Origin of the sequence: Olleya sediminilitoris (assembly GCF_016785945.1) — a bacterium.
Classification (GTDB): domain Bacteria; phylum Bacteroidota; class Bacteroidia; order Flavobacteriales; family Flavobacteriaceae; genus Olleya; species Olleya sediminilitoris.
The window spans coordinates 1-57,671 of the sequence record NZ_JAEMEF010000012.1; the positions used below are offsets into that span (position 1 = coordinate 1).

Sequence of the window (57,671 nt, forward strand, 5' to 3'; positions counted from 1 at the left end):
ATTGTGATGGAGATGGTGTTACAGATGCAGATGAGATAAACGGACCTGATGGAGACCCAACGACAGCAGACGGAACGGATCCAAACGATCCATGTGATTATGATGTTTCAAGTGTAACTGTAGCAGTTACAAGTACAGTAGATTGTGATGGTGACGGAGTTATAGACGCAGATGAAATCGCAAACGGAACAGATCCAAACGATGCTTGTGATTATAACGTAGCAGACATCACTGTAGCAGTTACAAGTACAGTAGATTGTGATGGCGACGGAGTTACAGACGCAGATGAGATTTCAAGTGGAACAGATCCAACGGATCCATGTGATTATAACGTAGCAGATATCACAGTAGCAGTCACCAGCACAGTAGATTGTGATGGCGATGGCGTTACAGATGCAGATGAGATTTCAAGTGGAACAGATCCAACGGATGCCTGTGATTATAATGTAGGCGACATTACAGTACCAGTCACCAGCACAGTAGATTGTGATGGAGATGGTGTTACAGATGTAGATGAGATAAACGGACCAGATGGAGACCCAACGACAGCAGACGGAACGGATCCAAACGATCCATGTGATTATGATGTTTCAAGTGTAACTGTAGCAGTTACAAGTACAGTAGATTGTGATGGTGACGGAGTTACAGACGCAGATGAAATCGCAAACGGAACAGATCCAACAGATCCGTGCGACTTTAACATTGCAGATGTAACAGGTAGTCAAGATGGTATTTGGTTAGACGCTGATTGTGATGGTGATGGTGTAACTAATGGAGATGAAATTTTAAGTGGTACAGACCCTAATGATGCTTGTGATTATTTGATTTCAATACAAGATGTTAATAATGTAAGTACTATGTGGTTGCTTATGGATTGTGATGGTGATGGTGTAACTAATGGAGAAGAGATTTTAGACGGTACAAATCCTCAAGATTCATGTGAATATTTAGTCACTAGTCAAGATTTAAGCATTGTGACATCTTTATGGAATAATTCAGATTGTGATGGTGATGGTGTTATAAATGGTACAGAAATAATTGATGGAACTAATCCACTAGATCCATGTGATTTTGAACCAACAAGTCAAATAGGTTCAACTTCAGGAGATTGGTTGGTTGCAGACTGTGATGGTGATGGTGTAACTAACGAAGATGAATTGTTTGATGGTACTGATATAAACGATCCATGTGATTTTATTTTAGATAACCAAACAGTTATGACATCTACAACTTGGAATATGCTTGATTGTGATGGTGATGGAGTTATAAACAATCAAGAAATATTAGACGGAACAGATCCATTGGATCCCTGTGATTTTGATCCAGATAGTCAAAATATTGCCATAATTACAATGAATTTTGATGATTTAGATTGTGATGGAGATGGGGTTATAAATGGAGATGAAATAGATAATGGAACTAATCCTAATGATGCTTGTGATTTTGTATTAGAAAACCAAACAGAAACACCATCTACAGAATGGGATAATCTAGACTGTGATGGCGACGGAGTGATTAATTTAGATGAAGTTATAGATGGGACAAACCCATTAGATCCATGTAGTTTAATTGTATCCAGTCAAATAGTGACAACAAGTTCAATATTTAATGATTCCGATTGTGATGGAGATGGTGTTACAAATGGAGATGAGATTTTAGACGGTACTAATCCGTTTGATATCTGCGATTTTAATGTTAGCAGTCAAACTTCAGATTACACAGAAGAATGGGAAGATATTGATTGTGATGGAGATGGAGTAAATAACGGTCAAGAAATTGAAGATGGTACAGATCCAGCAAATGCATGTGATTATGATTATAATAGTCAAGATATTTCTATTGTCACAGATAATTGGTTAAATGCAGATTGTGATTGTGATGGCGAAGGTGATGGGTTTGTAAACGGAGATGAATTAGAAGATAGTAATGATAATGGAATACCAGATTATGCAGAGTGTAATAATGGAGAACCTTCAAATCCAAATGGTATTAATGTTTTTGATATTATGACACCAAATGGAGATGGACTTAACGATGTGTTTGTAATTAGTGGTATAGAACAATTTCCAACAAATACATTAAAGATTTATAACCGTTGGGGAGTTAAGGTATATGATGTAGACGGTTATGGATCTGAAGGAAGATTATTTAGAGGAACTTCTGAAGGACGAGTTACTGTTAAAAAAGACGAAAAACTTCCTGTAGGAACATATTATTACGTGTTGATCTATGTAAATAATTCAGGAGAGTCTATAGAGAAAGCTGGACCATTATACATTAACAGAAAATAAATTATCTAATATCAGTAACCCTTTAGAGTTACTGATTAAAATTCATACACAAATGAAAAACTATTTCATAATTATTTTAGGCTTACTAGGATTAGGATTTTATTCTAACCAAAGTTATGGTCAACAAGATGCTCAATACACGCAATACATGTATAACACTTTAAGTGTAAACCCTGCATATGCAGGATCAAGAGATGTATTAAGTTTTATTGGTTTGTACAGAACACAATGGGTTGGATTAGATGGTGCACCAGATACGTTTACAGCCTCATTGCATTCGCCAGTAGGTGAAAAGGTAGGATTAGGACTTAATATAACACAAGACGAGATTTTTATAACTAGCGAGACTTATATCGATTTATCATTTAGTTATACCTTAAATTTAGGAGATGATTCTAAATTAGCTCTAGGAGTAAAAGGTGGAGGTCACTTTTTAAATATTGATACAAATAAACTAAACACAGGAGCTTTCAATCCTGGTGATTCAGAGTCAGAGATAAATATAGATAATAAGTTTTCGCCACAATTTGGTTTAGGCGTTTACTATTATACAGACAAGTTTTATTTAGGCTTGAGTGCACCAAATATATTAGAGACAGAACATTTTGATGAGAATGCAGCAAATAACAATTCTTTTGCTACAGCTACAGAGCGAGTTAATTTTTACATTATGGCAGGACGCACTTATGATTTAAATTCAGACTTAAAGTTTAAGCCATCAACATTAGTTAAGTTTGTAGATGGAGCACCATTACAAGTGGATTTGTCAGCTAATTTTTTAATAAAAGAGAAGTTAACATTAGGTGCTGCCTACCGTTGGAGTGCAGCATTAAGTGCTATGGCAGGATTTCAGGTTTCTGATCAGATAATGTTGGGAGTTGCTTATGATCGTGAGACAACAGAATTAAAACAGTATAATGATGGTTCTTATGAGGTGTTTTTAAGATTCGAATTATTTAAAAGAAATAACCGTATGATCTCTCCAAGATTCTTCTAATTCAAAAAAATAATTAACATGAAAAAAATAATTACAATAGGTATTAGCTTATTTTTTCTTTCAATAAATGTTTTATTAGCCCAAGAGAAAAAGGCAGAAAAAGAAGGTAATAAAGAATTTGAAAATCTTGCATTTATAGAAGCTAGAGACTCTTATTTAAAAGCAGCTAATAATGGTTACAAATCCGATGAGTTATTAAAAAAATTAGGAGATTCTTATTATTTTAATGCCGACTATAAAAATGCTTCAAAGTGGTATGGTCAGTTATTTTACTCAGCAGATAGCATTCAGCCGGAATACATGTATCGCTATGCATTATCGTTAAAGAGTGATAAGCGTTATTTAGCTTCAGATGAAGTAATGGAAATGTTTTATGCAAGTAAAGGAGAAGACTATCGAGCTAATTTGTTTATAAACGAAAGAAATTATTTAGAGGAAATAGAGATGCAATCTGGTAGGTTTGAGATAATTAATGTGCCATTTAACTCTGCATTGTCAGACTTTGCACCTTCTTATTACCAAGGAAGTTTAATTTACTCATCAAACAGAGAAGAACGCGGAGCAACAAAACGTGTTCACGATTGGAATGAACAACCATTTTTGGAGCTTTATAAACTAAATAGTACAGAGGTTTTAAAGCCCACTAGTTCAAAGTTTAGTAGTAAAATTAATTCAATTTATCACGAGTCTACCGCTATCTTCACAAAAGATGCATTAACCATGTATTTTACTAGAAATAATTATACAAATGAAGATTATAAGCAGGATGATCAAGGCACAAACCGATTAAAGTTATACAGAGCAACACGAATAGACAGAGGTAGCACAGAATGGGATGTAGTTGAGTTACCGTTTAATAGTGATCAATACTCAGTAGCACATCCAGCACTTAGCCCTGATGAGAAGACCTTGTATTTTGCAAGTGACATGCCAGGAACAAAAGGATTGTCAGATTTATACAAAGTAGCTATAAAAGACAGTGTATTTGGACCAATAGAAAGTTTAGGTGATATTATAAATACAGAAGGAAGAGAAACTTTCCCTTTTGTAAGTGAGGATAATAAATTATACTTCTCTTCAGATGGACATGTAGGACTAGGCGGATTAGATGTTTTTGTATCAGAATTTAATGAAGATGAAACATTAGGAGACGTATTTAATTTAGGACGTCCAATAAATGGAACCGAAGATGATTTTACATTTATAATGGACAGTAAAACAGGTTTAGGTTATTTTGCTTCAAATAGAGAAGGTGGAGTTGGAGATGATGATATCTATAGTTTTAAGATGTACAAACCATTAATAAGTCGTTGTCAACAAGCCATAACAGGCGTAGTGTTAGAAAAAAACAATGAGCTACCAATAGCAGAAGCAACTGTATATTTATTAGATGAAGAAAATAAAGTTATTGAAGAAAAATTATCAGGACCAGATGGTAGTTTTGAGTTTGATTTGGATTGTAGTCAAATTTATTCAATACGATCAACTAAAGCAAGTTATTTACCTGCAGAGAAGGTATTTAATACTCCAAGTAGAACAGGTAAAGTAGAGAGAACATTACAAATGCGTCCATCCGAAGATATACCAGCTCCATTAGGAACAGATATTGCTCCTTTATTAGGAATAAATATTATTTACTTTGATTTAGATAAGTCATTTATCCGAAAAGATGCAGAGGTTGAGTTAAGAAAAGTAATAGACTTTATGAATGTGTATTCAAAAGTTAACATAGATGTACGTTCACATACAGATAGTCGTAATACTAGTGCTTACAATATAGATTTGTCAAACAGACGTGCAAAAGCAACAATAGACTATTTAGTAAATGTAGGAGGTATTAATAGGTCAAGATTAACAGGTGAAGGCTATGGAGAAACACAATTACGAAACAGATGTAGTGATGGTGTAAAGTGTAGTGAGTCAGAACACCAATTAAACAGACGTAGTGAATTTATAATAGTCAAATAATTATGAAGTTTTAAATAAAAAAAGCCTTCCAAATTTGGAAGGCTTTTTTTATACTTTAAGCTAATGTTTAATTTTTAGTTTCGTTAGATTCTACAGGTTGCGACAATGCATTTTTAGCTATTAAAGCCATGTTAAATTGAGGTTCTATAGCTAACGCTTTATCTAAAATTAAAACTGCAGCAGCTTTATTAGTTTCTTTGTTTTCGTTAAATTTAATTAAAGCTTCTACATAATATAAAGCTGCTTTTAAAGGTACTTTGTAAGGTTGTTGTGTTTCATAAAAAGTTTTTCCTTGATTATCATTAACTGTTTTTAATCCTAAATCAACATATTTTTTTGCTTCTGTAAGATTTATTAGATTTAAGTTTATTTCAGCTATTTCGTAAGCCACTTGAGCATTTTGGTATTTATCATGAAGTGCAACATAAAATGGAAGCGCAGCTTTTAGGTTACCAATAGTTTTTAATGCAACAGCTTTTACCTCTAAGGCAATATCAGAGTCGTTAGTTTTTTGTTCTATACCAATAGTATTAAGTGCTTGTGTAAACTTTCCATCATTAAGATAAATATAAGCTAAGGTATCTTTTCTTGCTTCAGATGGCTTTAAAACATTTAAATGTGTCAATGCATTAATAATCCCTTGAACGTCACCTTGCGCTTTCATTTGTTTATAATAGGCTTCGTAGTGAGAAGACAAAGCATCGTTATTTTGTGCTATTGCATTAAAGCTAATACTTAAAACAAGTATGTAAAATATGTTTTTCATTTTTATAATTTTAATTGAATCAAAATTATAAAAATATTTTGGTGTAAAATCTTAAAACATTAATAATTAATTATTTACTGAAACAGTAGTTTTTCTAGTTTCAAAAACGTTTTTAAAATCATGATTTTAAAATAATATTTACACATTTATTTGTGGTTTAAAGAGAGTTGTTATTTATCAAAACATGATAATTTTAATTAAAGATAAGTATCTTGTTAATACTGATGTTATTAGTTTTTTTAGGATAACTAATTAAAAATCAGTAACTTTAAAATGGATAAAACAAACAACTATGGGAATTAAAAGTTTTGAAGGATCAAGAAAAGGACAACAACAAGTGGTAAATAATCAATCTTTAAAAGTCAGTGATTATATGACTAAAGATTTAATTACCTTTAAAACCACGCAAAGTGTAGAAGAGGTTATTGATACTTTAATTAAACATAAAATTTCAGGTGGACCAGTTGTTAATGATAATTATGAGTTGATAGGTATTATATCCGAAGGCGATTGTATTAAGCAAATTAGCGAAAGTAGATATTATAATATGCCATCAGATAATAATAGTGTAGAAAAACACATGGTTAAAAATGTTGAAACTATTGATGGTAATCTTGATGTATTTGATGCAGCCAAAAAGTTTTTAGACTCTAAACGTAGACGATTTCCAATAGTTAAAGACGGAAAATTAGTGGGGCAAATCAGTCAAAAAGATATCCTTAAAGCAGCTATGCAATTAAAAGGTCATAACTGGAAATAATATTAAACACGTCCATGTTTAGGTCTTAATGCATCTGGACTATCTGTAATTATAATTTTGTTTTTGTCTTTAGATGTCAACGACGCAATACTGCTATAGTTGTAACCAGCAACAGGGTTTTCAAGTTTACTCCACTTAACTAGTCCAGCAACCGTTATACGTTCACCAACCTCTACAATAGCTTCTGTATAACGCAGTGATTTATTCATACCAAAAATGCCTTCTGTTTTAATATTGTAAGATTCTAAAAGGGATCTAAATTTAGGTGAAGGATCATTAAAAGTACCACTATTAGCTTTGTTATCTATTACTAAGTAATCTTTATAGCTAGTAGGAAAAACAATTAGACGTTCACTTGATTGCTCGATAAAAAAATCTTGAATTTTAATCTCATTAACAACCGTTTTCCAATGTGAATTTTTTCCATTGTTTACTTTTTTCTGGATAGTAATTTTATAAAATACACACTTACGTTTGCTTAGTGGTGCAATTAAAGGCGCATCAATATTTAAAGCTGTACCTTCAATTTTAGCAAATTTGTTGTTTTGTAAACTTCCTATTTTGCTAAATGGCAATGCTTTTAATCGTCTTAAAATAATAGCTTTAGGATTAAAAAAGTAGATTAAAATGCCAATAGTTATGACAATACAAAGTATTACAATTATAATCATAGGTGGTTTCATAAAACTAAATTAATTTAAGGGTGTTAAAATATAAGTCTAACAACTTTAAAATACGTTACATGTTTTGCTGTCCTGTTTGTAAAGCATATAAGGCAAAAGAAGCTAACCAATGGGCTCCAGCATACTCACCAGAATCCATTTTAGAATAACTTGCATTAAAATGAGTATTAGCCAATGTCAACATTTTTTTGTTATTTAATGTTTGCCCTATTTGGTTTAAACACCAAGCGCGACTAAAATTTAAACCATCCAAATGTGCCATTTTCCCATCTGTTTTATCAACAACTTCAACAGTACTTATATAGTTTGATGGTTGATCCCTAAAACCAGGCAAAAATTGGTCTAACCATGTAATATAGTCTGTTTTTGGTAGCACCTTAGCCATTAAAGAAGCTTCTTGTAAACAAGGTGATAAAAAGTCAAAACCACCAGGTTCCCAAGTAATAGGGCAACCCTTATCTTTTAAGTAAAATAATTTAGCCTGTTTAATTATAACTTGCTTCAATTTAGGGCTATATTTTTTAGCATAATCCAACACAAAACTCATCCCAAAAGCAGTATTTGGATGTTCACCAACACGAATAGGGTAATTTAATTTATTAAAAAATTCAATGCATTTTTCTTCAATAAGTTGTGTTAATGGTTCTAGATTTTTGGCTAGAGTAGTACCTTCAGTAGTATTCCAATCTTTAAGACTTTCAGATAATTTAAGTAACCAAGCCCAACCGTAAGTACGTTCAAAAGTTTTGTTGTACTGATCATCAAAATATTCAATTTCTTTTAAAATATTAGACTCGGTAATACTTGTTTTAAGTTTTTTTAAAACGTCCTCGCGATGCTTAAACTCTGGAAACGATTTTAAAATATTTACCAAAGTCCAATGACCATGTACAGAGCTGTGCCAATCAAAGCAACCATAAAAAGCAGGATGTAACGCTTGAGGTGTTTTTAAATAACTACCATCACCAAGTACCTGATTAAGTTTGTTAGGATACTCTTGATCCACACAATTGTATGCAAAAGTGTATAAATAATTCGCTTTTTTTCCGTCAAGCGGAATAGGAGCCACTTGGATTGCAATGGTATCTTTTTTTACCGAAGCTTTGCCACTAGACTTGGTGTTTTTTGTACAACCCAAACTTAAGCCTATTAGTAGTAAATAAAAATATTTCATAATATTATTGTCGTTTTACAAGTGCATAAAAATCGTTATCCAAAGGTAAATATCCTTGGTCGTAAACAAAGTAATATATTGTACCAGCTTTTGTAGTGTAAATGCTTGTAAAATAATTAAAATCAAAACCTTTGGACTCTAATTTAGTCTTAGTTGTTTTGGTTTTTTGTTCAGGATTTAGACTTTCTAAAATTCGCCAATTTTTACGTAAGCGGTTATTAATATTTCTAATTAAGTTTTTTCCGTCTTTATTAACTTTATTGTTAAAGCTGTTGCGACAACCATCACTACAAAACTTTTTATCTATTCGACCAACTATTTTGTCTCCACATTCAGGACAAGTTTTATTCATAAATTAGGGTTTTTTAAGGCGTACCAACGTAAGTTTAATTGTTCTTGTTTAAAATAAAAGTCTTCAATATAATTTAAACCTATTTTTAAAAGCGCGTTATGTGACGCTTGATTGTTAACTTCAGTAGTTGCAAAAATTTCAGATAATTTCATAGTGTTAAAAGCATAATCTAGACTAGCTTTTCCAGACTCTGTAGCATAACCTTTGTTCCAAAAGCGCTCAATTAATCTGTAGCCAATGTCATAATACCTGGTAAAACCATTCATGTTATATTCTGTATTTAATCGTATGCCAGACCAACCTACAAAGTCTCCAGAAGCTTTTTCTATAACAGCAAATCTTCCAATACCCCGATTTTGATATTGTTGTAAAACACTATCTAAAATTATTTTAGATTCTGCTTTTGTTTTAATAGGTTTATTACCTAAATATTTGTGGACATTTGGGTTAGAATCTAACTCAAACATACCTTCTAAATCACTACTTCTAAGTTCGCGAAGCAGTAATCTTTCAGTTTCAATATTAATATTCATGTTTACTTTTTGTAGTTAAATTTAATCTCTTCAGTATTTCCGTTATCCTCTACAACTACATAAATATTGATTTCAGAATCACTTATTTTTTCAAAAGTAAACTGATCAAAATACACTCTGTTATCTTCAATTTTGACCAATTTAGCATCAACAGTTTCGTCCTTTTCTTCCCAACCCTTAAAATCATTACCAAAATGTTTTAACTGAAAAATTAATGTGTTATCTACTTCTCTTATTCCACCAAGTTCATAAAAAACAACTTTTCCATTACTAACTAATTTAAAACTAAACATCATAGAGTCACCAAGTGGTGGACTCCAGATTTCTTCTGTAATTCCGCCAAAAGCTTCACCTTTCCAGTGACCTTGGATCCAAGAAACTTGTGATAAATTGGCTTTAGGTGAAGATATAGTCTCATCAAATTTTATAGTATTACTCTGTGCAAAGCTTGTTAAATAAATAACTAATGCTAATAGTGTAAGTAATTGTTTCATAACACGCTGGTTTAAGTTTTAAAGATACACTATTTCCGTTTACAAACGACAACAAACGTTTACAATCGACATTAAATGCGTAACAACCGACTAAAAGTTGGTTAATAAATCATCTTTGCAGTGTTGAATAGAACTAATGACATTCAATAATATAAAAAACTTATCTTATGAATACGTTAAGAAACAAAGTACAATTAATTGGAAATCTAGGACAAGATCCAGAAATTATTAATCTAGAATCTGGTAAAAAATTAGCACGATTTACATTAGCTACAAACGAAAGTTATAAAAACTCTAAAGGCGAAAAAATTACAGATACACAATGGCATCAAGTTGTAGCTTGGGGAAAAACTGCTGATATTATTGAAAAGTATGTTTTAAAAGGAAAGGAAATTGCTGTAGAAGGAAAGCTTACGACTAGAACTTGGGAAGATAAAGATGGTATGAAGCGTTATACAACCGAAGTGGTTTGCAATGAGTTGTTAATGCTTGGAAAGTAGACAGTACTTTATAAAAAGAAAAAGGCTCGCAAATAATTGCGAGCCTTTTTTGTGTAAAAAAATTGTAATTAATCAACCGCATCTTCAACATCATCTGCAGCGCTCTCTACAGCGTCTTCTACTTTTTCTCCTGTGGTTTCTTCTCTACATCCTGTTAACGTAATTGCTAAACAGAACATAATAATACCTGTATATGCTATTTTTCTCATGGTTTTTTGGTTTTAAGATTTGTCTTTAATTTTAATTTCGTCGTCGGTAATTTTAACTTTTTTAGTTTCGGTTTCCAACTTTACTTTATCGTCTTTAACTTGTATTTTTGCACCATCATCTTTCATGTCTTGTATAACTTCTTTTTTGTTGTTATCTTCTCTACAAGCAATAAAAGTAGTGGTTAAAACGGTTAAGGCTAAAACTGTAAATATTATCTTTTTCATAGTAATTTTTATTAAGTTTTAGATTAGCCTATAATGTCTTCTAGTCTTTTAACAGTGTTTAGAGCTGATTTTACAGTGGTTAATTGTGATTGTACGATAGTCTGAATTTCTGTATCAGTATTAAAATTTTTTAATTGGTCTTCATATTCTTTAATACTAGCTTTTTCACCTCTAATGCATTCTTCCATTAAAGCTTCATCTGTATCTGCAGATAATGTAGATTTAATATTAATCCAACCTCTGTGTAAATCTCCTTTGATTGTTCCAGATGCTTTAGGCTCTGCGTTATGTTTTCTAATTTGATAATCTAGTTCTGTAGCAAAAGTGTTACGTTGTAATGCTTTTTGTTGTAACCAGTTTTTTAATGGTTCGTTATCTGTTTTGGTCATAACTTGTTTATAACCTGCTTCTGCATCGTAATTTTTTTGTAATAAATCTTGTAATGAACTTACTACTTCTTGGTTTGATTGTGTCGTTTTCATAGTGTGTTTTTTAGTGGTTTGTAATTGTTTTTTTTAGAATCTGTAACGTATACCTAATGCAATGTCAAAATCGACATCGTCACTGTAATCGTCATCAAATCCAATTTCTGGTCTAAAATCTAGAGACAGTTGCAAAGGGATATCAAAATTATATTCGATACCAATATCACCTGCAAGTAAAGCAAATGTTCCGTCAACTTCATTGGCATCATAAGATCCAAATCCTGCTCCAGCACCAACGTACCAGTTAAAATTATTGTCAATTGGCATAACCCATTGGTAAAGTCCCACGATTTTAACTACGTCAAAATTATTTGAGTCTCTCCAGCCTAGATCAAACTCTAGTCTATTGTTATCGTTAAGATGTCTTTGGTAAGATATTTCGGCTCCAAGTCCATCATTATCACCTAATCTTAATCCTAGTGCATTTTTTGAAATGTCTTGTGCATTTACGCTAAATGCTGTAATGGTAATAGCTACAATTGATAATATTAATCTTTTCATGTTGGGTTTTAGTTTGTTTATTTTGTTTATTTTGTTTTTGTTGATGTTATGAGTCTAAATAATTAGACGCCTTTTCCTCCAATTAATCTTAATAATATTGCAATTACTGCAATGACTAATAATATGTGTATTAATCCACTTGCGCTGTAGACAAAAAATCCTAATGCCCAACCTATTACAAGTATTACTGCTATAATATAAAGTAGTCCTCTCATGGTGTTTTGTTTTTTATTGGTTAATAATTATTTGGTTGTTTTAAATGATTCGATAATCTTAGATTTTGGTACTTCTATATTACCCATAAGTTTTACCATTTGTTTTGCTTGGTTTAATGTTTTTGATACTCCTGTAGCATAACCACGATCTGTAACAACTCCCCAAGTATAAATACGCTCTCTTCCTTTGGCGTTACTTAAGTTTATGTTTGAAATCTTTTTCTCAATAATTTGAGACGATTTAGTTACCATTGCTATTTGTTGGTTAGCTTCAGATAAATTATCTGCTGTACCAGTAAATACTCCTGATGTTGTTTTTACTGTCCATTGGTAAACTTGTTGTTTCACTTTGTTGTCAATAACCTCTGTTGGGTTGCTGTCAAAAAGTTGACTGTCTATGATGTCAAGTTCTGCTGCACTTGATAATGTTATAGTTGTTGCAAATAGTAAGGTGAATATAGTTTTCATAATATGTTTTTTTTTAACTGTTAGTATTCAGGTTATTTAATATGTTATCAGCTTTATTCAAGCTTTTATTGATTTTAGAGTCTGTTTCTGACAAAATGTTTTGAAAGTCTTTGCTATTAGTTGTTTTTGACAGTTTTTCTAGCAAATACAATTGATTATCAATTTTAGCTCTAAGCTTTTTTAATGTTTGTATTTTGTAATTCAAATTATCATGATCAATGGTTTGTTGCATTGTAACCTCAGTATAATTTGGTATTGAAATTAGTTTATCACTTGCAACTTCGCTAAATTCTTTTGCAATGTTAATGTGAGTCTTTTCAATGGTTTTAACTAAGTCTGCAATACTATCTTTTGTAATTATTTGTTGTAAGGTTTTACTAAGTTTAATAACTTCATGATTATCTTTAGATAGCATTAATAAAAGCTTAGCTTCGTTTTTATTATTTGTTATTGATTTATTTTTTTGTTCTTGCTCTTGCTTTTCTTTATCCTTATTTTTAATTAATTCGTCACAAGAATTAAAACTTAAACTTATTGTTGTAATTACTAACAAGATTAAAATTGTAAATCTTCTAGTTTTTAAATATTTCATTGTAAATAATTTCATGTTACAAAGATGCAACCGTTATTAAATTTTTGTGTTACATCATTTTTTGTATTGTTTATAGAATTTTCATACTTGTTTTAGTTTCTATTTAAATACAATGCAAAGTTGCGACATAACTACAGGTTTTGTGTTACATCATTTTTTTGTTTAGTTATATGATTTCTACTTAAGGAAAGTTTTTTGTATAAAAAAAACCTTACGATAGTAAGGTTTTAGAAGTGTATTTGTATTTATTTAATCTATTGGTAAGTAAATTATAAAGGTTGCACCTATACTAGGTTTGCCTTTAGCAATTATATGTCCTTTATGATTTTCTATTATTTTTTTACATATAGATAATCCAATACCTGTTCCTGAATACTCGTCCTTGTTATGTAACCTGCTAAATAAAACAAATATTTGATCTGCGTACTCGTTATCAAATCCAATTCCATTATCTGTAAAAGTTATTTTATGATAAAAAGGTTTGGTTGGTTTTGTAATTTGAGGATCATTATCTGCTTCTATTACTTGATGTGTAATATTAATTACAGGAGATCTTTTTTCTGATTTATATTTTATTGCATTACCAAGAAGGTTGACAAATAACTGCTGTATTTGAAATGGTATTACTGTCATGGAAGGAAATGCGTCTGAAGTAATAACTGCATCTTCGGCTGAAATAACTTCAGCTAAATCTTGTTTTGCTGCTTCTAATAGTAAGTTTATATTAGACTCTTCAAATACCTTGTCTGCTTTATTGGACCTTGAAAATTGAAGTAAATCATCAATTAATAATCGCATTCTAGTAGCTGCATTTTGTATACGGTCAATGTATCTTGTGCCACGATCTGATAATTTTTCAGCTTCTTCATCTTCAAGTCTAGATAAAAAAGTTTGAATTTTTCTTAATGGTTCTTGTAAATCATGACTAGCAACATAGTTAAAGGATGACAATTCTTGATTGTTTCTTTCTAACTCAAGGTTACGTTCTTCTAATGCTCTAAAACTTATAATTTCGTCTGTAATATCTGCTGTTGTACCAAGTAAAACGGTTTCTTCTTCATCATTTATTATAGATTTACCGTAGGCTTTAAGGTGTTTGATATTTCCGTTTTTATGTACTACACGATAATATATATAGGGAAGTTCGACATTTTTTTTCATGTTTTCTACCTGTTGACTTAACTGTTCTACATCTTCTGGATGTACATATTGCATAAAATTTTGGATGGTAGGCTCAAAAGATTGTGGTTGTTCACCTAATAATCTATATAAGTTGTCAGAAAATGTAAATACGTCATTATTTTGATCCCAAGTCCAACTACCATGTTTACTTACTATTTCTGATTGATTAGTCGATTCTTTAAAAATTTCTAGTTCTTCGTTAGCAATTTTAAGACGTTTAATGTTTTTGTAAATGCTATTATAAGCTAAATATATTAATATTAACGAACAAAGTAATAATGAAAACAATAGTAATGGTGTTGCCATAAGGTCGCTTCTGTACTCATCACTACGTTTATTAAGTAAGTTGTTTTGTAATTTTATAACACCTTTAATTTGGTCTCTAATACTATCCATTAAAGTTTTACCATTCCTAAAATTAGATTTAAAGTTAGGGTCTTCAATGTCCTTTTTTGGTAAAGATCTGTAGGATGTTTTAAAAGCTATAAGTCGTTTATTAATTAATGTATTAACATCAATTAATTTAGATTTTAATTGAGGTGTATTTTTTGTTAATACCTTAAGTTCTGCAAAACTATTATTAATGCGGTTTCTTGCAGAAAGGTATGGCTCTAAAAACACAGAGTCGTTAGTTATGATATAACCACGTTGTCCGGTTTCGGCATCTTTTAGGTAAGATAAAATCTGTTCTAGTTCTACATTGACTTTGTAAGTGTGAGTGATCATCTCTGATGATTTTGTAACCTCAGTAACACTTCTGTAAGTTAGCGCACCTACAACTAATATTACTAGTGCACTTATGTACAACATAGCTCTTAAAAAAGAGATATTATTTGATAGTGTTTTTATCATAGGTTAAAGACGTAGCAAAAAGTTATCTTTATTCATGTTATTAGTGTGATATTGCCAGTTGATAGTGACTACTTCAGACAATACTTTTTTTAATTTTTTAAAGCTACTTGGTTTTTTTATGTAGATGTTAGCACCTTGTACAAAGGTGTTTTCAATATCTTCTTCTGACGCTGAGGTTGAGTATATTGCAATTGCTATATCTTTAAACTTAGGATCTTGCTTGATTTCTTGAAGACATTCTAAACCAGATTTTCTTGGCATGTTTAAATCTAAAAATAACACATTTGGTAGCGTTGCTTCAGTGCTGTTAAGGTAATCCATTAAGTACACACCATCATTAAAGGTTTGTACTTTTGTAGTCATTTTTAAATCCTCAAAAGCATCAGTAAAAAACATTCTGTCATCCTCATCATCATCTGCTAATATTATATTAATATAGTCTTCTTGCATACTATTAATTATTTTGTTGGTTTAAATCTCTTCGTTTTGCAATAATACGCTGAAAAGCTGTTGGTGTTATACCTGTGGTATTTTTAAACTGCGTGCTTAAGTGTGCTACGCTAGAGTAGTTAAGTTTAAAAGCTATTTCTGTTAAACTTAAATCTTGTTTGATAACTAGTTGTTTAGCGTATTCTATTTTTTGAATAATGATAAAGTTTTCTATGGAAGTATAAGTGACTTCAGAAAATAAATTAGATAAATATCCATAACTGTGTCCTAAAGCTTCAGATAAATATACAGAGCTTTTTACGTTTACAACTGTATCTTCATTAAAAACCATATCTGTAATAGTGTCTTTAATTTTTTGAACTAAAATGCTTTTTTGATTTTCAACAATTTCAATGTTAAATGTATCTAGTTCATTTTGTAAATCTTGTTGTTTTTCAGGAGTGATTTTTTCTAGTACTTCAATTTCTCCAAAACCTACATTTTTGTACTTAATATTATTGTTATTAAGTACTTGTTCTAAAACGGTTTGGCAAATGGCATTAAAATCAAATTTAAAAAATAATGTCATAATTAATCTTTAGTTGCAAAATAAAGATAATACTTAAGTATTAACTAATTAATTAAGATTACTTTTTAGTAATAATATCAATAATTTTTACTGTATTAGCAATTGTGTATTTTGTTAAATCTTTGTGTGCTGTTTGGTCCAAAATATAAATGTTTGAAGGGCTATTTATACTTACATTTTTGGTTTTGTTATTTATTTTAAAATGTGGCACTTTGACTTTAATGTCAAAGTAGCTATCACCAATTTTTAAATCTGTACTGTTATTATAAGCAGTATTTTGACTATTAATACTATTGTCGCTAATAGGTTTTAGTTTACTTACAATTTGTACATCATTATTTGTAGACATTATTATTAAAGGCGTCACACAAATTAAGGTAATTAGAAGTAATATTTTATTAGGTTTCATAGTATTGGTTTTAAATATAAACACATCTTTACTAACTAAATTAATAACCAACCAAAGTCATAGCTTTCAAGATGTGTTTGTATTGTTAAATAGTATGTTGCAAAATTAATGTAGCAGCTTGTGTGTCATGTTACATAATTTTGGAATGATGTTATATTATTTTATTTTCTTCTAGTTTTTAAAAACTGTAGAAGTATTACCTTTGAAGCCTGAGTATAGTCTTGTTTGCTCTTTGTTATTATGAAAAACGATTTAGATTTTTATAAAAATATTTATAAGAATAGGTTGCCATTAACCGAACTTTTAAAAGATGAAAGCCTATTTTCTAGTGTTCCTAAAAATTGGACAATTGTAATTACAGACATCCAAAATAGTACAGATGCAGTTGCAAAAGGGTTTCATAATAATGTAAATTTGTGTGCTACAGGTAGTATTATTACGGTTTTAAATACATTAAAGTCTATTGATAAATCTATTGAAATACCTTATTTTTTTGGAGGTGATGGTTCTACATTTATTATGCCTGATACTCTTGTTAAACCAATCATAAGTGCACTAAATAACTACAGTACACATATTGCTAAAACATTAAAACTTAATTTACGTGTTGGTTTTATTAAAGTAGAACAAGTGTACAATAACAATATAACTTTAAGAATAACTAAATTAAGACACAATAAATACCTAACAACACCAGTAATTTTAGGTAACGGAATTAAGTATGCAGAGCGTTTTATTAAAAATAGTTTTGAAGTAATACCTAATATAAAGGACCAAAATATAAAGCTTAATTTAGAAGGTATGGAATGTCGTTGGGACGAAATCCTACCAGATGAATCCTCTAAAAAAGTGATATGCTTATTGGTAAATTGCGATGATGAAAATAAGCAAGCTGAAATTTTTGGTACAATAATGAATGAGATTAACTACATTTTTGGTGACTTAGACAATCGAAATCCAATTTCAGCTTTAAAACTTAAATTAAATACCTCTCTTGATAAAATTAGAAAAGAGATGCGCGTTAAGTTAGGTAAACATCAAAACAATTACTTAATAAATAATTGGCTAATTACCATTTTTGGAAAATATTATTTTAAGTTTTTTAAAGCAGGTAAAGCGTATGTATATAAAGTTAGTCAATTATCTGACACTATTATGTTGGATGGATCCATTAACACTGTTATTTCTGGAACTGAAAAACAAATTAATAGATTACAAATCCTTTTGGATGATTTAGAGTCTAATAAAAAAATAATTTACGGATTGCATACAACACATGCGTCTATTATGTCATGTTATATTCAAGATAGAAAAGAAAAACATATCCATTTTGTAGACGGTACAGAAGGAGGTTATACAAGTGCTGCTATTTTTGTAAAACAAAAAATTAAAGACCTAGCTAATCTTTAATTGCGAGAAGTAAAAGGCTTGTTTAGTTTGTAGTAAATTATCCTTAAGTGTATTTAATAATTGGTATGAAGGCTTAGATAAAATACCAGATTTAATTTCTTTATTAACTTCGTTTAAAAAGTAGTTATTAAGTGTCATGCACTCTTTTAAAATTAGTTGACTCTGATTTTTATATAACTGACGTTTTAATCCAAACCACAATAATTTAATCTTAATAACCCAGTTTTTGCGCTGTTTTGGCCTAATACTTAAGGTTTTTAAAATGTTTAATGATTTGACTTTAAATGCTACAGTGTAATTTAGTTTATCGTCAATCCAAGTTTTTAAGTCTTCATCTTTAGTTTGTGATTTTAAATACTGAAATGCTAATTCAATATCATTACTAACCATAAATAAATTTTGGATTGCAGTACTACCTACTTCATATTTAATCAAGTCATTCATAACATTAGTTTTTAAAAAACAAAGTTATGGAAATAGCGTGCCTGTAATTTTATACGATTTTAGGTAACTGTTATATAATTTACTTTTTCTTTATAATTAAATACACAGGAAAATGATCGCTATATAGTATTTGATCAAATAAATTCCATTCAAAATTATGGCTAGTTGTGCCACGATCTATGGATAATAATGTTTCCATTGGATTGTATAACCCTTGATTATCCACTAATTGTTTAATACTTTTACTAGCAGCATCATCATTAAAATTTTAACTGTGTCCAGTTAATTTTAAGAAGTTGAAAAATTTAATAGCATTAGTTTTATTACAGGCACAATTATGTAACTTTATCGTATAATTTTATGCTATCATGAAACATTTAAAAATTTTATTTGTCACTTCTTTTTTATTGATGAGCAATCTTAATGCTCAAAATGTATCAATTACTTATAATGTGACAACAAATGCTAATGACGAGATTCTTTCTCTTTCATCAGAATATAACCTATACATTAAGGGAACTAAATCTGCTTACTATAGTAATAATGATGATTCAAAGCCATACCAAGATCAATCATTCATTGTAAATACAAATAAAATAGGTGAATTTAAAGAGGTAAACTCAGCAGACAATCACACAGCATATTTAATTCAAGATTTATTCTATAAAGATTATAAAGAGAATACCCTTATCTATAATGAGTTAATAGGAACCAAAAAAGTAATTATAAAAGAGAATATTAACCTTATAGATTGGACCATACATTCTGACTCAAAAAAGAAATTTTTAGAGTATGAGTGCATTAAGGCAACAGGAACATTTAGAGGTAGGGAGTATGAAGCATATTTTACACCAGAATTAACACTACGTGGTGGACCTTGGAAATTTGACGGATTACCAGGAATAATACTTGCAGTAAACAGTATAGATGGATATTATAATATAGAGCCTATTAAGATTGCTAAAAATAGCTCTGATAATAGTGACATATCAAATGTTTATAATAATGAAAAACTTATCAGTTGGGATACTTATAAAAGTGATTTTAAGAAATGGATGATTAAACAGCTGAAGAAATTAAAGTCTAAATCGCAAGATGGAGAAGCTGGTTCTGTTGAAATTACAGATAGAATTGAAGATCTAGGGATAGGTAAGTTGTCTTTTTAATGGCATCAAAAAATAACAAGATACTTTTAATTGTTTTTTTTCTTATTAAGGTTTCAACTTTAAGTAGTCAGACTTTGAAGGGTACTATCACAGATAAAAATAATACACCTATAAATGTTGCAAATATTCTTATAAAGAAAGATTCTTTAAATATCTCTGAATATATATTACCTTCTGATGGTTTGTATGAAATTAGTTTGAATAAAGACTATCTTGATAAGATTATAATAGAAGTAGATGCTTATGGTTATAAAAAACAACAGAAAACAATTACTAATCCTGAAAAGACTAAAAGTTATACTTTAAATTTTAAATTAGAAGATTATCAAGAAAGTTTAGAAGAGGTGGTTATCACAGCTCCAAGAAAAGCTGTAGTCATTAAAAAGGACACTGTTACTTATAATCTAAAATCTTACCTAACAGGAGAGGAGGTAAAGGTACAGGACATATTAAAAAAATTACCAGGAATCACGATAAATGAAGATTCTGGAGCAATTAAGTTTAAAGGTAAAACCATAGAGGCTCTTTTATTAGGAGGTGATGACTTATTTGGGCACAATTATGTGTTAGGGTCAAAAAATATTAATGCTGGAGTAATAGCTCAAGTACAAGCTATCGAAAATTATTCTGAAAATGCCCTACTCAAAGGTATTGAAGATGGAGAGAAAGTTGCGATTAATTTAGAATTAAAAAAAGGAAGATTTGACTTTTCTGGAAATATCGATACAGGATTAGGAGTTTTTGAAGATTTAGATTTAGCTCATTTTACAAGTGCTACGTTGCTAGGTGTTACTAAAGGTTATAAATCTTTTGCAAATGTAGCGTCTAATAATCTCGGAACAAATAATTCTCCTTTTGATCATTTTAGTTCTAAAAAAAACACAGAACAATTAAAAGAAGTAGATTATTTTACAGAAAAAGTAATACCTACCACTCGGTTTTCTAATTTTTTAAGTGATAATCGTGTAAATATTAATAACCAGTTATTTGGAAACTATAATGCCATTTTTAAATTAAATAAAAAGATAGATTTAAAAACAAATCTATTTTATTTAAAAGATCATTTAAAAAATGATCAATTTATAGAGAACAAATATAATTTTGAAAATGAAATTTTTACCACTGTAGATGACATCTCTTATTCTAATCAGCCAAGGCAGTTTAGAGGTGATTTAGAATTAAAATTCAAAACCTCCAACACCTCATTATTAACCTATAATTTTAGAGCTCGCCAAGAAGATATTACAAGTACTTCAGCTATAAAATCCAATAATAATAATTCTTATGAAACGATCTTAAACTCAGATGATTTTTTCATACTTAATGAATTAAATTATACAAAGCGTCTGTCTGGTAACAAAGCAATTCAAGTCTCATTATACCATTCCAGAAATAAAATAGATCAAATGTATGAAGTCACTCCTTCTTTTTTATCTGAAGGAGATTTTAATTTGCAAAATGTAGGACTTGATAAAAATCGTTTAGGAGGAAAAGCATCTTTTTTAGGTAGTTCAAAAAATGGGAGTAATTACTCCGTTTTTGTCAAAGTTAAAAGCATAGGACATAATCTAAAATCTAAATTGTTAGATGTTGAACAAGGTGATATTAATAATTTAAGTCAAAATGATCTCTATTATTCTAAAAAGAAAATAGAACAAGGAGGCTATTATAATTTTAATTTTAAAAAATTTAGAGTCATTCCAGAATATTCCTTAGGTATTCTACAAAATGATATAGAAACTATAGATCCTTTAAATAATCAGAATAAAACTAATTTAGTACTTAAAAACTCATTAAAATTAAGATATAAAATTAATAGGATAAGTTTTTTACAGAGCTCTGTATCTTACGAGACAGATAATAAAATCGAAAATTATCTTTTTTCAAACAATATTTTAATTAATAACAGAACCTTACTTTCTAATACGCCAAAACTAGATTTACAAGAGACATTAAGTATAGGTTTACTATATTATTTTTACAATTTACAAACGGAAACATCCTTGAATGTCGCTGTTAATTATAACAAGAGTAAAAATAGTTTTTTTGTTAACTCTTTTATAGACCAAAATAGAACCAGTATCAATTATGTTTTTTTACCAGAAAGTCAAGATGATTTAAGCGGAACTATTAATGGTACTCTATTTGTTCCATTTGCAGATACTTTTGTAGAGTTTGATAGTAATGTCTCTATTTTAAATTATAAAAATTTAGTAAACAATTCTTTATTAAGGAATAATGAAAGTAAGATTGCCAGTTTTGGGATAAATTTCAGAACAGCATTTTTAAAAGCTATAAATTTCAGAAACAATTTTAACTTTCAATACTCAGATACAGCATCTAGTGACGGAAGTTTATTTATTAATAGATCCCTTCGTAACTCATTTAGCACATTATTTAAGCCTACAGAAACGGTTTTTTTTAAATTAACATCAGATGTTTTTTTACCCTCTTTGTCAAATAATAATGAGCTTTATAATTTTATAGATTTTTCTTTTAAATATACTCCAAAAGGTAAAAAATATAGTTTTAAATTAGTTTCTAATAATATACTTAATGAGGTTAATTTTGAACAAGTCCAAGTATCTGATTTTGGTACTAATATTCAAAGAACAAATTTGCTTCCTTCTTATACTTTTTTAGCTTTTAGCTATACTTTTTAAATACTATAACTCTAGTAAAGTTCTTGTTTATAGTTAGTCTGTAATATTAGTTTTGTCCAAACTCAAGAAGCTGTCTGGGCATTTTTCACAAACAATAAAGATGTTGTAAAATTTATAACTGTTATATAATTTACTTTTTCTTTAAAATTAAATATACCGGAAAATGATCGCTATAACCACCTTTATAGCGTTTGCCAACGTAAGTCCTGTAAGGTGTGCCTTTATATTTACCATCAGATTGTTTTAAAAAATCAGGATCATAAATATCGGCTTTTACGTATCTAAAAGATTTGCTTCTACTTTTAAAAAAATTAGGAGTGATTAGTATTTGATCAAATAAATTCCATTCAAAATTATGACTAGTTGTCCCACGATCTATGGATAATAATGTTTCCATTGGATTGTATAACCCTTGATTATCCACTAATTGTTCAATACTTTTACTAGCAGGATCATCATTAAAATCACCCATGACAATTACTTTAGCGTCAGGTAAATTATCTTTTAATGTTGCAATTATAGACTGTAAATGTTTAGATGCTGTTAATCGTTTGTGTTCTGTTTCATTATTGCCAGATCGTCTGGATGGCCAATGGTTTACTAAAAAATGAACTGTTTCGCCTAAAAACAAACCACTAACCAATAAAATGTCTCTGGTATAATCAGGCGATCCATCGTCATTAGTAAAATTATAAGTAAACACATCAGAGCTAGTAACAGTAAACTTTTTACTATCATAAATAAAAGCAACATCAATACCACGTTCGTCTTTACTATTGTAGTGTACAAATTGGTAAGGGTATTCTTTTAAATGTTTAGATTTAATTAAATCTTGTATTACAGCTTCGTTTTCTACTTCAGCTAAACCAATAATGGCAGGATGACTATTGGTTTCTTTTCTTCCAATATTAGAGATGGCATAACCAATTTTTCGTAATTTATTGTTGTATCTTTTAATAGTCCAACGTTTTTCGGATGTTGGATTAAAATCTTTATCGCGAGTTAGCTCGTCTTTATAAATATCAAATAAGTTTTCAATATTATAAAAAGCAACCGTTTGTTTGTTCGTTTTAGGTTTTAAGAAGTTAAAATTCAAGACCATTAATTTTTTTGGTGGTTAAAAATAGCAATTTTATTATGGATACAATTATGTAACTTTGTAGTATAATTAATTATATGTTAGAAAAAAAAGATATCGAGCTTGAAAAAGCAGTTTTAATTGGTGTAGTCACAAAAGAGCAAAACGAAGAGCAGTCCAAAGAGTATCTTGACGAGCTTGAGTTTTTAACCTTCACAGCAGGTGGAGAAGTTAAAAAGCGTTTTACTCAAAAAATGGAAATGCCTAATCCCAAAACTTATATTGGGACAGGTAAAATGGAGCAAGTACGACAATACATTGAAGATAACCATATTGGTACAGCTATTTTTGATGACGAGTTATCTTCATCTCAAGAGCGTAACATAAGTAAAATATTAAATGTAAAAGTATTAGATCGTACCAATTTAATTCTAGACATTTTTGCACAACGTGCACAAACCAGTTATGCAAGAACACAAGTAGAGTTAGCGCAATGCGAGTACCTTTTACCAAGACTTAGAGGTATGTGGACACACCTTGAGCGTCAAAAAGGAGGTATTGGTATGCGTGGACCTGGAGAAACCGAAATAGAAACAGATAGACGTATAGTACGTGATAGGATTTCGTTATTAAAAGCTAAAATCAAGACTATAGACAAGCAAATGTCTGTGCAACGTGGTAATCGTGGACAAATGGTACGTGTCGCACTAGTAGGATATACCAACGTAGGTAAATCTACCTTAATGAATACCGTAAGTAAGTCAGAAGTATTTGCCGAAAACAAGTTGTTTGCAACCCTTGACACAACCGTAAGAAAAGTAGTCATCCAAAATCTACCATTTTTATTAACAGATACCGTTGGGTTTATACGTAAACTACCTACACAATTGGTAGATAGTTTTAAAAGTACATTGGACGAGGTTAGAGAGGCAGATCTATTATTGCACGTCGTAGATATTTCTCACCCAAATTTTGAAGATCATATTGAGTCTGTAAACAAAGTATTAGGCGAAATAAATAGTGCAGACAAACCTATAATAATGGTGTTTAATAAAATAGATGCCTATAAAGCCAAACCGTTTGATGACACAGACCTTATAGCAGAACGTTCTGAGGAGCATTACAGCCTAGCAGAATGGAAAAAAACATGGATGAGTCGTGTAGGTAAAGACAATGCTTTATTTATATCAGCATTAAACAAACGTAATTTAGAAGAGTTTAAAAAACGTGTCTATGATGAGGTGAGAGACATACACGTGACGCGTTTTCCGTACAATCACTTTCTATATCCAGATTACGATTATGATAATTTAGGAGAAGAAGAGTAAGATAATTTGGGCGTTACCCTAAAGGGTCAGGCCGTCCGTTATATCTTTTTTGTACAAAATGGAGAGACAAACGATAATAATTAGTGGTTTTTTATTCTGTTTAATTGGAATTTTATTTGGACCATTATTTTATAAAAACATGCAATATGGAGAAATTTTTATTTTGTTAATTATATATCCAATTCCTGCTCTGATTTTAGCAACACTCAACGGTTATTTGCTTTGGATTACGGAATTGAAAACTCAAAATCTGATTTTGAAAATTTGTAGTGGATTTATTCCAATTCTTATTATGGTATTAATCGCATTGGGAAAGGAATCACCAACCCAATTTATTTCAATTTTCGGGATTTTTGGAATTGGAATAACTAATCTACTTTGGATTACTAGAAAACTAACTAAATCTTAAAATGGGCACTCCATTTTAAGATTTGGAATTTTATTATTATTGTGATTTCCTTTTCTCTTACAATCAATTACACTAGTATGTTTAATCAAGGAAATAATGCAGCATAAGTTTTATATACATCAAAAAAGGATGCCACTTCCATCCTTAACGCATAAAAAAAGCACCTTGAAAAAAGGTGCTTTTTTTATAAAATAATGTAAGACTATTAATTAGAATTTATAATTTAAACCTAATAACCAGTATGATTGTAATTTGTTATCTACGTTATCAAAAGTAGGTTCTGCATTAGTAGAAGTAACATCGTACTGACCTAATGCATAATTAAGAGCTTCTTGTTTGTTGCTTCTTAAACCAAAGTCAAAACCAACACCAATCATTTTCCATAAGTTGTAACCAAAACTGTTAATCCAAGTAAAGTTAGATAAATCTCCATCTTCATAAGATTGGAAAGTAGAGAAGTTAGACTTAAAGCTAATTGCACCAATTTGTCTAGTATAATCTGCAACAATTTTAGCACCTAAAGACGATTGGAAAACCGCATCGTTTTTAGCAAACACAAAGTTGTAGTTTAATGGATGTGCAACAACAATTAAGTTTTCAATAGGTGTCCAAGTTAAACCAACACCAACATCTAAATATCCTGGATCATTAAAGTTGTCTAAAATTGTAGTTCTGTATTCAGCTAATCCAGACACTGCTAAATTTTTAGCAATATTTCTTCCGTATAAAGAAGAGATGTTAAATACATCTGTAGTTGCTTCAAAATCCTCACTATCTGTAGGGTCGTTTTTATCATCTAATTTTACCCAACCTAAGTTTACATTTAAACTGTTTCTCCAGAAAAATTTGTCTTCTATTAAATTAGCAAAACCATTAACAGTAAATCCAATAGTACCAGAAGAATTGTCTACAGCAGATTGAGAGTACCAGTTACTAAATTCAGAAATGCTTCCACCAATAGTACCAAAAGCACCTTTTCTCCATCCTGGAAGTGCATCTATTTGAGCTTGTAAAGCATTTGCTTCACCTTGTAAAGCATCAGCTGCTGCTTGTTTTTCTGCTTTTTGAGCTTGTAATTCTTCTTTTGTTTGAGCGTTTAAGGAAACCATTCCCAAAAATAAAGCTCCAATAAATAATACTTTTTTCATAAAATATAAGTCTTTAATAAAACGGTTACAAATATAAGGTTTAGTTACAATTTATCACAAAACTCATTTTGTTTTAAATATCTGTATATCAATACCTTAAGTAGGATATTTAAATTTTATCGTTTATACAATGGAACAAAAGAACAAGCCTCTCCATACATGATATTTTTAGCATATGGTTTTAGCTTGTTTGTTATCATTACATAAGCGTTTATAGGCACTGGCTTGTTACTACAGCCTTTAATTATAACAGGTTTGTCTTGGTAAATTGTAGCATCGATATTGGTAATTATATCTTGGTATATAGCAGTCTCTAAATCCTCTAAAGTTCCAATATGGCACTTTTCGACAAACGGTTCTAAATTCACGGTCAACAACATAAAAGCCCAATCAGGTATAATAGCATCTACACTACAATGTATAGCAACATACTGGTTTTGGTATTGACTCCAGTCATGATTTTTTACATATTCTCTAAAATCTTTCTCTTTTAAAACCAATTCATGAAATAACCAGTCTTTAATATCAAATTGTACACGTGCACCTTTTGGATAATAATCCTCAAGATCTATAGTTATCAGTTTACTATTTGCTACACGATTTATAATCTCTTCAGCCATAATTTAAAAATAAGTAATTATTATTGGTATCCTTCTGCTTGTAGTTTAAATAAGTCAGCATATAATGACTGGTTAGCCATTAATTGGTCGTGTGTGCCCATTTCTAGTACGCGACCTTCATCTAACACCAAAATCTTGTCTGCTTGTCTTACAGTACTAAACCTGTGCGAAATAATAATACTAGTTTTATCTTGTGTTAGTCCTATAAATCTATCAAATACATCACTTTCTGCTTTAGCATCTAATGCAGATGTTGGTTCATCTAATATCATAACCTTAGCATCTTTCATATAGGCTCTAGCTAATGCTACTTTTTGCCACTGTCCACCAGATAATTCTTGTCCTTTTGCAAAGCGCTTACCTAATTGTTGGTCGTATCCTTTTTTAAGTTCTGACACCACTTGATTAGCTAAACTTAATTCGGCAGCATTTTCAATTTTATCTTGATTGTCTATTTGGTCAATGTCACCAATAGCAATATTTTCTCTTACGGTAAATTCGTATTTAAAAAAATCTTGAAAGATCACACCAAAAAACGTTTGGTATTCAGCTTTATTAAACCTGTTAATATTTATTCCGTCTAATAATATTTCACCCGAAGTAGGCTCGTAAAAACGTAATAATAATTTAGTCAATGTTGTTTTTCCTGCTCCATTTTGGCCAACAAATGCTAGTTTTTCTCCAGCTTTTATTTTAAAACTAATCCCTTTTAGTATCTTATTATCAGATTCTGGATAAGAAAATATTACGTTTTTAAATTCAAAACCTTCTGTTATAGTTTTTGGTAATGGCATATCTTCTTTATGTTTTGGTGCAATAGATATGTCAATAAAATCAAAATAGTCTTTTAGGTATAATGCACTTTCTGATATACGTGTAAATTTAGAAAAGAAATCTTGTAGGTTTCTGGTTAACCTATTAAAAGCACCTGATAAAAATGTTAGTTCTCCTAAAGTAATTACTCCAGATATGACGCGATATATAATAAAGACATACGCACCATAATAGCTAAGTGTCCCTAAAACATTAAATACAAAACCTAAAGCAGATCGTTTTATAGCTAGTTTTTTGTTTAGGTCGTAGTATTCTTGGGACAAATTTTTAAAACGATTAACCACAAAATCTGTTAAACCAAACAGTTTAATTTCTTTAGCGGTTTTGTCATTTGCACCTATGTAACGTAAGTAATCCAATTCTCTACGTTCTGCAGTCCAACCTCTTGCTAAAGAGTATTGTTGTTGACTAAACCAAATTTCGTTTATAAATGAAGGTATGATACTTAATACCAAAAGTATGATTAGGTAAGGTTCAAAATACACTAAACCAGCAACAAGGGTTGCAATAGATATTAAGCTTTGCACTTCACCAAGTGCATTGGACATTAAACCAACACGACTTGTAGTTTGTGTTCTGGCACGTTCTAATTTATCATAAAATTCAGAGTCTTCTAATAGGCTAATGTCTATTTGATTGGTTTTTTTTATGATTCTTACAGAGGTGTCAATAGAGTAGGCATCACCTAATAAACTATCTGTTAATTGGATGGCACGATTGACTAAGTCAGACAATACAATTAAACCAAACTCTATAGCAACATACGTCCATAATTGGGTTAAGTCTGTACTCTCTGATTGTGTTTGTAGTATAATTTGATCAATAATAATTTTACCTATCCATAAAATTATGACAGGTAAAATGGCACCAATTAACCTACAAAACGCTGAACTTAAAAATAAGGTTTTGTTGGTGTTCCAGATTTCTTTAAAAAATCGTGGTATAAATATTAATGCGCTAAAAGATTTTTTTAAGCTAGTCTTGTTACCATCTTTTAACGATTTTGGAGTACGTCTAGCCATTTATAATCTTAGATTTTAAAGCATTCCAAGTTCTAATTTTGCTTCTTCGCTCATTAATTCTTGTGTCCATGGTGGATCAAAAGTAATTTCTACTTCTGCATCTTTAACTTCGTTTAAAGATTTAACCTTCTCTTCTACCTCTAAAGGTAGTGTTTCTGCAACAGGACAGTTTGGTGTTGTTAGGGTCATTAAGATTTTTACATCGTAGTCTTCGTTTACAAAAACATCGTAAATTAATCCTAACTCGTATATGTCTACAGGTATTTCTGGATCAAAAATAGTTTTTAAAACTTTCACTATTTTTTCACCTAACTCTGCTGTGTCTATTGTTGTTTCACTCATGTTACTGTGTGCTTTTAATTTCCGCGAAAGCGAAACTTATTGTATTTGTGTTTGGTATGCTATAGCATACATTTTTATTTGTTTTATCATGCTTACTAGACCGTTTGCTCTAGTTGGTGATAAATGTTCTTTTAAGCCAATTTGATCTATAAAATCTGTATTAGCGTCTAGGATATCTTTTGGATGTTGGTTAGAAAATGCTCTAACTAAAATTGCAATTATCCCTTTGGTTATAATAGCATCACTGTCTGCAGTAAAAGCTATTTTATCGTTATCTAACTCTGCATGAACCCAAACTTTACTTTGGCAGCCTTTAATAATGTTAGATTCTGTTTTGTATTCTGGAGCGATTAATGGTAATGATTTACCTAAATCAATCATGTATTGGTAACGCTCTTCCCAATCTTCAAACATTGAAAATTCGTCAATTATCTCGTCTTGTATTTCTTTAATAGTCTGCATTTTTCAATATGTTTTCAGTTACAAAATTAATCAATATGGATTGATTTATTACTAAAGAATTACTAAAGATATTTATAGTGTTATTAATCTTTAGTTTTTGTATTTTGTTTTGCTATACTATTTAGTTTTGTAACAAGTTCTGCTATTTCTTTTGGTGGATTTCCAGCATCAAAAGTTGGTGTTGAGTATTGTTGTCCGTCAACTGTTATGGTTACATTAGCTGCTGCTGCACCATCATATTGATGTGCTTTGCTAGGAGCCTCTAAATTAGTAATGGATTTTGGGTCTATACTTTCTGATAAGGTTTTTAAAGCATTCCAGTCATCTTTACTACACGATTGTACGTTTTCCTTCTCAGCTCTGTTAAACTGAGATGTTACGGTCTCTTTATTTACTTCAATTAAGGTATAACTTCCTCTGCTAGAGGCTGCATATCTAAAAGTTAAATTGCCCTCTTGTTTTTGAGATGTTTTGTCTATATCTGCTTTAGCAGTTATTAGTTCTTTTTTATTTTCAAGAAGTGTAACCTTATTATCTTCTAAAGTGTAATGTGTTGTGTTTTGTAAATTTTGAAGAAAGGTAGCTTCTGTATCATTATCTTGGCAAAACTTTTTTGTTGAAACTAATGGACCAAAGGATATGCTATTATTTGTAGTTATCGTATAAGTACCAGAAAATTGATTGCATCCCGAATGGCCTGATACACGTTCTGCCTCTGCATCAAAGTTTAAGCTTAAGTTTTTATCTGCTTTGTTGTGACTGTTTAAAGTCGACACAATAAAATTTCCGTTTAATGGCTGAGATTTCATATCTGTATTTAAACTAGTTGTTGCATCTTTTGCTGTACCACAACTGTTTAAAATTAATGAAAAAAGTATAATCGTAATTGTTTTCATAGAAGTAATATTTTGGTATTTGACAATAATATTACAAAAAAGAAGCCAAAGTTATTACGATAGCATCATTTTTGCTTTCTTGACACCTTGTACTAAAGTGTCTATTTCTTCTTTAGTATTATAAAATGCAAACGAAGCTCTTACAGTACCTGGGATTTTAAAATAATCCATTATTGGTTGAGCACAATGGTGTCCTGTACGCACTGCAATACCCATTTTGTCTAATAATGTCCCTACATCATAAGGATGAATGCCTTCTAGATTAAAAGAGATTACTGAAGTTTTATTTTTTGATGTACCGTAAATTTTTAGACCTTCAATATCTTGTAATTGCTTTGTTCCGTAGTTTAGTAATTCATGTTCGTATTCTGCTATGTTATCAAAACCTATAGCATTCATGTAATCTAGAGCTGCTCCAAAAGCAATTCCACCACAAATATTAGGTGTACCTGCTTCAAATTTATGTGGTAATCCTGCGTATGTTGTTTTTTCAAAAGTGACTTGGTCAATCATTTCTCCACCACCTTGATAAGGCTCCATTTTATTTAGCCATTCTTCTTTACCATAAAGCATTCCAACACCTGTTGGTCCGCAAATTTTATGCGCAGAAGTCACATAAAAGTCAACATCCAATGCTTGCACATCAGGTTTGATATGTGGACTAGCTTGTGCACCATCTATTAATACCGCAGCACCAAATTTGTGCGCTTTATCAATGATGCTTTTTATTGGGTTAATGGTTCCTAAAGCATTTGATATATGGTTAACAAAGACTAATTTAGTTTTGTCATTTAGTAAGGCATCATAAGCCTCCATATCTAGTTCTCCTTCAGGAGTCATTGGTATTACTTTAAGAATTGCTCCAGTTTTTTCACAAAGCATTTGCCAAGGGACAATGTTACTGTGATGCTCTAGAGCGGAAACAATTAATTGGTCTCCTTTTTTTAATATTGAAGTAAAGCCATTTGCAACTAAATTAATACTATGTGTTGTTCCTGAAGTAAAAATTACTTCATAAGCTTGTTTAGCATTAAAATGTTTTTGAATGGTATGTCTAGCAGCTTCATATTTATCTGTCGCTTCTTGACTTAATGCGTGCACACCTCTGTGTATGTTGGCATTGTAATTACTGTAATAATCTACTATTACATCAATGACTTGTTGAGGTGTTTGTGATGTTGCTGCATTGTCAAAATACACTAATGGTTTACCATTTACTTGTCTATTAAGTATCGGGAAATCCTTGCGTATTTTGTTAATGTCAATCATAATTTATAGTTTAAACTCTGAAGCAATGCTATTAAATAGTGTTACAAAAGTATAAGCAGCAAATGCTACAGTTATTAAAAAAGCAATAATAACATGTGTTACTTTTATAATGTCTTTGGCTAAAACGTTAGTAACTGTTTTAAATATTAATATAGAAAGTATTATTATTAAGTAGGTTAATGACAACCCAACAAAAGTTAATAAAATACCATCAAAAAAACCTCCTTTAGTAAAATAGTATGTAGTCCCAGCTAATAATGCTATAGCTAGACATATACCAATTATTTTAAGGTAAGTCTTAGTTGAAATGCTTAATAAATCCATAGGTTTTATAAATCAAATCCTATGTTAACATTTAATTTAGTAGCGATTAGCTTTGTTATACGTTGTTTTAATTCTGGAATTTTAACCGATTTTAAAACATTGTTACTAAAAGCATACATTAATAATCCTCTAGCTTCCTTTTCTGGAATACCTCTAGATTTCATGTAAAATAATGCGCTTTCATCTAATTGTCCTATTGTACAACCATGAGAACATTTTACATCATCTGCAAAAATCTCAAGTTGAGGTTTAGAGTTTATTGTTGCTTTATCACTTAAAAGAATATTGTTATTTGACTGGAAAGCATTTGTTTTTTGAGCTTCCTTATTAACAATTACTTTACCATTAAAAACTCCTGTCGCACTATCGTTAAAAATCCCTTTGTAATCTTGGTGACTTTCACAATTTGGCTCAATATGATGCACTAAAGTGTTATGGTCAACGTGTTGTTTATCTCCAATAATGGTAATACCATTTAATGTCGAGTCCATGTGCTCTCCATTTTGGTAAAAGTTAAGATTGTTACGTGTTAACTTTCCACCAAAACTAAAGGTGTGTACAGAAACATGTGTTTCGCGTTTTTGTTCAACAAAAGTATTGTCTATTAACGAAGCGTTTTTGTTGTCGTTTTGTACTTTGTAGTAATCTACAATGGCACGTTTGTTTGCCACTATTTCTGTAACTGAGTTTGTTAAAACAGGATTATCAGTTAAGCTCTGGTGACGTTCTATGATTTGTACATGTGAATTTTCATCGACAACAATTAAGTTACGTGGCTGTAGCATTAAAGCTGCTTCATTACCAGTTGAAAAATGTACAATTTGTATTGGTTTTGCAACAACTTTATTTTTAGGAATATGAATATAAGCACCTTCCTTTGCAAAAGCTGTATTTATAGATGAAATTCCGTCTTTTGTAGCTACGCTATTAAAGTAATTTTCTATTATTAGTTGATATTTTGGTTTTGTTAATGCCGAAGACATTAAGCAAACATCTATACCATCATGAGTTGTTTCTGATAAATGAGAAGAATACTTACCATCAATAAATACGATTTTATAAGTATCTATATCATGAATAAAATATTTTTTAATTTCATTGTATTCTAATGCACTATCTTGGTTAGGAAATATGCTATAGTCATGTTTTAAAACACTATTAAGTGATGTATATTTCCAAGCTTCGTCCTTTTTAGTAGGAAACCCTTCCGCTTCAAAAGTTTTAATAGCTTCACTTCTAATATCATGTACTTTGCTATCGATATCGTTTTGATTTTCGAATGCTATAAAAGACGATACTAATTTTTCTTTTAAACTCATATTTTAAGTCTTCAGTTTGCAGTTATTGTAAAACCTTGGTAACAGGTGTTTACAATAGCTTGTTACTGTATTTATTTTATTATTTAAACTATAATGTTCTGCGGTTTACACAGTATTTATAGTTAATGTTAAGCGTCAACTTCTTCTTTAATCCAGTCGTAACCTTTTTCTTCTAGCTCATGCGCTAGCTCTTTACCACCTGATTTTACAATTTTACCATTGTATAATACATGTACAAAATCTGGTACGATGTAGTCTAATAAACGTTGGTAATGTGTTATAACTATGACACCATTATCTTTGTTTTTTAGTTTGTTTACACCATTAGCAACAATACGTAAAGCATCAATATCTAAACCAGAGTCAGTCTCGTCAAGAATTGCTAATTTTGGCTCTAACATTGCCATTTGAAAAATCTCGTTACGCTTTTTTTCTCCTCCAGAAAATCCTTCGTTTAAAGATCTAGATAAAAATTTACGATCAATTTCTAAAAGTTCTGATTTTTCACGAATTAATTGAAGCATTTCTTTAGCAGGCATATCTTCAAGACCTTTTGCTTTTCTAGTTTCGTTGATAGCAGTTTTCATAAAGTTAGTGACACTAACTCCTGGAATTTCTACTGGATATTGAAACGATAAAAACACACCTTTATGTGCACGCTCTTCAGCAGCTAACTCTTCAATATCTTCACCTTCTAAAAGGATGTTACCATCGGTCACTTCATATTCTTCCTTACCTGCAATAACTGAAGCTAAAGTACTTTTTCCAGAACCATTTGGTCCCATTATAGCGTGTACTTCTCCAGCTTTTACCTCAAGGTTTATTCCTTTTAATATCGATTTGTCTTCAACACTTGCGTGTAGGTTATTTATCTTTAACATACTATTTATTTTCCTAGTTTGATAACGTCGTTTTTATTTTCCTTTAAAGCGCTTACGCTTATAACTTTATTTATTTTTAGCTTATATGGCCAACCTTCTTCATTTTCATCTTTAGGAATTAACTTTCCTAAAACTTCAATTTTAACCATATCTGTTGGTTCTTTTTGGAAGGCTTTTGCTTGTTCTGCAATTTGATTGACTTGGTCGTTTAAAACTACTCCATGAATATCATTACCAACCTGAAATACAGCTGCATCAGCATAATACACAAAGTCACCTTTATATTGTTCTCCTTGATCTGTTTTGCAACTAACAAATGCGATAAGTAATAGTACAATAATTGCTTTTTTCATGATTAACTATTGGATTGGTTCTGGTGCGTGGTTTAAACTATTAAAATCTTTAATGGAGTGCTGAATAATAACTTTTGCTTTTTTGTTTTCAGCGAAAGTTTCAAAAACTTCCATCGATTGCTTTGTGTTTTCAGAACTGTGGTTAAAGCTTGGTACTATTTTGTTTGATCTATTTTCTTCAAAATGATATAAATCTCCTGTTAATAAAATTGGACCCTCTTGTTCCAATTCTAAGAATAATGATTGATGACCTGGAGTGTGTCCTGGTGTTGACTTTATGATAACTTTTCCGTCATTAAATACATCAAAGTCTCCATTAATTTTTTTGATGTTTTTTAAATCTTTAATGGCATTATAATTATCAGGAGCTTCTTTTTGTTGTACTTCACTAGTTACAAAATCATATTCTGATTGTTGTACTAACCATGTTGCATGAGATAATTTTGATGCGGAACCAGAATGGTCAAAATGGGTGTGTGATAAAGCAATGTACTTAAAGTCTTCGGTTGTTAACCCAATGGTTTTAAGTTGCTCGTCAAGCCCTTTTTGTCTTGATAAAGTAAACGCTCCATTTGGTGTTGTAAATGGTGCTCTTCCAATAAATCGTTCAGACAATCCAGCATCCCAAAGTAAATTGCCTTCTGGATGTTTGATTACAAAAAACATGTCTGCAAAAGTCTTACTTTCACCTTTATATAAATCGTCTTCCGAAAAAATCTCTAACGCATTAACTTGTACTGTTCCACCATCAAATACAAATAGTTGAATAGGTACCGTTTGTTTTGCAGCAACATTGTTAGTGTCTTCTAAGCTTTTTTTAGAGTCTTTACAAGCTGTAAATGTTATTGCTAAAGTTAATAGTATAAGTATTTTTTTCATTGTATAATTAAAGTTGTTTAACCTACAGATCCTTCTAAAGATATTTCTAATAATTTTTGAGCCTCTACAGCAAACTCCATTGGTAACTTATTTAACACGTCTTTACTAAAACCGTTTACGATTAAAGCGATTGCCTTTTCTGTGTCAATACCACGTTGATTACAATAAAATATTTGATCTTCACCAATTTTACTTGTAGTTGCCTCGTGTTCTATTTGTGCAGATTTATTTTTAGCTTCAATGTAAGGGAAGGTGTGTGCACCACACTCATTACCCATTAATAGACTGTCACATTGTGAAAAGTTTCTAGCATTAGTAGCACGACTACCAATATGTACTAAACCACGATATGAGTTTTGAGATTTTCCTGCAGAAATTCCTTTTGAAATAATAGTCGACTTGGTGTTTTTACCTAAGTGAATCATTTTTGTACCAGTATCTGCTTGTTGGTAGTTGTTTGTAACTGCTATCGAATAAAATTCTCCAATGGAGTTATCTCCTTTTAAGATACAACTTGGATACTTCCAAGTTACTGCACTACCTGTTTCTACTTGTGTCCAAGAGATTTTAGCGTTTTTCTCGCATAAACCACGTTTAGTTACAAAGTTGTAAACACCACCTTTACCTTCTGCAGTTCCAGGAAACCAGTTTTGTACTGTACTATATTTAATTTCAGCATCATCTAAAGCTATAAGCTCTACAACAGCTGCGTGTAATTGATTTTCGTCACGACTTGGAGCAGTACAACCTTCTAGGTACGATACGTAGCTACCTTCATCTGCAATTAGTAAAGTACGTTCAAATTGTCCAGTACCACCTTGGTTAATTCTGAAATAAGTTGATAATTCCATTGGACATTTAACGCCTTTTGGAATATAACAGAACGATCCGTCACTAAATACTGCACTATTTAAAGCTGCATAAAAATTATCTGTTGTAGGTACAATGGTACCAATATATTTTTTGACTAATTCTGGATGCTCTTTAATCGCTTCAGAAATACTCATAAATATGATTCCTTTTTCAGAAAGCGTTTTTTTAAATGTTGTTGCAACAGAAACTGAATCTACAACAATATCCATTGCTATGTTATTCATCTTCTTTTGCTCATCAACAGAGATTCCTAATTTTTTGTACATCGCTAATAAATCAGGATCTACATCGTCTAATGTTTTGTTAGGGTCAACTGCTTTTGGAGCAGAGTAATAGGCTATAGACTGAAAGTCTGGTTTTTTGTAATTTACATTAGCCCAATCTGGTTCTTCCATTGTTTTCCATACTTTGAAGGCTTCTAACCTCCATTCCGTCATCCATTCTGGCTCTTCTTTTTTCATAGAAATAGCACGAACAATATCTTCATTTAAACCAATAGGAAATGTTTCAGATTCTATATCTGTAAAAAAACCGTATTCATATTCTTTGGTTTTTAATTCTTCTCTAAGGTCGTCCTCTGTATACTTTGACATATTTTGTCTTTAAGTTTAATTATAGTGAAAAAGATTCTCCGCAACCACAAGTACGGTTAGCGTTAGGGTTATTAAATACGAAACCTGTTCCGTTTAATCCTCCCGAATATTCTAGAGTTGTACCAATTAGATACAGAAAACTCTTTTTGTCAACAATAATTTTTATGTTATTGTCTTCAAACACTTTATCGTCGTCTGCTTTGGTTTTGTCAAATTTTAAATCATAAGACAAACCAGAACAACCACCACTTTTAACACCTACGCGAACATAGTCAGTGTTTGGGTTGAAGTCATCATCATTCATCAGCTCGATGACTTTCTTTTTAGCTGTGTCAGAAACTTTTATCATACCTGTTTATTAGATTTTATCTAAACGTCTTGCAAAGATACAACATCAGTCGCTTTTTTCCTTATCAACTAACATTATATTAGTATATGGTTTTATTGATTTTTCTTATTGTTGAATAAAGTCCGGATTATTTATAAAGGTAGGATCTGATAAAGTCAGTAAAAAAGCCTTAAGATCGGCTTTGTCTTCAGTAGTTAATTGGACGCCACCTTGGTTTACTTTTTTCATTAATGTGTCAATGGTATCAGAGTCCTGTAATCCAGTGCTGTAATGCTCAATGACCTCCTCTAAGGTAGCAAATCTACCATCGTGCATATATGGAGCGGTGTAAGCTAAATTACGAAGTGAAGGTGATCTAAATTTTCCGTTATCGTTTGGGTTTCCTGATATTAAACCTAGTCCTAAGTCAGAAAAAGTGGCATCTAAACCATTGTTATGAAATTGATTATCCGTCCAAAGTGGATTGTTTGGATTGCCATGACAATGGAAACAGTCTCCTTTGTCTTCGCTCATAAAAATATTTAATCCGTTTTGCTCTTGAGGTGTTAATGCAATTTCTCCATTAGAAAATTTATCAAATTTTGAGTTTCCTGAAATTAAAGTACGCTCGAATTGTGCAATTGCTTTAGCAACTAATTGTTTTGTTATAACAGAAGTGCCAAAGGCTTGTTCAAAAAGCTTAGGGTATTGCTCATGATTATTAAGTTTAGCTTCTACAGGTTCCCAACTATCATTGCCAAGTTCGTTGGTGTCAATGACTGGTTCTAATGCTTGGTTTTCAAGGCCTAAAGCATGACCATCCCAAAAGTATTTGTCATCAAAATTCCATGCCAAATTAAATAAAGGCATACTGTTTCTGGTTCCTAGTGTAGTTGTTACTCCTTGGCTAAATTGATTTGGGTCAGAAAAAGCATTTTGTGGTAAATGGCAACTAGCACATGCTTTAGTGCCATCTACAGATAAAATATTGTCAAAAAATAAACGCTTACCTAAAGTGACACCTTCAACGGTAAGTTTATTATTAATAGGGATTCTTGGGTCTATCAATTTTTCTGCAAATAGGGTAGGGATTTCTAATTGATATGGTATTGGTATATAGTCTTCTTCTTGCGTTGTTGTTTCTGAAGAACATCCAGAAATAATAACCACAAAAAGGGTGAATATGAACCAATTTTTCATGATTATTGAGTTATTTCGCCTAAGTTAAAAATACTCATTATATTTTGTTGCATCATTTTTTGAGCATCATAGTTAGGCATTAATGGTGTGTCTAAAACGTTTAAATCCCAAATATTTGGATTAGTAAATAACTCGGCAATATTCATATCTATATTAATTACAGTGTCACTATTTATTAAGATTGGTGTTTCAAATGCGATTTCTGCAAAATTTTGCTCAAATACACCTTCGCTGACTCTTGCTGTTCCGTTATGAAAATTAAAAGGAGATGCATCTGTCGTGTCAACATTATACATACCATCAAATTGTAAAAAATGATAGCCTCCACCAAGCATTTCTGGCCAATTCCATGAGGCTGTATTTAAGTCAGGGTAAGCACCATCAATATTATCTGTTTCATTAAAACCCCAAACAAATTTTAAGGTGTATGTTCCAGAAGGAATTGCATTGTTTTCTGGGCTAAAATTATAGGTGTCTGCTATAGCTAAATCTGTAAATTTATAACCGTCAAAAGTATAAGTCTCGTTGTTGGTATTGGTTAGCTCAAAGCGAGAGGTTAGGTATCTAAATCTATCTATGTTTATGGCTTCTCCATTTGCGTTTGTAACAGTTGTGGTTTGTAGGTTGTCATTGTTAATTTCGGCATTGTTCCAGTGATGGTTAAAGGTGAAATTTACTTTTGGTGATATTATAGTATTATCTTCATTGCAGGTAAATAAAGTTATAGCTAGTATTAAAAGTGTGGTTATTTTTTTCATTATTTTATTTCTATTAAAAGAAGGTCTGTAAAACCCTTATTTTCGTTTATGTCTAAATCATTACTGCTTGATTCTCCAACTGCTATAATTTTACCATTACTGAGTTGAGTTACTCCGTAAGTAAAATCCACATTAGAACCACCTATGGCTTGTTGCCATATTAATTGACCTGATTGGTCTATCTTAAAGATCCAAGCATCATTTTGACCATTATTTGACGTTAAGTTACCTGAAGCGCTTCTGGAGCTTCCACAGATAACAAAACCATTGTCGTTAGTTTTAGCAATTGCGCGACCAACATCAAAATCTTCTCCTCCATATGTTTTTTCAGAAAGTATTTCGCCTTCAGGCGAAATTTTAATCATCCATACATCTGCAGCACCAAAGTTACTCGTAACATCTGTATCTTGACCACGAGTGTCGCCAAGAATAAAATAATTGCCATCCTGAGAGGCTATTATAGCTCTGGCTTCATCAATTTCTGTTGATCCAAATGATTTCTCCCATAATAAAGTTCCTGTGTTAGAAATTTTTACAATCCAAAAATCATAAGACCCTTTATTGTTACTGATGTCTGTGTCATCACTATCTGATGATCCAACTATAATAAAATTATTGTCATTAGTTTGAATGGCATCAAAAGCGCTATCTGTAAACAAGCCACCATAATATTTGCTCCATTGTACTTCTCCGGATGGGTTAAGTTTTAAAGCCCAGTAATCTCCTCCAGCATGAAGTGTTTGGCTGTTTCTAGAGTTGCCTTCTCCTCCTGAAGCTGTAACATCTAAAATACCAGTTATAAAATAACCGTTATCATTAGTTTGAAGTATGGATAATCCTGTATCAATACCAGAATATCCAAATGTTTTTTCCCATTGTAATTGACCTTGGTTGTCTAATTTTAATACCCAAAAATCCTCTTCACCATTGTTGTTGGAAACATCTCCATCAATGCTGTAAGTATGTCCAATAATAGCGTAACCACCATCTTGAGTTTGGATAATATCATTTCCTCTTTCGTCGTTAGTTCCTCCAAAAGTTTTTGACCATTCCAGTTGAATATCTTGATTGTATTTTAAAACCCAAACATCATAACTTTCGTTGTTTTTTGTGGTTACATCTCCATCCATGGATTGTGTAAACCCTAAAATTACAAAGCCTCCATCTGATGTCTTTTTTACAGTTTGTCCACTTTCATTTTTAGAACCTCCTAAAGTGGTTACATTATCTACAATTCCTGCTGAAATGTTGTTGGGTGACGAATCTTGTGTTGGCAAAGTTTCGTCTTGACATGAAAATATGCTTAATATGGTTGATGATATTACAGTGGTAATTGTTAGTTTTAATTTATTCATTTTTAATCAATTACATGTTAGTAGCTCGTAATTTGAAATATTACTTTTTAACTACTAATTTTTTTGTTGTGGTGCTATTTATCTTAACAAGGTATATTCCGTTAGCTAAATGATCTGTATTTAATACGAAGCTATTTTGGTCAATATTGTCCTTGAAATAAACCTTTTTACCTATCACGCTGTAAACTTCAATAGTTTTTATTTTTTGTGTTTTATTGGTGCTTATTGTAGTGTTAGAATTTGTAGGATTTGGTGCTAATGAAAAAGAGTTTTTTATAGAAAACTCTGGAGTGCTTAAAGGTGAGTTGCTAGGTCTAACTATAAACAAGCCACCTTCAATATCACTGATTATTATATTACCACTTTCAAAATAAGGATATGTACTCCATGCACCATTAAAATTAGCGCTATTACTAGAAGGATAGGTGTCAAAATAAGCGATTTCAGAATTTGAATTGTTAGAAGAAATAAGTGTCGGAATATCTAAAACACGCAATCCTGCTCTGTAATTAGCTAAGTAAAATTTATCTCCTTTAACATAGCCATTGTGGTCAATTGCTGCTAATGAAGATTCGTAAGTTGTTGCTAACACTGGATTATCTAAATCTAACAGGTCAAAAACGAAAGTTCTTGTTCCAAAACCAAAATTTTGCTCATCAGTTTCGTCTCCAAAAATAAAATACCTGTGGTCATCTGTAAACCAACCTTGATGTGCATAGCCAGGATTTGGATATGTTATTTCTGATATAAATTGAGGGTTTGATTTATCTGTTACATCTAAAATTACCACTCGGTCATTTGAGCCACCATTGCTGGCTAATAATATTTGTCTTCCAATATAGCTTGTTATTCCCGTAACTGTTGGGCTTGTGGCATTATTGTCTGTTCCGTTGTAGGTAATGACTTGTGCGTCATGTGTGTAGCCTTTACCAGAATAGCTTCCCGAAATAGTAGGTGATTGTGGATTTGTAATGTCTACAAAAACAGGCCCACCACTTGCTGCTCCACCACAACCTACTAAATAAGCAACGCCTTCACTTTCATTAATGACTATGTTGTGACAGCTGCCAATTGTAATTCCGTTATCACCATAAAAAACATTTACGTTACCGTCTAAAGGGTCACTGGTATAAGTTAAATCACTATTTGGTCCAATGCGTAAATTAGTTAGATCAAATATTTGCATTCCATGACTCCCAACACCATCTGCTACTATAAAAGCATGATTGTTATATACTTTTACATCTCTCCAAAATGATGTGTTACCATTTGAAGTTTCAATTCGCCCTAAAAATACAGGATTGATTGGGTCACTTATATCTACAAAAGCAGTACTGTTAGTAGTGCCAACAATCGCATACTCTTTACCATCAAGTGGGTCTGTCCAGCCCCAAACATCGCTTCCTTCTTCATTACCTAAAGTTGTGGCTAGAGTTGTAATAGGTACTCGTGATAGTAAATCGTAACCATCACATGGGTAAGTAGTGTCAATACCATTAAGAGTATGTGTTACAAACCCATTAACACAAGGGTTTTGTGCTAGTGTTAATTGACCTATAAAAAGAGAAGTCACAATTAGTAGTTTTTTAAGCATCGATTTTTGGTTAAATTATTCTTAAAGATTAGTAACAAATTTAGCAGAATTAACGATAATTTACATTTTTTACGTGTTAAAATGCTTAATTTATAATAAGTATAACATAGAATGGTTAAAAAACTAACAATTTAAATGTATTTAGCTTATCTATTAAATAAAGCTTAGTATTTTTGCAATATGATAGAAGATAAAAATCAACAACGTACAGACTTAAGTCAATTAGGGGAATTTGGTTTAATAGACCATTTGTCTAAAAGTTTTGAAATCAAGCAGAAATCAACAATTAAGGCTATTGGTGATGATGCTGCTGTTTTAGAATATGATAATAAACGAGTAGTTGTTACTACAGATTTTTTAGTTGAAGGTGTGCACTTTGATTTAAGCTATATGCCTTTAAAGCATTTAGGTTACAAAGCTGTAATTGTGAATCTATCTGATGTTTATGCTATGAATGCTGAAGCAACTCAAATTACAGTGTCTATTGCTGTGTCAAACCGTTTTCCTTTGGAGGCTATTGAAGAGTTGTATGCTGGAATTCAAACCGCTTGTAAATTATATGATATTGATTTAATTGGAGGTGATACTACGTCTTCAACTTCTGGATTAATCATATCTGTAACAGCAATTGGTCAAGTAGATAAAGATAATGAAGTATATAGAAGTGGCGCAAAACCTAACGATTTGTTAGTTGTTTCTGGTGATTTAGGTGGTGCTTATTTAGGGTTGCAAGTTTTAGAACGCGAAAAAGAAGTTTTTAAAGTTAACCCAAACAGTCAGCCAGACTTAGATGCTTACACTTATATTGTTGAGCGTCAATTAAAACCTGAAGCACGTAAGGATATCGTAAAATTATTGCATGAATTAGAGGTTAAACCAACTTCAATGATTGACATAAGTGATGGTTTGTCATCTGAGATTTTACACCTGTGTAAAGCTAGTAAAGTAGGTTGTGATTTATATGAAAACAAGCTGCCATTAGATCCTCAGGTAATTTCTACAGCTGAAGAGTTTAATATGGATAGCACTACTATTGCTTTAAGTGGAGGGGAAGATTACGAGTTGTTAATGACTATATCTCAAGAAGATTATCCTAAAATTAAAGCTAATCCAAACTTAACTGTTATTGGTTTTATAACAGAAGCTGCCTCTGGTGCACATCTAGTAACTAGAGGTGAGCAAAAAATTGAGCTTACAGCACAAGGTTGGAATAGTTTTGATAAAGACTAAGACGTCATTTTTAAAACTTTTGTATTCTGCTGTTTGGCGTAACGTACTAATTTGTTTTGGTGTATGCGCTCTAATACAGAGTTAATCTCTTTGTATTTAGGTGTCATTGCTGTTAATTGACCTGTGCTATCAGTGGTCATTTCTTTTTTACAATGGCTACATTGGTATTCGTTAACGTGATAGGTAATTTGTTTACTTACTTGAAAGTTGTGTCCAAAGATTGAGCAGTATAACTTTCCTTTTTTTGTTGGTTTAGTTTGTACTAGATTCATAATTAGTTTTTTTGTCAGTTTTTGTATGTGGTTAAAAGCCTGACTAATAGGGATGCTCTAATTTATGAACTTATTTTTGAATAAACGACTAAAAGATTTAATTATTCGATGAAATGCACTATTTTTTGTAGGAATTCATCTTTATTTTCGATATATAGCATATGTCCACCATGTAAAAGCACAATATTTAAATCATTCATTCTCTTTAGTTTGGATAAGTCATTTGTTGATAAAATAGGATCATTAGTACCTGCAATTATTAATTTTTTACAGTTTAATTTAGAGAAAACGGAGGTTTTATCAGTTCTAATTTTCATGCCTTCTTGTGTAGCAACATAACCTTGAAGAGGTGTTTTTAAGGCTTCGTTTTTTATTATTTCAATCTCTTTTTCAAATTGCTGTCGGTTGTTTTCGTAAAATAAATTACTAATTGACATGCTGACAAGGTTTTGGTAATTTGTTTTTGCGACTTGAATGGCTCTGTTTCGGAGTTTAATACGGTCTTGGCTATCTGCAAATGGAGTGGAGTTTAATAAACATAGTCCTTTTAACGCATCTGGCTTTTTTTCGGCGAAAGCCAAAGCAACATATCCACCTAGAGAATGCCCAATAATTGTTGAGGTTTTAATTTTTAAATGAATTAAAACCGCATCTACTGCATCTGCAAAATTAGACATTGTGTGTATGTATCCTAAACAACCTGTTAAACCATGACCTAATAAATCTATAGTAATTACTTGATTGCTTTTAGAAAGTGTTGCAACGGTTTGTGTCCACATGGTGCTATTTTCTAGAAAACCGTGGAGTAAAACCACAGTTTCACCTTGTCCATATACTGAGTAAGAAATTGATATGCCTTTATAACTTAAAATCATAGTTTGCAAAGATAGGTTATGTAGTAATTTTAGTGTGTGGTTTTGGTTGTGGATTTACTATATTTGGTATCCTTCATTTTAATTTTTAAAAGAAATATGAAATTTGCACCTATCCTTTATGTTATTGCTTGTCTAAGTTGTCTTACTTTAAGTGCTCAGGTTGAAGAGCAGAAATTAGATCAGCTTATTGAAAATACTTTGAAAACTTTTGAGGTTCCTGGTATTTCTGTAGGTGTTATTAAAGACGGAAAAATTGTGTACGCCAAAGGTCATGGTGTGCGTGCACTGTATAATAATAAACCAATGGATGATAATACTTTAGTTGGTGTGGCTTCTAATAGTAAAGGGTTTACTTGTTTTGCTTTAGCTATGTTAGTGGATCAAGGAAAACTTAGTTGGGATGACAAAGTTAGACAGCATATTCCGGAATTTAAATTAAAAGATGCTTGGGTTACAGAGCAGTTTACTGTAAGAGATTTAGTAACCCATAGAAGCGGAATGGGACTTGGTGCTGGTGACTTAATGTTTTTTCCGGAAGCAGATTTTAAGGTTGAAGATGTGATTAGTAATGTTGGTTATTTAGATGCTGAAAGCTCTTTTAGAAGTCAGTTTGCTTATAATAACAATATGTTTATTATTGCTGGAGAGGTTTTAAAGCGTGTTAGTGGTTTGTCTTGGGAAGAGTTTATTGAAACCAAAATTATGAAACCAGTAGGAATGCTAAATAGTAAAGCGTCTTATAATCGTGTTAGCGATAAATCAAATATTATTGAAGCACATACTTTTGCTGATGGTAAATTAAAACAAATACCACATGATTGGAGTCCAACAGCTAATCCTGCTGGAGGAATTGTAAGTAATGTTAATGATATGCTGACTTGGGCTGAGTTTTTAATGAATGATGCTGTGACTAAAAATGGTGAGCGTCTATTATCTGAAGCTCAATTTTATGAGCTTTGGCAATTGCAAACACCTTTAAAAGTTAGTAAAAATGACAGTTATAATTCTAATTTTAAAGGTTATGGGTTAGGATGGTTTGTAACAGACGTTAAAGGAGGTTATAAACAAGTATATCATACAGGTGGTTTGTTGGGTACAGTGACTCAGTTTACTATGATTCCGGATTTGGATTTGGCAATTGTAGTATTAACTAACCAAATGAATGGTTCAGCGTTTACAACAATAACAAATACTATTAAGGATAGTTATTTAGGTTACAAAAACCGTAATTGGTTACAAATATTAGGTAAGAGTAATGCTGGTTGGTATAAATATAATGATAGTATTAAAACTGAAGTTTTTAATCAAGTTTCTAAAATGAAAAACAATAATGTCATACCTAAACCCTCTACTATTACAGGTACATATAAAGATGCTTGGTTTGGTGATATTGTTTTATCAAAAAACGGAAACGACCTTGTAATTGAGTCTCAAAAATCTGCTACATTAAAAGGGAAGTTGTTACCTTATAATGCGACTACATTTGTTGTAAAATGGAATAACAGAAGTTATGATGCGGATTGTTTCATACAATTTGTTTTTAATGAAAAAGGGCAAGCAGTAAGCGCGACGTTAAAGCCAATAGCTCCAATAACAGATTTTAGCTTTGATTTTGAAGATTTAAAACTAATTAAACAAGACTAATTTTGAATAATACGAAAGACCTTTTAATAACAAGCTTTGCTTTGTTCTCTCTTTTTTTTGGAGCTGGAAATTTATTGTTACCACCTTTATTAGGATATAATGCTGGCGAAGATTGGTTTTGGGTTACTTTAGGTTTTGTTATTACAGCTGTAGCAATCCCTATTATTGGTATTTATGCGCATGCTAAATTACAAGGTACTTTGTATGATTTTGGTAAAAAAGTATCTCCTCTTTTTAGTTTGGTGTATTGTATATTAATTTATGTTATTGCAGTAGCTATACCTTCTCCACGTACTGCAGCAGCGACACATGAGATTGCTATACATCCTAATTTTGGGACATCTCCGCTTTTAACAAGTAGTATTTATTTTGCTTTGGTTTTAGTTTTTGCGCTTAACCGTTCTAAAATACTTGATGTTATAGGTAAATATTTAACCCCTTTTATTGTTTTAATATTACTATTAGTTATTGGTATAGGTTTGTTTAATGCACAAATGGATATTAGTAATTCTAGTTTTGATACACCAATAGTAGATGGGATTTTGGAAGGTTATCAAACCTTTGATGCTATTGCAGCAGTTGTAGTTGGCGCAGTAATTATAATTTCAATAAATATAAAATCTAACCAGTCTTTTGAGTATAAAAAAGACTTAATAAAAAAGTCAGGTGTTATTGCTGGTTTAGGTTTGTTTGTTATTTATGCTGGTTTGATTGCTGTAGGAGCATTTTACGGTTCAGAAATAGAATTAAATAGTGGACTAAGTAATGATGTCCAACGTGCAGACTTATTAATAGGTATTAGTTCTAAAGCTTTAGGTAGTTTTGGTTACAGTATTTTAAGTGTGTTAATTGCTTTAGCTTGTTTTACTACAGCTGTAGGTATAGTCACAGGAGCTGCAGATTATTTTAAAGGATTATTACATAACTCTCAAACCGTTTATGTTATTACTGCAGTTTTAGCGTCTGTATTTGGAGTAATAGTAGGGCAATTGGATTTTAATGATATTATTGTAATTGCATTACCAGTATTGTTATTTATTTATCCAATTACTATTGTTTTAATTATATTAAATGCTATGCCTGACAAATACACTTCGTCACTAGTCTTTAAAGTTGTTGTGTTGTTAACGTTTTTGTTTAGTATAACTGATGTTTTAGGGTTTTTAAGCCCTTCAGATACATTATCTATTATTGTTGACTATATTCCATTTGCTAAGCATAGTTTAGGATGGGTTTTACCTGCTTGTATTGGCTTAATTTTAACTAATTTGAAAACTCAAAAATCTTGATTTTTTTAAGTTGATTTGTTAATTTTGTGACATTCATTTATTTTAAATTTAAGCTATGAAAAATTTTATTTTCACTTTAGTATTTTCAGTTTTTACCTTCATGTCTTTTGGTCAAAACACTCCAAAAGTTGGTGATCAACTAGTTGTTAAATCACCTAAAGCAGAAAGTTACAAATATGTAGATTTTCCTAAGTTAAATATTTTAGTAAAACGTGGTCAGTTAGCAAGTTATAATGCTGTTATAGATCAGGTTGTGGTTGTAGATCAAGTCATAGAACTAAATTATAATACCACTACTGTTGTTTTAAAAATGAAAGATGAATCTAAATTTTTCAATCTTTATAAAACAGTAAAAGCAAATTATAATAAAGCAATCGAATCAGGTGAATTGGTTGTACTTAAACAATAATTAGTTTTTTAAGTTTTTAATAACTGAAAATGCTTTGTCTACGACGTGGTCTTCTACTAAAACAGTAAACTCGTTTGTAGTAGATACTACTTCATAAATTGGTATGTTTTCCCAAGCCAAACGTTTAAATATCTGATAGTATAATCCCGATATCTTTGAGTTATCCTTTGGTAAACGCACACTTATTGCAGACAAGCTTTCTTGTAATCCAATTTGATGTTCGTTAGCAAAACATTTGGTAACAACTTTCTTTTCCGAACTTGATATAATTATATTGCTTTCATAAATACCTCGTGTAAAAGCGTAAAAAATATCCTTATCAGTTTCGACTTGCTCTAAAATTTTAGTGTGACTCTGTATTAATGTTTCAGAATTCTGAAATGTAAAATCACTCAAGTTAGAGCGTACAGTAATATCTCCTAATTTTTGCAATGTGCTTTTTAGTTTTAGCGAGTGTCGTAACGTATTAGGTGTGTTGTATCGTCTTAATGCCATCATGATGGCTCCAGACTTAACAGGTTTACGTAACATAGCACTAATTGGAGCGTTAAGTTCTTCTGCTAACGCAGAGTAGTTAATAATACTTCGGGATAATGCTTCTTCTAGAAAAGGTTGGGTAATTAATATGTCTTCAACACAAGATGCTATTGTTTTCATAAACGTATTTTTGTTAATTATTTAACAATTTGTGTAAAAGTAGTACAATTTTTTCATTTTTATGGGTTTCAGTGTGTTGCTCACTAATTTTACGCTATAAAAAAGAAATAATATGTTGGTATTAAAATTTGGAGGTACATCTGTTGGGTCAATAAAAAACATGATTAATGTTAAAAATATCATTAATGATGGACAAAAAAAAATAGTCGTACTATCTGCAATGTCAGGAACAACAAACACTTTGGTTAGTCTGTCTGAAGATATTAAAAACGGTAATTTTGATCAAGCTTTGGCTACCATTACTTCACTTAGAGCAAATTATGATACTACGATAAATGCATTAATAACTAACCCAGAAATTTATAAATCTGTTTTTGTTTACGTTAGTAATGTGTTTAATACATTAGAAGCTTCTATTAATAAACTTCATACGACTTTACTTTATAATCAAATTGTCGCTCAAGGCGAATTGCTGTCTACTTATATTTTTAACGCTTACTTACAACAAGAAAACATTAATGCAGCATTATTGCCTGCTTTAGATTTTATGCGAATTGATAAAACTAACGAACCAGATAATTTTTACATTCAACAAAATTTAGATAGAGTTATTGCTGAAAAACCTGATGCGCAAATTTATATTACACAAGGTTTTATATGTCGAAATGCTGAAGGAGAAGTTAGTAATTTACAACGTGGAGGAAGCGATTATACAGCAACCATAATTGGAGCTGTTGTTAAAGCAGAAGAAGTACAAATTTGGACTGATATAGACGGTTTTCATAACAACGATCCTAGATATGTTGATAATACACAGGCAATATCTAATTTGTCTTTTGATGAGTCTGCAGAGTTGGCTTATTTTGGAGCTAAAATATTGCATCCTCAAACCGTAATGCCAGTGAGTGCTTTTGATATTCCTGTAAGATTAAAAAACACCATGTCACCAGATGCACATGGTACGTTAATAACTAATCAAGTACATGGTGAAGGTATAAAAGCAATAGCAGCTAAAGATGGTATAACAGCAATAAAAATTAAGTCTGTAAGGATGTTATTGGCTCATGGGTTTTTAAAGAAAGTTTTTGAGATTTTTGAGCGTTATGAAACCTCAATAGATATGATTACAACCTCAGAAATTGCTGTCTCGTTAACTATTGATGACACGACGCATCTAGAAGCAATTGTTGAAGAGTTAGAGCGTTTTGCTTTAGTTGAGGTTGATGATTATATGAGCATAGTTTGTTTAGTTGGTAACGCAATTATTTATCACGCAGATACACCAAATTTATTTCAAGTTTTACAAGATGTTAATGTAAGAATGATCTCTTATGGAGGAAGTAATAATAATATCTCCTTATTAATTAATACTAGTGATAAATTAGAAACATTACAAAAACTACAGCGTTATGTTTTTGAAAACGGCAGCGTATTGGTGTAAAATAAAAAAGCGAACTTATTAAGTTCGCTTTTCTATTAAAAATTAAATGTATTTTTTACGATAGCTTTTTTAAAGCTTCAATAATTTCTTCAGGTTCTGAGCGTGTTCTGTAATCTACATTTACATAGTTCCATTTTACTAAGCCATCTTGACCTATTATAAAAGTTGCAGGAATAGGTAAAACACTACCGTTGCCATTATTGATTTTTTTCAAATCAAGGTTTCTGTCTACTCGCATGTGGTCCATTAAAAAATCTGGTACTTTCCATGCTACACCATAACTTGAAGCTACTTTTGCATCCTGATCAGATAAAACAATAAAGTCCATATTGTTTATGTCGTTTTCAGTCAATGATCCATCAGGTGCTTCAGGGCTTATAGCAACCAATGTTGCACCTAAAGCATGAATATCCTTTAATCTAGCTTGTAACGCTCTAAGTTGTAAATTACAATAAGGACACCAACTACCACGATAAAAAGTAACAACAACTGGACCTTGATTTAATAAATTTGATAAACTAGTTTGGTCGCCTTTAGGATCTGGAAGATTAAATTCAGGAGCTTTTGTGTTTATCTTTAAAGCATCTTTGCCTTGTTCAAAAGCTTTTGCTTGTTTTATAATGTCATCAACACCTTTCATAAATTCAGGATTGTTTTTTCGTCCTGATTCAATTTTTGCGTCTGTTTGCTCTTTAAGTGTCTTCATCTTGTGTTTAAATTGTGGTAATTTTAAAATTTAAAAAGCGAGCTTTGAGGCTCGCTTTTCAATGTAAATTGTATTATGACTTATTCATTAGGTCTTCAATTTCTTCTACTTCAATAGGTATGTTACGCATTAAATTAAATGGTTCTCCTGTTTTTTGGATAACCACATCATCTTCTAGTCTAATACCAAATCCTTCATCAGGAATATAAATTCCAGGTTCAACTGTAAAAACATTATTAGCTTGCATTGGTTCTGTTAAAATACCATAGTCATGCGTGTCTAATCCCATATGGTGAGATGTACCATGCATAAAGTATTTTTTATAAGCAGGCCAATCTGGATTTTCGTTTTGTACATCTGCTTTATCTAATAGGCCCAATCCTAAAAGTTCACTAGTCATTAATTTACCAACTTCTACGTGGTAATCTTTCCAAATAGTTCCAGGAATTAACATTTTGGTAGCTGCATTTTTAACTCTTAAAACAGCGTTGTAAACCTCTTTTTGTCTGTCGTTAAAACGTCCAGAAACAGGTATGGTGCGTGTCATGTCACTTGCATAATTAGCATATTCTGCTCCTGCATCGATTAAAATTAAATCGCCAGCTTTACACTCTTGATTGTTTTCTATATAATGTAATACATTAGCGTTGTTACCAGAACCTACAATTGGTGTGTATGAAAAACCTTTAGAACGGTTATTTAAAAACTCATGCATAAACTCGGCTTCAATATTATATTCCATAACGCCAGGTTTAACAAAATTTAAAACACGTCTAAAACCTTTGTTTGTAATCTCGCAAGCGGTTTGGATTAAATCTAGTTCTATTTGATCTTTTACAGATCTTAAACGTTGTAAAATTGGGTTGCTTTTAGCAACACTATGTGCAGGATATTTATTTTTCAGCCATTTACTAAAACGATCTTCTCTGGTTTGGGTTTCTACATTGGCTCTGTAATGTTCATTAGTGTTGATGTAAACCGTTTCGGCTTGTGTCATCATTTCAAATACTACTTTTTCTAGGTCTTGTAGCCAGTATACGGTTTCAATTCCGCTAGTTTTTAATGCTGCTTCTTTAGTTAATTTTTCACCTTCCCAAACAGCAATGTGCTCATTGGTTTCTTTTAAAAATAAAACTTCTCTGTTTTTTGGGTTTGGACAATCAGGAAACAAGACTAAAACGCTTTCTTCTTGGTCAACACCACTTAGGTAAAAGATGTCTCTGTGTTGTTGAAAAGGCATTGTGCTGTCTGCACTAATTGGGTAAATATCGTTTGAATTAAAAAAAGCAATACTTTTTGGCTTCATTTGAGAAGCAAAGTTTTTACGGTTTTTTATAAAAAGAGCGGAGTCTATTTGGTGATATTTCATAAGGAAAAATATAGTTTTTTTATTTCCACAGTAGTGAAAAAAACATTGATAAAATGAAGTTATAAAATTTTCCGTCAAGCGGAAATTATAATTAGTTGTAAAAATAAGAACTTTAAAATACATAAGTTATAAAAGCATCTTAAAATCTATCCTGATTTAATTATTTGCTTGTTACTATTTACTTTTATCTGTATCTTCAAACCTTATAAAATTCAACCATGAAATTAAGATTTATTTTATCCCTATTTATTGTATTTTCTGTTAATGCACAACAGGATTTACTAACGCAAAAAGCACAATTGCAATCTAACTCCATTGTTAAAAACGTAGCTTTTCAAAACATTGGTCCAACAGTTATGAGTGGTCGTGTTGTTGATTTAGCTGTTAATCCAGAAAAACCATCAGAGTTTTATGTTGGTTATGCCTCAGGAGGTTTGTGGTATACTGCAAATAATGGAACAACTTTTAGTCCAGTTATGGATATTACACAAACCCAAAATATTGGTGATATTGCTGTAGACTGGAAAACAGGAACTATTTGGGTTGGTACTGGAGAAAATAATGCGTCAAGATCTTCATACGCAGGAGTTGGTATGTTTAAATCTACTGATAATGGTCAAAATTGGCAATTTGTAGGGTTACCAGACTCGCATCATGTTGGACGTATTTTAATAAATCCTAATAATGTAGATGAAGTAACTGTTGGTGTTACTGGTGCTTTGTACTCTAAATCAGAAGATAGAGGTGTGTATAAAACTAAAGATGGAGGTCAAACTTGGTCTAAAACTTTATTTATTGATGACGCTAGCGGAATAATAGATATGCAACATGCACCAAATGATTATAATACGATGTTTGCAACGTCTTGGACAAAAGACAGAAAAGCATGGAATTTTGATGGAAGCGGAAATAATTCGGCAATATATAAAAGTACAGATGCTGGAGATACTTGGGTTAAGGTGTCTACAGAAAAAAGTGGCTTTCCAACTGGTGAAGGTGTTGGTCGTATTGGATTAGCTGTTTACAATACTAATATTATTTATGCCATACATGATAGTCAATTTAGAAGACCGTCAAGCGGAAAAAAAGAGAAAAGAAGAGGGCTTCAAAAAGACGATTTTAAAAAGATGAGTACTTCTGAATTTTTAAGTTTAGAAGATAAAAAGTTAAATAGTTTTTTGAAAATGAATGGTTTTCAGGAAAAATATAGATCAGAAAATGTGAAGCAAATGGTGCGTAGCGGAAACGTTAAGCCTATTGATTTAGCTCATTATTTAGAAGATGCTAATTCTATGCTATTTGATACACCAGTTATTGGAGCGGAAGTTTATAAAAGTACTGATGGTGGATTAACATGGTCAAAAACACATAATGATTATTTAAATGATTTATATTACAGTTATGGTTATTATTTTGGCCATGTATATGTGTCGCCATCAGATCAAAATGATATTTATGTCTATGGTGTGCCAATTTTAAAATCTAAAGATGGTGGTCAAACGTTTGCATCTATTAGTGCCGAGAATGTACATGCAGATCATCATGCGCTTTGGATTAATCCACAAAACCCTAACCATTTAATTAATGGTAATGATGGTGGAGTTAATATTACTTATGACGATGGCGAAAATTGGATAAAAAATAACTCGCCTTCAGTTGGACAATTTTATGCAATAAACGTAGATAATCAAAAACCTTATAGCGTTTATGGAGGTTTACAAGATAATGGTGTTTGGGTAGGTGCTAATAATGCTAAAGAAAATAAAGCTTGGCATCAATCAGGTCAATATCCTTGGGAATCAATAATGGGTGGAGATGGTATGCAAATCCAAATAGATAATCGTAATCCGGATATTGTTTATACAGGTTATCAATTTGGTAATTATTATAGGATTGATAGAGGTACAGGAGATCGAAAGTATATTCAACCTAAACATGAGTTGGGTGAAAAACCTTATCGTTTTAATTGGCAAACACCAATCCTTTTGTCAAAACATAATCAGGATATTCTCTATTTAGGTGGTAATAAATTAATGAGGTCTTTGGATAAAGGTGATACTTGGACAGCGATTAGTCAAGATTTAACTCAAGGTGGTAAAAAAGGAAACGTAGCTTATGGAACAATAACAACTATAAGCGAATCTCCTTTTGAGTTTGGTTTAATGTATGTTGGAAGTGATGACGGTGTAATAAGTATTACCAAAAATCAAGGCGCAACTTGGGAAGATATTTCGACAAACTTACCAAATGATTTATGGGTAAGTCGTGTAGTAGCTTCTAGACATAAAAAAGAGCGTGTTTACGTTACATTAAATGGTTACAGATTTGATAATTTTAATACCTACGTATTTAAAAGTGATAATTACGGACAAACATGGGAGTCTATTAGTGCAAATATCCCTACATCACCTGTTAATGTTATTGTTGAAGATGAATTTAAAGATAATATTTTATACCTAGGTACAGACAATGGTGCTTATGTTAGTTTTGATAATGGAGAACGATGGGAAGCGTTTTCTAAAAATTTGCCAGCTGTAGCTGTTCATGATATTAAAACTCAAAAAGAAAGTAATGATTTGTTATTAGGGACTCATGGTCGTGGTATATATAAAACTAATATAGCTTCATTACAAGCTTATAATTCGACTATTAAGTCAAGTAATATTACAATTTTTGACTTAAATAAAATTAGATATTCATCTCGTTGGGGAAATTCTTGGAGTAAATGGATGCAGCCTTTCCAACCTAGTACAACCATTCAGTTGTTTAGTAATACTTCAGGTGAAAAAGAGGTTGAAATCCTTTCTGAAAGCAATAAAAAAATACAAAGCTTCAAAGTTAATTTAGATAAAGGGTTTAATTATGTTGACTATGATTTAACATTGTCTGAAAAAGGTCGTAAAACGTTAATGAAAGAAAATGTAATTTTGGATATAAATAAAGCTAAAAATGACAAGTATTATATTCCTAAAGGAAATTATAAAATTAAAATTGATGGAGTAGAAAAGGCTTTTGTAGTAGAGTAGTTTAAGCTATTCCAAGTTAAAAAAATGGTGTTTTATTTTTTTAAGGTGTAACAATTTAAATAAACTATTATCTATACTATGTATTTATCAATTGTTAACCTTAAAAAAGTAAAATGAAAAATCTACTAATCTTAGCCATATTATTAATTGTTTTCCAATCATGTACTAAAACCAAGCAAGATTATTTAAAAGAAAATAGGTTTGATCTAAATAGTGCCTCTTTTAACTTTCCTCAAGACAATTTTAAAATTTTAGGTTTTGGTGGTTATCATGGTAGTGCTAAAACCGAAGAAGTAGAACTGTTACTTTTAGAGGATTTATTAAATGCTAAAACTATTAAATATTATCTTCCTGAAACGGATTTTAGTATTGCTCACTATTTTAATAAATTTTTAAAAACAGGAGATACATTACTCCTAAAAGATTTGGTGATAAATTCTGGTATCAGAGTCAAACAAGAGCGTACCATCCAGATGTATAACAAATGGAAAGCTTTAAAAAAAATAAACGATAGTTTTGACGAAAAAGATAGACTTATCGTTGTTGGTGTAGATTATCAAATTAATTATAAATATGCTTCAAGACATATACTAGAACTTGTAAGTAATACAGATCAATCTTTACCATACATACAAGATATCCAAAATATGGTTGATATAGATACGACTAGTTATGCTAGAGGAGACCTTAGTTTTGCATATCATAAATTAAAAGCTTTAATCGATGACTATGAATCAAATAAAGCATTGTATACAAATAAAATTAGTGATGTTAAGGTGTTTGAGCATATCATTACAAATTTTAAAACTACGGTTGGTAACTCAACACCAGAAAGAGAACAGGTCATGTATGATAATTATTTAGCGTTAAGTAAGTTTTATGATTTTAAAAATAATCCACAGTTTTTAAGAATGGGTTTTTCTCACATTTGTAAATCAAGAGAAGGAGCAGAAGGTTATCCTTATTTCTTTACAAGGTTAGTAGAAAATGAAATCTATAAAACAGATGATGTTATTTCGGTTATGGCTTATTTTACAGATAGTGAAGTTGTTTGGGATGAATTGTATAATGAAAATGGAGATTATAAAGGATTTACAACTGAAGCTGGTTTTGGTATTGGAGATTATGAAAAAGAATATTTTAGAGGTATTCAAAACTTAAAACAAACTAAGTTGTCGGACAAGACCTTATTTAGACTTAATGCTACAAACACACTTTATGCAGATCACAATCCTGATTTGATTGATGTAATAATGACGGATGAAAAGTCCAATACTGAAGCAGTTAAAGGACAGTCTACCGTAGATTTTATTGATTATGCTGTGCTAATATCCAATTCTGAGGCTAGTACACCAATTTATGAAATGAAATAAAATAGCATACTTATACTCATTCTAAATAGTACAAAAAAGATGTAAAATTTGTTAGTATATCGCTTGTGGCTTATCTTTGTATAACAAATAATTAACTACAATTATAATGAGCGGAATTTTAAATTCTTCAATAGGAAGAAAGTTTGCTATGGCACTTTCGGCACTCTTTCTAATGATTTTTATTTTACAACACTTTGCAATTAACATCCTTTCTGTGATTAGTCCAGATGCTTTTAATGAAGCATCACATTTCATGGGTACGTTTTGGGCTGTGCAATATTTATTACAACCAGTTTTGATAATTGGTGTAATATTCCATTTTGTAATGGGATTTGTTTTAGAAATAAAAAACAATAAGGCAAGAGCGATTAGCTATGCAAAAAACAATGGAGCAGCAAACTCTAGTTGGATGAGTAGAAACATGATCTGGAGTGGAGGTTTCATTTTAGTGTTTTTGGTTATTCACTTTATCGATTTCTGGATTCCAGAAATAAACACCAAATATATTGTTGGTGATATGTCAGGTACTTTACCTAGTGGTGAATTTAGATACCACGAAGAGTTAGTACATAAATTTAAAGACTTATGGCGTGTAGCGTTGTATTGCGTAGGATTTGTTTTCTTAGCATTACACTTGTTACATGGTTTCAATTCTGCTTTTCAATCAGTTGGAGCAAATAATAAATACACAAAGGGTTTAAAAGGATTTAGTAAAGTTTATGCAATTGGTGTTCCTGCAGGATTCATCTTCATTGCTGTTTTTCACTTTTTAAACCACTAAAAAATACAGAGATATTATGGCATTAGATTCTAAAATACCTCAAGGTCCAATTGCAGACAAATGGACTAATTATAAAAATCATATCGACTTAGTTAATCCAGCAAACAAACGTAACATTGATGTTATTGTCGTTGGTACAGGATTAGCAGGTGGATCAGCAGCAGCTACTTTAGCAGAGCTTGGATATAACGTAAAAGCATTTTGCTTTCAAGATTCTCCAAGACGTGCGCATTCAATTGCAGCACAAGGAGGTATCAACGCAGCAAAAAACTATCAAGGTGATGGTGACTCAACTTACAGATTGTTTTATGATACTGTAAAAGGTGGAGATTACCGTTCTCGTGAAGCAAACGTTTATCGTTTAGCTGAGGTTTCAA

The 57,671-nt window shown here is 31.2% G+C and carries 61 protein-coding genes (1 of these 61 running past the window's edge); 19 read left to right on the top strand and 42 right to left on the bottom strand.

Annotated features, from left to right (window positions below):
- From JAO71_RS12445 to JAO71_RS12455, 3 genes are all read left to right on the top strand, one after another.
- On the top strand, positions 1-2,291 hold a 2,291-nt coding region (locus JAO71_RS12445), incomplete at its 5' end, for a T9SS type B sorting domain-containing protein (protein WP_203001103.1).
- A gap of 52 nt (positions 2,292-2,343) precedes the next feature.
- Positions 2,344-3,288 (top strand): PorP/SprF family type IX secretion system membrane protein, encoded by a 945-nt coding sequence (locus JAO71_RS12450; protein ID WP_116823874.1) that lies wholly within the window; start codon positions 2,344-2,346, stop codon positions 3,286-3,288.
- 18 nt (positions 3,289-3,306) lie between these two features.
- Entirely contained in the window at positions 3,307-5,256 is a 1,950-nt protein-coding gene (locus JAO71_RS12455) for an OmpA family protein (RefSeq protein ID WP_203001105.1), read from the top strand.
- A gap of 67 nt (positions 5,257-5,323) precedes the next feature.
- On the opposite strand, the gene JAO71_RS12460 is transcribed toward JAO71_RS12455, so the two are convergent.
- Positions 5,324-6,022, bottom strand: a complete 699-nt coding sequence (locus JAO71_RS12460) for a hypothetical protein (RefSeq protein ID WP_116823876.1) — start codon at positions 6,020-6,022, stop codon at positions 5,324-5,326.
- 292 nt (positions 6,023-6,314) lie between these two features.
- On the opposite strand from JAO71_RS12460, the gene JAO71_RS12465 reads away from it, so the two are divergent.
- The gene (locus JAO71_RS12465) at positions 6,315-6,782 is read left to right on the top strand and encodes a CBS domain-containing protein (protein WP_028290285.1); all 468 of its coding nucleotides are present in this window, start codon (positions 6,315-6,317) and stop codon (positions 6,780-6,782) included.
- Between the two features lie 2 nt (positions 6,783-6,784).
- Here the strand turns inward: JAO71_RS12465 and JAO71_RS12470 are convergent, their stop codons facing one another.
- From JAO71_RS12470 to JAO71_RS12490, 5 genes are read right to left on the bottom strand one after another with little or no spacing between them, the layout of a single operon-like run.
- Positions 6,785-7,465, bottom strand: coding sequence for a hypothetical protein (locus tag JAO71_RS12470; RefSeq protein WP_203001107.1), 681 nt, complete (start codon positions 7,463-7,465; stop codon positions 6,785-6,787).
- A 55-nt stretch (positions 7,466-7,520) separates the two neighbouring features.
- Complete coding sequence (locus JAO71_RS12475) at positions 7,521-8,639, bottom strand: DUF2891 domain-containing protein (RefSeq protein ID WP_203001109.1); 1,119 nt, start codon at positions 8,637-8,639, stop codon at positions 7,521-7,523.
- Positions 8,640-8,643: 4 nt separating this feature from the next.
- On the bottom strand, positions 8,644-8,991 hold the full coding sequence (locus JAO71_RS12480; protein WP_028608154.1) for a hypothetical protein: 348 nt from the start codon (positions 8,989-8,991) through the stop codon (positions 8,644-8,646).
- Positions 8,988-9,524, bottom strand: a complete 537-nt coding sequence (locus tag JAO71_RS12485; protein WP_203001111.1) for a GNAT family N-acetyltransferase — start codon at positions 9,522-9,524, stop codon at positions 8,988-8,990. Before JAO71_RS12485 ends, JAO71_RS12480 begins: the two co-directional genes overlap by 4 nt.
- Before the next feature lie 2 nt (positions 9,525-9,526).
- On the bottom strand, positions 9,527-10,018 hold the full coding sequence (locus JAO71_RS12490) for a DUF6265 family protein (protein WP_203001113.1): 492 nt from the start codon (positions 10,016-10,018) through the stop codon (positions 9,527-9,529).
- 167 nt (positions 10,019-10,185) lie between these two features.
- Between JAO71_RS12490 and JAO71_RS12495 the strand changes: the two genes are divergently transcribed.
- Positions 10,186-10,518, top strand: a complete 333-nt coding sequence (locus JAO71_RS12495) for a single-stranded DNA-binding protein (protein ID WP_203001115.1) — start codon at positions 10,186-10,188, stop codon at positions 10,516-10,518.
- Positions 10,519-10,586: 68 nt separating this feature from the next.
- On the opposite strand, the gene JAO71_RS12500 is transcribed toward JAO71_RS12495, so the two are convergent.
- The 11 genes from JAO71_RS12500 to JAO71_RS12550 all read right to left on the bottom strand — a co-directional run bounded on the left by JAO71_RS12500 (position 10,587) and on the right by JAO71_RS12550 (position 16,674).
- Positions 10,587-10,727, bottom strand: coding sequence for a hypothetical protein (locus tag JAO71_RS12500; RefSeq protein ID WP_162874891.1), 141 nt, complete (start codon positions 10,725-10,727; stop codon positions 10,587-10,589).
- 12 nt (positions 10,728-10,739) lie between these two features.
- The gene (locus JAO71_RS12505) at positions 10,740-10,952 is read right to left on the bottom strand and encodes a hypothetical protein (protein ID WP_054852181.1); all 213 of its coding nucleotides are present in this window, start codon (positions 10,950-10,952) and stop codon (positions 10,740-10,742) included.
- A gap of 23 nt (positions 10,953-10,975) precedes the next feature.
- On the bottom strand, positions 10,976-11,434 hold the full coding sequence (locus JAO71_RS12510) for a ferritin-like domain-containing protein (protein WP_028608157.1): 459 nt from the start codon (positions 11,432-11,434) through the stop codon (positions 10,976-10,978).
- 33 nt (positions 11,435-11,467) lie between these two features.
- Positions 11,468-11,938, bottom strand: a complete 471-nt coding sequence (locus JAO71_RS12515; RefSeq protein WP_028290276.1) for an outer membrane beta-barrel protein — start codon at positions 11,936-11,938, stop codon at positions 11,468-11,470.
- Positions 11,939-12,000: 62 nt separating this feature from the next.
- Entirely contained in the window at positions 12,001-12,153 is a 153-nt protein-coding gene (locus JAO71_RS12520; protein WP_116823882.1) for a lmo0937 family membrane protein, read from the bottom strand.
- 27 nt (positions 12,154-12,180) lie between these two features.
- Positions 12,181-12,621 carry a hypothetical protein gene (locus JAO71_RS12525; protein WP_203001116.1) on the bottom strand — a complete coding sequence of 147 codons (441 nt, stop codon included), beginning with the start codon at positions 12,619-12,621 and terminating at the stop codon, positions 12,181-12,183.
- A gap of 13 nt (positions 12,622-12,634) precedes the next feature.
- Positions 12,635-13,213 carry a hypothetical protein gene (locus JAO71_RS12530; RefSeq protein WP_203001118.1) on the bottom strand — a complete coding sequence of 193 codons (579 nt, stop codon included), beginning with the start codon at positions 13,211-13,213 and terminating at the stop codon, positions 12,635-12,637.
- 249 nt (positions 13,214-13,462) lie between these two features.
- Complete coding sequence (locus JAO71_RS12535; RefSeq protein ID WP_203001120.1) at positions 13,463-15,247, bottom strand: sensor histidine kinase; 1,785 nt, start codon at positions 15,245-15,247, stop codon at positions 13,463-13,465.
- Positions 15,248-15,250: 3 nt separating this feature from the next.
- Entirely contained in the window at positions 15,251-15,697 is a 447-nt protein-coding gene (locus JAO71_RS12540; RefSeq protein ID WP_116823885.1) for a response regulator, read from the bottom strand.
- 4 nt (positions 15,698-15,701) lie between these two features.
- A complete protein-coding gene (locus JAO71_RS12545; protein WP_028290271.1) occupies positions 15,702-16,265 on the bottom strand; it encodes a helix-turn-helix domain-containing protein in 564 nt (187 codons plus the stop codon).
- Between the two features lie 58 nt (positions 16,266-16,323).
- A complete protein-coding gene (locus JAO71_RS12550) occupies positions 16,324-16,674 on the bottom strand; it encodes a hypothetical protein (protein WP_148638429.1) in 351 nt (116 codons plus the stop codon).
- A gap of 240 nt (positions 16,675-16,914) precedes the next feature.
- On the opposite strand from JAO71_RS12550, the gene JAO71_RS12555 reads away from it, so the two are divergent.
- Positions 16,915-18,084, top strand: a complete 1,170-nt coding sequence (locus tag JAO71_RS12555; protein WP_116823886.1) for a DUF3095 domain-containing protein — start codon at positions 16,915-16,917, stop codon at positions 18,082-18,084.
- On the opposite strand, the gene JAO71_RS12560 is transcribed toward JAO71_RS12555, so the two are convergent.
- A complete protein-coding gene (locus tag JAO71_RS12560; RefSeq protein WP_203001122.1) occupies positions 18,070-18,528 on the bottom strand; it encodes a hypothetical protein in 459 nt (152 codons plus the stop codon). The genes JAO71_RS12555 and JAO71_RS12560 overlap by 15 nt on opposite strands.
- A 368-nt stretch (positions 18,529-18,896) precedes the next feature.
- Between JAO71_RS12560 and JAO71_RS12565 the strand changes: the two genes are divergently transcribed.
- Together JAO71_RS12565 and JAO71_RS12570 are read left to right on the top strand one after the other, a co-directional pair.
- Positions 18,897-19,694 (top strand): GLPGLI family protein, encoded by a 798-nt coding sequence (locus JAO71_RS12565; protein ID WP_203001124.1) that lies wholly within the window; start codon positions 18,897-18,899, stop codon positions 19,692-19,694.
- Positions 19,695-19,768: 74 nt separating this feature from the next.
- On the top strand, positions 19,769-22,357 hold the full coding sequence (locus JAO71_RS12570; protein ID WP_203001126.1) for a carboxypeptidase-like regulatory domain-containing protein: 2,589 nt from the start codon (positions 19,769-19,771) through the stop codon (positions 22,355-22,357).
- Positions 22,358-22,487: 130 nt separating this feature from the next.
- On the opposite strand, the gene JAO71_RS12575 is transcribed toward JAO71_RS12570, so the two are convergent.
- Entirely contained in the window at positions 22,488-23,459 is a 972-nt protein-coding gene (locus tag JAO71_RS12575) for an endonuclease/exonuclease/phosphatase family protein (protein ID WP_203001128.1), read from the bottom strand.
- Positions 23,460-23,533: 74 nt separating this feature from the next.
- Here JAO71_RS12575 and hflX point away from each other — a divergent pair, with 74 nt between their 5' ends.
- Together hflX and JAO71_RS12585 are read left to right on the top strand one after the other, a co-directional pair.
- Positions 23,534-24,763 carry a GTPase HflX gene (hflX, locus tag JAO71_RS12580; RefSeq protein WP_028290265.1) on the top strand — a complete coding sequence of 410 codons (1,230 nt, stop codon included), beginning with the start codon at positions 23,534-23,536 and terminating at the stop codon, positions 24,761-24,763.
- 58 nt (positions 24,764-24,821) lie between these two features.
- A complete protein-coding gene (locus JAO71_RS12585) occupies positions 24,822-25,172 on the top strand; it encodes a hypothetical protein (protein WP_116823891.1) in 351 nt (116 codons plus the stop codon).
- Between the two features lie 209 nt (positions 25,173-25,381).
- Here the strand turns inward: JAO71_RS12585 and JAO71_RS12590 are convergent, their stop codons facing one another.
- The 18 genes from JAO71_RS12590 to JAO71_RS12675 all read right to left on the bottom strand — a co-directional run bounded on the left by JAO71_RS12590 (position 25,382) and on the right by JAO71_RS12675 (position 42,222).
- On the bottom strand, positions 25,382-26,320 hold the full coding sequence (locus JAO71_RS12590; protein WP_116823892.1) for a DUF3078 domain-containing protein: 939 nt from the start codon (positions 26,318-26,320) through the stop codon (positions 25,382-25,384).
- 116 nt (positions 26,321-26,436) lie between these two features.
- Positions 26,437-26,940 carry a DUF2480 family protein gene (locus JAO71_RS12595; RefSeq protein WP_116823893.1) on the bottom strand — a complete coding sequence of 168 codons (504 nt, stop codon included), beginning with the start codon at positions 26,938-26,940 and terminating at the stop codon, positions 26,437-26,439.
- A 20-nt stretch (positions 26,941-26,960) separates the two neighbouring features.
- A complete protein-coding gene (locus tag JAO71_RS12600; protein WP_116823894.1) occupies positions 26,961-28,796 on the bottom strand; it encodes an ABC transporter ATP-binding protein in 1,836 nt (611 codons plus the stop codon).
- Positions 28,797-28,811: 15 nt separating this feature from the next.
- A complete protein-coding gene (locus JAO71_RS12605) occupies positions 28,812-29,138 on the bottom strand; it encodes a DUF59 domain-containing protein (protein ID WP_028290261.1) in 327 nt (108 codons plus the stop codon).
- Between the two features lie 36 nt (positions 29,139-29,174).
- Positions 29,175-29,600 (bottom strand): SufE family protein, encoded by a 426-nt coding sequence (locus JAO71_RS12610; RefSeq protein WP_028290260.1) that lies wholly within the window; start codon positions 29,598-29,600, stop codon positions 29,175-29,177.
- 83 nt (positions 29,601-29,683) lie between these two features.
- Positions 29,684-30,496, bottom strand: a complete 813-nt coding sequence (locus JAO71_RS12615) for an META domain-containing protein (RefSeq protein ID WP_203001130.1) — start codon at positions 30,494-30,496, stop codon at positions 29,684-29,686.
- Positions 30,497-30,550: 54 nt separating this feature from the next.
- Complete coding sequence (locus tag JAO71_RS12620; RefSeq protein WP_215906993.1) at positions 30,551-31,765, bottom strand: aminotransferase class V-fold PLP-dependent enzyme; 1,215 nt, start codon at positions 31,763-31,765, stop codon at positions 30,551-30,553.
- A 3-nt stretch (positions 31,766-31,768) separates the two neighbouring features.
- Positions 31,769-32,089 carry a hypothetical protein gene (locus JAO71_RS12625; protein WP_028608167.1) on the bottom strand — a complete coding sequence of 107 codons (321 nt, stop codon included), beginning with the start codon at positions 32,087-32,089 and terminating at the stop codon, positions 31,769-31,771.
- Positions 32,090-32,094: 5 nt separating this feature from the next.
- Entirely contained in the window at positions 32,095-33,408 is a 1,314-nt protein-coding gene (gene sufD / locus JAO71_RS12630) for a Fe-S cluster assembly protein SufD (RefSeq protein ID WP_203001132.1), read from the bottom strand.
- 128 nt (positions 33,409-33,536) lie between these two features.
- Entirely contained in the window at positions 33,537-34,289 is a 753-nt protein-coding gene (sufC, locus tag JAO71_RS12635) for a Fe-S cluster assembly ATPase SufC (protein ID WP_028290256.1), read from the bottom strand.
- Positions 34,290-34,294: 5 nt separating this feature from the next.
- Positions 34,295-34,642, bottom strand: a complete 348-nt coding sequence (locus JAO71_RS12640; RefSeq protein WP_203001134.1) for a hypothetical protein — start codon at positions 34,640-34,642, stop codon at positions 34,295-34,297.
- A 6-nt stretch (positions 34,643-34,648) separates the two neighbouring features.
- Entirely contained in the window at positions 34,649-35,521 is an 873-nt protein-coding gene (gene mzmL / locus JAO71_RS12645) for a quorum-quenching N-acyl-homoserine lactonase MzmL (protein WP_203001136.1), read from the bottom strand.
- 17 nt (positions 35,522-35,538) lie between these two features.
- Positions 35,539-36,987, bottom strand: a complete 1,449-nt coding sequence (sufB, locus tag JAO71_RS12650; protein WP_054852165.1) for a Fe-S cluster assembly protein SufB — start codon at positions 36,985-36,987, stop codon at positions 35,539-35,541.
- A gap of 19 nt (positions 36,988-37,006) precedes the next feature.
- Positions 37,007-37,336 carry a HesB/IscA family protein gene (locus JAO71_RS12655; RefSeq protein WP_028290252.1) on the bottom strand — a complete coding sequence of 110 codons (330 nt, stop codon included), beginning with the start codon at positions 37,334-37,336 and terminating at the stop codon, positions 37,007-37,009.
- A 105-nt stretch (positions 37,337-37,441) separates the two neighbouring features.
- On the bottom strand, positions 37,442-38,515 hold the full coding sequence (locus JAO71_RS12660; protein ID WP_203001138.1) for a cytochrome-c peroxidase: 1,074 nt from the start codon (positions 38,513-38,515) through the stop codon (positions 37,442-37,444).
- Between the two features lie 2 nt (positions 38,516-38,517).
- Positions 38,518-39,273 (bottom strand): MbnP family protein, encoded by a 756-nt coding sequence (locus JAO71_RS12665; protein WP_203001140.1) that lies wholly within the window; start codon positions 39,271-39,273, stop codon positions 38,518-38,520.
- Complete coding sequence (locus JAO71_RS12670; RefSeq protein ID WP_203001142.1) at positions 39,273-40,628, bottom strand: hypothetical protein; 1,356 nt, start codon at positions 40,626-40,628, stop codon at positions 39,273-39,275. Before JAO71_RS12670 ends, JAO71_RS12665 begins: the two co-directional genes overlap by 1 nt.
- A gap of 40 nt (positions 40,629-40,668) precedes the next feature.
- Positions 40,669-42,222 carry a choice-of-anchor B family protein gene (locus JAO71_RS12675; protein WP_203001144.1) on the bottom strand — a complete coding sequence of 518 codons (1,554 nt, stop codon included), beginning with the start codon at positions 42,220-42,222 and terminating at the stop codon, positions 40,669-40,671.
- 180 nt (positions 42,223-42,402) lie between these two features.
- Between JAO71_RS12675 and thiL the strand changes: the two genes are divergently transcribed.
- Positions 42,403-43,452, top strand: coding sequence for a thiamine-phosphate kinase (thiL, locus tag JAO71_RS12680; protein WP_203001146.1), 1,050 nt, complete (start codon positions 42,403-42,405; stop codon positions 43,450-43,452).
- Here thiL and JAO71_RS12685 read toward each other — a convergent pair.
- Together JAO71_RS12685 and JAO71_RS12690 are read right to left on the bottom strand one after the other, a co-directional pair.
- Positions 43,449-43,724 carry a hypothetical protein gene (locus JAO71_RS12685; protein ID WP_051431161.1) on the bottom strand — a complete coding sequence of 92 codons (276 nt, stop codon included), beginning with the start codon at positions 43,722-43,724 and terminating at the stop codon, positions 43,449-43,451. The genes thiL and JAO71_RS12685 overlap by 4 nt on opposite strands.
- Positions 43,725-43,825: 101 nt before the next feature.
- Entirely contained in the window at positions 43,826-44,599 is a 774-nt protein-coding gene (locus JAO71_RS12690; protein WP_116823903.1) for an alpha/beta fold hydrolase, read from the bottom strand.
- Between the two features lie 96 nt (positions 44,600-44,695).
- Between JAO71_RS12690 and JAO71_RS12695 the strand changes: the two genes are divergently transcribed.
- Genes JAO71_RS12695 through JAO71_RS12705 form a run of 3 tightly spaced genes read left to right on the top strand, consistent with a single transcriptional unit; the run spans position 44,696 to position 47,941 of the window.
- A complete protein-coding gene (locus tag JAO71_RS12695) occupies positions 44,696-46,243 on the top strand; it encodes a serine hydrolase (RefSeq protein ID WP_203001148.1) in 1,548 nt (515 codons plus the stop codon).
- 2 nt (positions 46,244-46,245) lie between these two features.
- Positions 46,246-47,532, top strand: a complete 1,287-nt coding sequence (gene brnQ / locus JAO71_RS12700; RefSeq protein ID WP_203001150.1) for a branched-chain amino acid transport system II carrier protein — start codon at positions 46,246-46,248, stop codon at positions 47,530-47,532.
- Positions 47,533-47,587: 55 nt separating this feature from the next.
- The gene (locus JAO71_RS12705) at positions 47,588-47,941 is read left to right on the top strand and encodes a hypothetical protein (RefSeq protein WP_116823905.1); all 354 of its coding nucleotides are present in this window, start codon (positions 47,588-47,590) and stop codon (positions 47,939-47,941) included.
- On the opposite strand, the gene JAO71_RS12710 is transcribed toward JAO71_RS12705, so the two are convergent.
- Positions 47,942-48,598, bottom strand: a complete 657-nt coding sequence (locus JAO71_RS12710) for a hypothetical protein (protein WP_028290242.1) — start codon at positions 48,596-48,598, stop codon at positions 47,942-47,944.
- 112 nt (positions 48,599-48,710) lie between these two features.
- Here JAO71_RS12710 and JAO71_RS12715 point away from each other — a divergent pair, with 112 nt between their 5' ends.
- Positions 48,711-50,039, top strand: a complete 1,329-nt coding sequence (locus JAO71_RS12715) for an aspartate kinase (protein ID WP_116823906.1) — start codon at positions 48,711-48,713, stop codon at positions 50,037-50,039.
- Positions 50,040-50,094: 55 nt separating this feature from the next.
- Here the strand turns inward: JAO71_RS12715 and JAO71_RS12720 are convergent, their stop codons facing one another.
- Both JAO71_RS12720 and JAO71_RS12725 read right to left on the bottom strand, forming a co-directional pair.
- The gene (locus tag JAO71_RS12720; RefSeq protein ID WP_203001152.1) at positions 50,095-50,745 is read right to left on the bottom strand and encodes a peroxiredoxin-like family protein; all 651 of its coding nucleotides are present in this window, start codon (positions 50,743-50,745) and stop codon (positions 50,095-50,097) included.
- A gap of 73 nt (positions 50,746-50,818) precedes the next feature.
- Positions 50,819-52,114 carry an aminopeptidase P family protein gene (locus JAO71_RS12725; RefSeq protein WP_203001154.1) on the bottom strand — a complete coding sequence of 432 codons (1,296 nt, stop codon included), beginning with the start codon at positions 52,112-52,114 and terminating at the stop codon, positions 50,819-50,821.
- A gap of 218 nt (positions 52,115-52,332) precedes the next feature.
- Between JAO71_RS12725 and JAO71_RS12730 the strand changes: the two genes are divergently transcribed.
- The 4 genes from JAO71_RS12730 to JAO71_RS12745 all read left to right on the top strand — a co-directional run.
- A complete protein-coding gene (locus JAO71_RS12730) occupies positions 52,333-55,140 on the top strand; it encodes a beta propeller repeat protein (RefSeq protein WP_203001156.1) in 2,808 nt (935 codons plus the stop codon).
- Between the two features lie 113 nt (positions 55,141-55,253).
- Complete coding sequence (locus JAO71_RS12735) at positions 55,254-56,513, top strand: hypothetical protein (RefSeq protein ID WP_203001158.1); 1,260 nt, start codon at positions 55,254-55,256, stop codon at positions 56,511-56,513.
- 106 nt (positions 56,514-56,619) lie between these two features.
- The gene (locus JAO71_RS12740) at positions 56,620-57,294 is read left to right on the top strand and encodes a succinate dehydrogenase cytochrome b subunit (RefSeq protein ID WP_116823911.1); all 675 of its coding nucleotides are present in this window, start codon (positions 56,620-56,622) and stop codon (positions 57,292-57,294) included.
- Positions 57,295-57,310: 16 nt separating this feature from the next.
- Positions 57,311-57,671, top strand: partial view of a fumarate reductase/succinate dehydrogenase flavoprotein subunit gene (locus JAO71_RS12745; protein WP_116823912.1) — the 5' portion only. 1,652 nt of this gene lie beyond the right edge of the window; 361 of the gene's 2,013 nt are visible here — the first part of the coding sequence; the start codon lies at positions 57,311-57,313; the stop codon falls past the right edge of the window.

What these genes read in the sequence shown, in the direction of transcription:
- JAO71_RS12555 (WP_116823886.1), top strand. Translation starts at nt 16,915, where the DNA reads ATGAAAAACGATTTAGATTTTTATAAAAATATTTATAAGAATAGGTTG.
- JAO71_RS12465 (WP_028290285.1), top strand. Translation starts at nt 6,315, where the DNA reads ATGGGAATTAAAAGTTTTGAAGGATCAAGAAAAGGACAACAACAAGTG.
- JAO71_RS12640 (WP_203001134.1), bottom strand. Translation starts at nt 34,642, where the DNA reads ATGAAAAAAGCAATTATTGTACTATTACTTATCGCATTTGTTAGTTGC.
- JAO71_RS12665 (WP_203001140.1), bottom strand. Translation starts at nt 39,273, where the DNA reads ATGAAAAAAATAACCACACTTTTAATACTAGCTATAACTTTATTTACC.
- JAO71_RS12660 (WP_203001138.1), bottom strand. Translation starts at nt 38,515, where the DNA reads ATGAAAAATTGGTTCATATTCACCCTTTTTGTGGTTATTATTTCTGGA.
- JAO71_RS12715 (WP_116823906.1), top strand. Translation starts at nt 48,711, where the DNA reads ATGTTGGTATTAAAATTTGGAGGTACATCTGTTGGGTCAATAAAAAAC.
- JAO71_RS12455 (WP_203001105.1), top strand. Translation starts at nt 3,307, where the DNA reads ATGAAAAAAATAATTACAATAGGTATTAGCTTATTTTTTCTTTCAATA.
- JAO71_RS12705 (WP_116823905.1), top strand. Translation starts at nt 47,588, where the DNA reads ATGAAAAATTTTATTTTCACTTTAGTATTTTCAGTTTTTACCTTCATG.
- JAO71_RS12545 (WP_028290271.1), bottom strand. Translation starts at nt 16,265, where the DNA reads ATGACATTATTTTTTAAATTTGATTTTAATGCCATTTGCCAAACCGTT.
- JAO71_RS12470 (WP_203001107.1), bottom strand. Translation starts at nt 7,465, where the DNA reads ATGAAACCACCTATGATTATAATTGTAATACTTTGTATTGTCATAACT.
- JAO71_RS12495 (WP_203001115.1), top strand. Translation starts at nt 10,186, where the DNA reads ATGAATACGTTAAGAAACAAAGTACAATTAATTGGAAATCTAGGACAA.
- JAO71_RS12685 (WP_051431161.1), bottom strand. Translation starts at nt 43,724, where the DNA reads ATGAATCTAGTACAAACTAAACCAACAAAAAAAGGAAAGTTATACTGC.
- sufD (WP_203001132.1), bottom strand. Translation starts at nt 33,408, where the DNA reads ATGAGTTTAAAAGAAAAATTAGTATCGTCTTTTATAGCATTCGAAAAT.
- JAO71_RS12615 (WP_203001130.1), bottom strand. Translation starts at nt 30,496, where the DNA reads ATGAAAACAATTACGATTATACTTTTTTCATTAATTTTAAACAGTTGT.
- JAO71_RS12740 (WP_116823911.1), top strand. Translation starts at nt 56,620, where the DNA reads ATGAGCGGAATTTTAAATTCTTCAATAGGAAGAAAGTTTGCTATGGCA.
- JAO71_RS12525 (WP_203001116.1), bottom strand. Translation starts at nt 12,621, where the DNA reads ATGAAAACTATATTCACCTTACTATTTGCAACAACTATAACATTATCA.
- JAO71_RS12515 (WP_028290276.1), bottom strand. Translation starts at nt 11,938, where the DNA reads ATGAAAAGATTAATATTATCAATTGTAGCTATTACCATTACAGCATTT.
- JAO71_RS12500 (WP_162874891.1), bottom strand. Translation starts at nt 10,727, where the DNA reads ATGAGAAAAATAGCATATACAGGTATTATTATGTTCTGTTTAGCAATT.
- JAO71_RS12610 (WP_028290260.1), bottom strand. Translation starts at nt 29,600, where the DNA reads ATGCAGACTATTAAAGAAATACAAGACGAGATAATTGACGAATTTTCA.
- JAO71_RS12530 (WP_203001118.1), bottom strand. Translation starts at nt 13,213, where the DNA reads ATGAAATATTTAAAAACTAGAAGATTTACAATTTTAATCTTGTTAGTA.
- JAO71_RS12540 (WP_116823885.1), bottom strand. Translation starts at nt 15,697, where the DNA reads ATGCAAGAAGACTATATTAATATAATATTAGCAGATGATGATGAGGAT.
- JAO71_RS12450 (WP_116823874.1), top strand. Translation starts at nt 2,344, where the DNA reads ATGAAAAACTATTTCATAATTATTTTAGGCTTACTAGGATTAGGATTT.
- JAO71_RS12670 (WP_203001142.1), bottom strand. Translation starts at nt 40,628, where the DNA reads ATGAATAAATTAAAACTAACAATTACCACTGTAATATCATCAACCATA.
- JAO71_RS12625 (WP_028608167.1), bottom strand. Translation starts at nt 32,089, where the DNA reads ATGGATTTATTAAGCATTTCAACTAAGACTTACCTTAAAATAATTGGT.
- JAO71_RS12590 (WP_116823892.1), bottom strand. Translation starts at nt 26,320, where the DNA reads ATGAAAAAAGTATTATTTATTGGAGCTTTATTTTTGGGAATGGTTTCC.
- JAO71_RS12490 (WP_203001113.1), bottom strand. Translation starts at nt 10,018, where the DNA reads ATGAAACAATTACTTACACTATTAGCATTAGTTATTTATTTAACAAGC.
- JAO71_RS12605 (WP_028290261.1), bottom strand. Translation starts at nt 29,138, where the DNA reads ATGAGTGAAACAACAATAGACACAGCAGAGTTAGGTGAAAAAATAGTG.
- JAO71_RS12725 (WP_203001154.1), bottom strand. Translation starts at nt 52,114, where the DNA reads ATGAAATATCACCAAATAGACTCCGCTCTTTTTATAAAAAACCGTAAA.
- JAO71_RS12505 (WP_054852181.1), bottom strand. Translation starts at nt 10,952, where the DNA reads ATGAAAAAGATAATATTTACAGTTTTAGCCTTAACCGTTTTAACCACT.
- hflX (WP_028290265.1), top strand. Translation starts at nt 23,534, where the DNA reads ATGTTAGAAAAAAAAGATATCGAGCTTGAAAAAGCAGTTTTAATTGGT.
- JAO71_RS12460 (WP_116823876.1), bottom strand. Translation starts at nt 6,022, where the DNA reads ATGAAAAACATATTTTACATACTTGTTTTAAGTATTAGCTTTAATGCA.
- JAO71_RS12690 (WP_116823903.1), bottom strand. Translation starts at nt 44,599, where the DNA reads ATGATTTTAAGTTATAAAGGCATATCAATTTCTTACTCAGTATATGGA.
- JAO71_RS12560 (WP_203001122.1), bottom strand. Translation starts at nt 18,528, where the DNA reads ATGAATGACTTGATTAAATATGAAGTAGGTAGTACTGCAATCCAAAAT.
- JAO71_RS12585 (WP_116823891.1), top strand. Translation starts at nt 24,822, where the DNA reads ATGGAGAGACAAACGATAATAATTAGTGGTTTTTTATTCTGTTTAATT.
- sufC (WP_028290256.1), bottom strand. Translation starts at nt 34,289, where the DNA reads ATGTTAAAGATAAATAACCTACACGCAAGTGTTGAAGACAAATCGATA.
- JAO71_RS12620 (WP_215906993.1), bottom strand. Translation starts at nt 31,765, where the DNA reads ATGATTGACATTAACAAAATACGCAAGGATTTCCCGATACTTAATAGA.
- JAO71_RS12730 (WP_203001156.1), top strand. Translation starts at nt 52,333, where the DNA reads ATGAAATTAAGATTTATTTTATCCCTATTTATTGTATTTTCTGTTAAT.
- thiL (WP_203001146.1), top strand. Translation starts at nt 42,403, where the DNA reads ATGATAGAAGATAAAAATCAACAACGTACAGACTTAAGTCAATTAGGG.
- JAO71_RS12485 (WP_203001111.1), bottom strand. Translation starts at nt 9,524, where the DNA reads ATGAATATTAATATTGAAACTGAAAGATTACTGCTTCGCGAACTTAGA.
- JAO71_RS12675 (WP_203001144.1), bottom strand. Translation starts at nt 42,222, where the DNA reads ATGCTTAAAAAACTACTAATTGTGACTTCTCTTTTTATAGGTCAATTA.
- JAO71_RS12695 (WP_203001148.1), top strand. Translation starts at nt 44,696, where the DNA reads ATGAAATTTGCACCTATCCTTTATGTTATTGCTTGTCTAAGTTGTCTT.
- sufB (WP_054852165.1), bottom strand. Translation starts at nt 36,987, where the DNA reads ATGTCAAAGTATACAGAGGACGACCTTAGAGAAGAATTAAAAACCAAA.
- JAO71_RS12655 (WP_028290252.1), bottom strand. Translation starts at nt 37,336, where the DNA reads ATGATAAAAGTTTCTGACACAGCTAAAAAGAAAGTCATCGAGCTGATG.
- JAO71_RS12475 (WP_203001109.1), bottom strand. Translation starts at nt 8,639, where the DNA reads ATGAAATATTTTTATTTACTACTAATAGGCTTAAGTTTGGGTTGTACA.
- mzmL (WP_203001136.1), bottom strand. Translation starts at nt 35,521, where the DNA reads ATGAAAAAAATACTTATACTATTAACTTTAGCAATAACATTTACAGCT.
- JAO71_RS12550 (WP_148638429.1), bottom strand. Translation starts at nt 16,674, where the DNA reads ATGAAACCTAATAAAATATTACTTCTAATTACCTTAATTTGTGTGACG.
- JAO71_RS12600 (WP_116823894.1), bottom strand. Translation starts at nt 28,796, where the DNA reads ATGGCTAGACGTACTCCAAAATCGTTAAAAGATGGTAACAAGACTAGC.
- JAO71_RS12575 (WP_203001128.1), bottom strand. Translation starts at nt 23,459, where the DNA reads ATGGTCTTGAATTTTAACTTCTTAAAACCTAAAACGAACAAACAAACG.
- JAO71_RS12735 (WP_203001158.1), top strand. Translation starts at nt 55,254, where the DNA reads ATGAAAAATCTACTAATCTTAGCCATATTATTAATTGTTTTCCAATCA.
- JAO71_RS12520 (WP_116823882.1), bottom strand. Translation starts at nt 12,153, where the DNA reads ATGAGAGGACTACTTTATATTATAGCAGTAATACTTGTAATAGGTTGG.
- JAO71_RS12565 (WP_203001124.1), top strand. Translation starts at nt 18,897, where the DNA reads ATGAAACATTTAAAAATTTTATTTGTCACTTCTTTTTTATTGATGAGC.
- JAO71_RS12510 (WP_028608157.1), bottom strand. Translation starts at nt 11,434, where the DNA reads ATGAAAACGACACAATCAAACCAAGAAGTAGTAAGTTCATTACAAGAT.
- JAO71_RS12480 (WP_028608154.1), bottom strand. Translation starts at nt 8,991, where the DNA reads ATGAATAAAACTTGTCCTGAATGTGGAGACAAAATAGTTGGTCGAATA.
- JAO71_RS12535 (WP_203001120.1), bottom strand. Translation starts at nt 15,247, where the DNA reads ATGATAAAAACACTATCAAATAATATCTCTTTTTTAAGAGCTATGTTG.
- JAO71_RS12720 (WP_203001152.1), bottom strand. Translation starts at nt 50,745, where the DNA reads ATGAAGACACTTAAAGAGCAAACAGACGCAAAAATTGAATCAGGACGA.
- JAO71_RS12710 (WP_028290242.1), bottom strand. Translation starts at nt 48,598, where the DNA reads ATGAAAACAATAGCATCTTGTGTTGAAGACATATTAATTACCCAACCT.
- JAO71_RS12595 (WP_116823893.1), bottom strand. Translation starts at nt 26,940, where the DNA reads ATGGCTGAAGAGATTATAAATCGTGTAGCAAATAGTAAACTGATAACT.